Raw genomic sequence first — 57,671 nt, 5'->3', positions numbered from 1 at the left:
AGCGCCTCCGGTCCCTCGACGTGGACCACCTGGATCCGCCGCACCGCCGGCTCCAGCTCGGCGAGGCGCGCGGCCTCGTCGGGGTCGATGTGGGTGACGATCTGCACCGCCGTGGTTCGCGTCCGGCGGACGTGGTCGGAGATCGCGGCCGCGGTGGTCTCGGCCGTCAGCAGCACGGTCGCGACCGGCGGCGGCACGTCGGCGGCGATCGCGGCGATCGTCGCGTCGGGGATCGTCCCCGTGCCGCCCGGCATCGGCGACACGAAGCCGAGCGCGTCCGCCCCGGCCGAGATGGCCGTCCCTGCCTCCTCGCGCGAGGCGATGCCGCAGATCTTGATCCGGGTGCGCATCGGCGCCTCGTAGGCCCTTGACGCGGCGCCTGCAAGCGCCGGTATCCGAGCACCGCACGCGCGTCAGGACGCCCGCCGCTTGCGCTCCCCGCCGGAGAGCGTCCGGAACGCCGCCACCAGCGCCGCGGCGAAGGCCGGGTCGTTGATGTGGTGCGGCAGACGCTCGATGGTCCGCGCCGCGGTCTGGCGGACCGTCGCCTCCAGCGCCTCGAACAGGGCGCGGTCGGCGGCCGGGTCGTGGAAGGCCTCGCCCGGCGCGTCGAGCGCCGAGAGCCCTCCCTCGGGGATGAGAAGCCGCGCGACGTCCATCCGGTTGATGCGCTCGCCGATCCAGCGGCCCATCGCGGCGTTCTCCTCCGCCGTCGTGCGCATCAGGGTGATCTGCGGGTTGTGGCGGTGGAGGCGGCGGCCGGCGTAGCGCGGCGGCACCGTGTCCGGCGCGCCGAAGTTCACCATGTCGAGCGCGCCGAGCGAGCCCACCCACGGAACCTTGCGGCGGATGACGGCGCCGAACCGGTCCTCGGTCGCGGCGAGGATGCCGCCCATCATCATGTCGGCGATCTCGGTTGTGGTGACGTCGATGACGCCCTTCACGAGGCCCTGGTCGACCAGCGCCTCCATCGCCGCCCCGCCCGTCCCCGTGGCGTGGAAGACGAGGCACTCGTGGTCGCGCTTCAGCGCCTCGGTCACCTGGCGGACGCAAGGGGTGGTGACGCCGAACATGGTGATGCCGACCGGCGGCAGGCCCGCCGGGATCGCCGCGCGGCTCTCCACCATGCCGGCGATGCCGTTGGCGGCGTTGGCGAGGACGCGCCGGGTGATCGCGTTGAGCCCGGCGATGTCGGCCACGGAGTGCATCATCGTGATGTCGGAGGCGCCGACATACTGGGCGATGCTGCCCGAGGCCATCGTCGAGACGATGAGCTTCGGGACGCCCACCGGCAGGCGCCGCATCGCCGGGGCGACCATCGCCGTGCCGCCGGACCCGCCGGCCGAGACGATGCCGGAGATCCCCGACTGGCGGGCGATCCAGCGCTCGAACGCGAGGGTCATCCCGGCCACCGCCTCGCCGCGATCGGAGACGAAAACGCCCGACGCGCCGCGCGGATGAAAGGCGGCGATCTGGTGCGCGGGGATCTCCGCGCCCGAGTGCGCGCCCGACGTGGAGAGGTCGGCGAGCCGCACCGCGTGGCCGCGCGCGCGGATGATGTCGCGGATGTAGCGCAGCTCCTCGCCCTTGGTGTCGAGCGTGCCGGCGACGATGACGACCTCCTCGCCCGGTCCCGCGAGCGGGCGCAGCTCCGCCTCCACGGTGGAGCGCCCCTGTGTCATGGAGACGGTGCGGGCGGCCTGCTCGATGAGGCGCACCGGCACCGGCCTCGACCAGCGCGTCGGCGCGACAGGGTTGGAGAGGTAGACCTTGGCGACGGTCGACGCGGCGTGCCCGCCTTCGGGCGCGGCGGCCTCGGGAGCGGGCCGGGGCGTGTCGTCGTGCGCATGGCGGCCGACGCCGAGGAGGCGCTGCTGCAGGTCGCGGTCGGCGGCGAGCTGACCCGCGTCGAGCAGCCGGTCCACCCGGCCGTTGACCATGATCGCGACGTTCGGCGCCACCTCGCACGCGACGCCGATGTTCTGCTCGATGACGAGAACGTGGACGCCCTCCTCAGCGAGACGGACGAGCATGTCCTCGACCTGGGCGACGATGACCGGAGCCAGCCCCTCCGTCGGCTCGTCCATCACCAGAAGGCGCGGGTTGAGGAGCAGCGCCCGGCTGATCGCCAGCATCTGGCTCTCGCCGCCCGAGAGCTGGCCGCCGCCGTTGTTCTTGCGCTCGGCGAGGCGCGGGAACGTCGCGTAGATGCGCTCCACCGACCACGAGCCGTTGCCGCGCGCCATCAGCTTCAGGTGCTCGTCGACCGTCAGCGAGCGCCACAGCCGCCGGCCCTGCGGGACGTAGCCGACGCCCATCCGCGCGATCTCGGTGGAGCTGCGGCCACGGATCTCCTCGCCGCCGAGGCGGATGGAGCCCGAGGACGGCACGATTCCCATGATGGCCTTGCACAGCGTGGTCTTGCCCATGCCGTTGCGCCCGACCACCGAGAGGACGCCCGACTGCAGCGTCAGGTCCACGCCCTGCAGCGCGTGCGAGGCCCCGTAGTAGACGTTGAGCCCCTTGACCTCGAGGATCGGCGGACCGGCGGCGTCACGCGCCATGAGAGCCCCTCCCCGCGCCCCGGCCGAGGGGGGGCGCGCATGACCGGCGCCGGACCGCGATGGCCTCAGTGCCCGCCATGGGCGCCTCCGAGGTAGAGCTCCTGCACCTCCGGATCGTCCTCGATCTCGTGCGGCAGGCCCTCCTTGAAGATGCGCCCGTTGTGCATCATCGTCACCCGGTCGGCGACGCGCAGCGCGACGTCCATGTCGTGCTCGATGATCATGTAGCCGATGTGCTCCGGCAGCCCCGTCAGGATCTCCACCAGCTCGCGCCGCTCGGTCGGCGAGAGGCCGGCCGCCGGCTCGTCGAAGAGGATGAAGCGCGGCGCGCCGGCGAGCGCCAGAGCGATCTCGAGCTGCCGCTGCTGGCCGTAGGCGAGGTTGGCGACCGCCGTGTCGCGAACATGGGTGAGGTGCACCGCGTCGACGAGGTCGCGCGCGGAGGCGAGCAGAGGGTCGCCCCGGCGCGGACGCATCAACGAGAAGCGCCCGCGCGAGACGCCGCGGCACGCGAGGTACACGTTGTCGATCACCGAGAGGCCGGTGAAGAGCAGCGAGATCTGGTAGGTGCGGCGCAGACCACGGCGGATCCGTTCGTAGGGCGGAAACGCCGTCACGTCCTCGCCGAACAGGCGGATCGTGCCGGCCGAGGGGCCGAAGTCGCCGGTGATGCAGTTGAAGAGCGTCGTCTTGCCCGCGCCGTTGGAGCCGAGCACCGCCCGCCGCTCGCCGGGACGGACCGTCATCGTGATGTCGGTCAGCGCGGCCAGCGCGCCGAAGAGCCGGGAGACGCCCCTCAGCTCCAGCGCGTTCGCGGTTCCGGTGGTCGACAGGCGCGAGGCAACGGTCTCAGCCATCGGTCTCTCCCGTCAGCGGGTCGCGGCGCGAGCGTTCGCGCAGGCGCCGCCAGATGCCGAGGAGCCCGTCGGAAGAGAAGAACACCACGACCAGGAAACCGAGCCCGATGAGGAGCTGGAACCGCTCGCCCGCGAGCCCGACGGAGACCAGCACGTCGAGCGCGAAGGTCCGCAGGAACACGTAGAGGAGCGCGCCCAGGAACGGGCCGATCGGATGCGCGAGGCCGCCGACGACGGCGATGATCAGGATGTCGATCGCCGGCCCCACCGCGATCGTCCCCGGCGAGACCTGCCCGTTGAGCCACACGAGGAGCACGCCCGCGACACCGGCGATGAGGCTCGCGAACGCGTACGCGGCGATCCGGTGGGCGGTGACGTTGAAGCCCAGCGCCGCCATGCGGCGCGGATTGTCGCGCACACCCTGCAGCGCCAGCCCGAACGGAGAGCGCTTCACGTAGATCACCGCGAGGTAGGACAGCGCCGCGCAGACCAGGCAGAGGTAGTAGAACGGCACCGCCGCGCGCCAGTTGACGCCCCAGAAGACCGGCGCGCTCACCTGGTTGAGACCGGAGAAGCCGTTGAAGAGGCTGTAGTTCTGCCGCACCAGGTAGAACATCGCGGCGGCGATCGCGAGGGTGATCATGATCGTGTAGATCCCCTCCGTGCGCACCGCCAGAGCGCCGGAGAGCGTGCCGAAGAGCACCGCCACGAGGATCGCCACCGGCGCGGCGACCCACCACGGCCAGCCGAGCGAGATCGTGTCCACGGCGGAGGTGCCGAAGATCGCCACCATGTAGGCCGCGACGCCCGCCACCGTCATCTGCACCAGGCTGACCATGTTGCCGTAGCCGGCGAGGAACATCAGCGACAGCGCGATCATGCCCAGGATGAATGACCACGCGAGGAGCTGCGACAGCACGAAGCCCGAGGCGACCACCGGCATGAAGAGAAGGATCAGCCCGACGATCCAGTACGCCGGCGGAATGCCCGAGAGCTGCCACCAGCGGCGCTCGGCACGCGACCCGGAGTCGGTCGCGGCGTCGGTGGGGGCGTCGAGGATCGCCATCAGCGCCGCACCGCGACGAGGCCCTGCGGCCGGAAGGCGAGAACCAGCACCATGATGAGGAAGGTCAGCACCACCGCGTAGGTCGGCGCGTAGACCGAGCCGAACTGCTCCGCCAGGCCGATCAGCAACGCCCCAAGGGCCGCGCCGGGGATCGAGCCCATGCCGCCGACGATGACGACCACCAGCGAGGCGAGCAGGAAGCGCGTGTCCTCACCCGGCGCCACCGACTGGAAGGTCCCGCCGATGACGCCGGCGATCCCCGCCAGTCCCGCGCCAAAGGCGAACACCAGGACGAAGACGCGCTGGATGCGCACGCCCGTCGCCGAGAGCATGTCGCGGTCGTCGACGCCGGCACGCACCAGCATGCCGATCCGCGTCCGGTTCAGCGCCAGCCACATGCCGACCCCGATGGCGATGGCCGCGAGCAGGATGACGAGCCGGACCACCGGGTAGGTCAGGTAGATGTACTCGCCCGTGCGCCGGCTCACCCCGGTGATCAGCGGCAGGTCGATCGGACCGGAGAGCCACGCCGGCGTCAGGATCTGGTAGAAGTCGCCGCCCCAGATCCACATCATCAGGTCGGCGATGACGATGGAGATGCCGATCGTCACCAGCGTCTGCTTGAGGTCCTCCCCCTCCATCCGGCGGAAGACCAGGACCTGCAGCAGGACGCCGATCAGCCCCACCACCACGAAGGCGACGACGAAGGAGAGGAGCCACCAGCCGGTCGCCGCCGCGGTCTCGTAGCCGAGGTAGCCGCCGAGCATGTAGAGCGAGCCGTGCGCGAGATTCACGTTCTTCATCAGCCCGAAGATCAGCGTGAAGCCCGAGGCGACGAGGAAATAGAGCGCCCCCAGCGTGATGCCGTTGAAGAGCGCGTTGAGGAAGATCTTCTTGCGGCCGATCGCATCCTCCAGCGCCTCCGGCCAGGGCGCGAAGATCGCCCAGATCAGCACCGCCGCCGCGAGGACGATGATGGCCGACCAGATCGGGTGACGCGCGGCGAATCTCCCCATGAGGCGATGCGTTTCCTTTTTCGTCCTGGCCGTGTCGCGACGGCACTTCAGCGTACCGGAACGGCGGCCCCCAGCATTCCCAACAGTCTCGTCTTTTGGCGCTGGTCCATCGGTCCGGCCCGGCTCAACACATCGGGTTGACGCAACCGTGTTTGGCGGTCGCCACAGCCCCTCTCCAAATCACGCCGGATTGTTTCATCCGGCCGAGACTTGCGGCCCGCAACGGATTTGAGCACCACGATGGCACAAAAGCTTTTGAGCTTCCTGTACGCGAGCGGAAACGACAGCACCGCGGCGGCGGGATCGTCGGGCAGCGAATGGAAATACGTTCCCATCCGCCGCACCGCCGCCGCGGACGACGACGACCGGACGAACCCGGACCTCGCGGCGGCGGACGACGACGGCGCCGGGCCGGACGCCGGCGCGTCGGACGGATTCCACTTCATGCCGCCGGACATCGACGGCGCGATCTTCTGAGCGTCCCGCCCGCGCCCCGTCAGGCGGCGGCCGCCACCAGCGCGCACCGACGATAGTCCGTCGGCGCGATGCCGACATTGTTGGAGAAGAAACGCGTGAAGCTCGCCTGGCTGGCGAAGCCGAGGTCGAGGCCGATCGACGTCACCGCGTCGCTCGACCACACCAGCCGGTCGATCGACCGCTCGAGGCGCAGCGTGTTGAGGTACATGTTGGGCGTCACGCCGAGGTTCTGACGGAACAGCTTGTAGAAGTGCGGGCGGGACATCCCAGCGTCCCGCGCGATCCGGTCGAGCGCGCACACGTCCGCCACACGCTCGTTCATCAGGGCGAGCGCGTTGCGGATGCGGAAGTCGCGGACACTGGGCATCTGCCGGGTCCGCAGCGCGCACAGCGCGCCGGGCGTCTCGGCGAACCAAGTGCGGTCGAATGCGGCGCGGGTGAGCGCCGTCACCTCGGCGAGCGCCGTCGTCTGGTGGCCGGAGGCGAGGAGATCGGCGATCCGCTCCACGCGGACGCGCATCGCCCCGTCCACCGGAAGGGTCGGCGCGCCGAAACGCATCGCCTGGCCCATTGCCCGCGACAGGTCCTCGAACCAGCGCGGCTTGATGTAGAGCGTCAGGAACAGCGCGCCCTCGCCGATATCGCCGGGCTGGAAGTCGTGCGGCTGCCACGGGCTGATCGCGATCGCCTGGCCGGAGTGCACGGCGTGCCGTTCGCCGTCCACCGCGACGCTTCCGGCGATGCCGCGGACGAGGAAGATCAAGTGCCCTTCGCGGTGCGCGTGCGGTGCCAGCGGCCGGTTCAGCCGGTAAAGTGCGGCACGACCGAAGGCACCATGAAACACGGCGATCGCCGTACTCATCACCACCCTCCCTAGATATCGGAGCATTTTTGCTCTCTCTGATTGTGATTAGGGCAGCAGTTTGTGGCGGTGTAAAGCGCCCGGCGTTTCAAACATTGGCGCACTCCCGCGCCAGTTTGCCGGATGATCGACGTTCGGACGCTTGCCGCGAGCGGGTTGAGTGCTCAATTTGCCCTCAACGACGTCGGACCGATCCGGGCCGAACGCAGAACACGAGTTCACGAGGACATCCGATGGAGCTTACCGGCGAACACCGTATTCCCGCCCCGCGCCAGGTCGTGTGGGAGGCGCTGCACGACCCCGAGATCCTGCGCGAATGCATCACCGGGTGCCAGTCGCTCGACATGGCCGAAGACGGCACCATGAAGGCCAAGGTGACTGCCAAGGTCGGCCCGGTGAAGGCGACCTTCGACGCGGACGTTGAGATCGTGAACGAGAACGCCCCCGTCAGCTACACGCTGCAGGGCGAGGGCAAGGGCGGCGTGGCCGGCTTTGCCAAGGGCAAGGCGGACGTGACGCTCACCGAGGACGGGGCCGACACCATCCTCGCCTACAGCGCGGAGGCCAAGATCGGCGGCAAGCTCGCCCAGCTCGGCTCCCGCCTCGTCGATTCGACGGCAAAGAAATACGCGTCCGACTTCTTCACCTGCCTGTCCGCAAAGGTCGGCGCGGGCGCGGCGCCCGCCGAGGCCGCCAGCGAGACGACCGTCGAGGCGGTTGCCCCGAGCGAGGCGCCCGCTCCGGCTCCGGCCGCCGCGGCGCCACCGGCGGCCGCCCCGACGGCGGCCATCGCCCCGACCTCGATCCCCGACGAGGCGGCGATCGAGGTGCAGGCCGCTCAGGGCAAGGGACCGACCTTCCTGTGGGCCGCTGTCGTTCTGGCGGCGGTGGTCGTCGCCGCGCTCGCCTACTTCTACTCCTGACCGGACGCGCCGCCCGGCTCCACCGGGTGGCGCGCCCCGCGCGTCAGACGCGCTCCAGCATGAGCGCGATACCCTGGCCGACGCCGATGCACATCGTGCAGACGGCGCGGCCCGCGTCGCGCTCCTTCATCTCGATCGCCGCCGTCAGCGCCAGCCGCGCGCCGGACATGCCGAGCGGGTGGCCGAGCGCGATGGCCCCGCCGTTCGGGTTGACGTGCTCGGCGTCGTCGGGAAGGCCGAGCTGGCGCAGCGTCGCCAGCGCCTGCGCCGCGAACGCCTCGTTCAGCTCGATGACGTCGACGTCGGAGATCTTTAGCCCCTTGCGCTCCAGCAGCTTTGCGGTCGCCGGCGCCGGGCCGATCCCCATGATCCGCGGCGGCACGCCCGCCGTCGCACCACCCGCGATGCGCGCGATCGGCGTCAGGCCGTAGCGCTCAGCGGCCGCCGGCGAGGCGACGAGGAGCGCCGCAGCGCCGTCGTTGACGCCGGACGCGTTGCCCGCCGTCACCGAGCCGCCCTCGCGGAAGGGCGTCGGCAGCTTCGCGAGCTTCTCCACCGAGGTCTCGCGCGGGTGCTCGTCGTCGGACACGATGATCGGGTCGCCCTTGCGCTGCCTGATCTCGACCGGGACGATCTCCCTGGCGAGCCGCCCGCTCGACCGCGCCGCGATCGCCCGTGCCTGGGAGCGCGCCGCGAAGGCGTCCTGGTCCTCACGGCCGACCTGGAACTCCTCGGCGACGTTCTCGGCGGTCTCCGGCATCGAATCGATGCCGTAGCGCGCCTTCATCGCCTTGTTGACGAAACGCCAGCCGATCGTGGTGTCGAAGATCTCGGCGTTGCGGGAGAAGGCGGTGTCGGCCTTGCCCATCACGAACGGCGCGCGCGACATACTCTCGACGCCGCCGGCGAGAACCACCTCGGCGTCGCCGGACTGGATGAGCCGTGCCGCGCTCCCCACCGCGTCGAGCCCGGAGCCGCACAGGCGATTGATCGTGGCGCCGGAGACCGACTCGGGGAGCCCCGCGAGCAGCGCGGACATGCGCGCCACGTTGCGGTTGTCCTCGCCCGCCTGGTTGGCGCAGCCCATGATCACGTCGTCGATCGCCGCCGGGTCCAGCCCCGGCACGCGCTCCATCAGCCTGGCGATGACGTGGGCCAGCATGTCGTCGGGCCGCACCGGGCTGAGCGCTCCGCCATAGCGCCCGATCGGCGTTCTCAGGCCCTCGCACAGCAGCGCTTCCGTCATGTCGCTCGTCCTTGTGTTTCTTGTCGGGTGCGGAACTTAACAGCCGTTCCGCTGTTCGGAAATGGCTTTCACGGGCCCTCCTCGTCCGGCCGGCGCGGCCGGATCCTGGCCATCGCCGCCACGATGGGCGCGAGGACGATGACGAGGACCATCCTCGCCAGATGGTGCGTGACGACGTAGCCGAGATCGGCGCCGGCGACGATGGCGATGATCGCCATCTCCGCCTGTCCGCCGGGCGCGAAGGCGAGGAAGCCCTCCACCGCGGGCGCGAGGCCGGAGAGGACGACGATCTCCGTGAACGCGGCCGCGAGGGCGGCCAGCACCAGCACGAACACCGCGCCGACCACGACGATGTGCCGCAACTCGCGCAGTGTCACGCCGACATAGTAGACGCCGACCGACAGGCCGATCAGGAACTGCGAGGCGAGCACCGCCTCGCGCGGCGGCCGGTCATGCAGGAGGCCGGTGAGCGACAGGATCGCCGCCAGCACCATCGGCCCGATGATCGACGCGCCGAAGAGGCCGATGCGCTCGCCGCCCTTCCAGCCGATCAGCGCGGCCGCGATCATGATGAGGATCTCGCTGAGCGGCAGGTCGCCGGCCGGCGCCCCCACCGGATTGACGAACTCCACCCCGTAGACGTTGATCAGCAGGAACGGCGCGACGGTGACGATGGTCAGCACGCGCGTCGCCTGCACCAGCGACAGGGCGCGCACGTTGGCCCCCGCCACCTCGCCGAAGACGATCATGTCCTGCATGCCGCCGGGCATGGCGCTGTAGTAGGCCGTCGGCAGGTCGAACTTCGCAACGCGGTGGAAGTACGGCACGCCCACCGCGCCGATGAGGAGGACGTAGAGCGGAACGAGGGCGAGCGAGGCCGCCATGGACGGCAGCCGGTCGACGACCTCCGGCGTGATCGACGCGCCGACCGCGAGGCCCAGCACCGTCCGCGCCGCCGTCCCGAGCGTCCCCGCGCGCTGCAGCCGCGCGCCCAGCAGCGCGGCGACGAGGCAGGCCGTCATCGGTCCGAACAGGAAAGGCAGCGGCAGTCCGAGCAGCAGGAACATGGCCGCACCCGCGGCCGCGACGGCGAACGTGACGAGACGCGCGCGAGTGAAGAACGCCATTCCGGTCGGAAAGTCCTATGGTCGACGGCCGGAGGCGCGGGTGGAGACGGGGAGTCCCGGAAGACGCCGGAGGGACCGCAGGGTGGGAGTCGTCAACCTCCTATCACGCCGGGACGCTCGGGGCGACCTCGTCGGGCTTGGCCTCGCCGGAGGCGATGACCTCGATCGCGCTGGCGTCGGCCGCCGACACCTCCCCGCGCCGCCGGTTCGTCCGCGCGATCTGTCGCGACAGGAGCACCACCGGGATGAGGCCGACGGCGATGATCATCAGCGACGGCACCGCCGCCTCGGCGAGCCGCTCGTCCGACGCGAGGCGGTTGGCGCGGATCGCCAGGGTGTCGAAGTTGAAGGGGCGCAGGATGAGCGTCGCCGGCAGCTCCTTCATGATGTCGACGAACGTGATCAGGAACGCCGTCAGCAGGCCGCCGGAGAGGAGCGGCGCGTGGATGCGCAGGAACGTCCGCCCCTGCCCCGCCCCCAGCGTGCGCGAGGCGGAATCGAGCGAGGGGGAGATGCGCGCCATCCCCGCCTCCACCCCGTTGAGCGAGACAGCGAGGAAGCGCACCACGTAGGCGAACACCACCGCCGCGATGGTCCCGGTCAGGAGAAGCCCGGTGCCGAAGCCGAAGGTCGCCATCATGAGGTGGTGGAGCCAGCGGTCGAACGCGCCGAAGGGGATGAGCAGGCCGACGGCGATGACGGCGCCCGGCACCGCGTAGCCGAAGCTCGCGAGCTGGCCGAGGGCCTGTGTCATCCGCCCGCCCGACAGGCGCCGCGCGTAGGCGATCACGACCGCGACGCTCACCGTTGCGATGGCGCCGACGGTGGCGAGCGTCACCGTGTTGGCGATGAGGCCGGTGGTGCGCGCGTCGAGCCAGGACACGTCGAGCGAGACGCCGAGGCCGACCAGCGTCAGGACCGGCACCAGGAAGCCCAGCGCGACGGGGAGCGTGCAGGCGAGGACGGCGAGCCCGGCGCGCCAGCCCGACAGGTGCAGCCCGCGGAACGGACGCCCCGCCTCGGAGAAGCGCTTGCCGCGCCGCCCGACCCGCTCCAGCGCCACCACCAGCAGCACCAGCGAGACGAGGACGAGGGCGAGCTGCACCGCGGCCGTGCGGTCGCCGAGCGAGAACCACGTGCGGTAGATCGCCGTGGTGAAGGTCTGGACGCCGAAGAACGACACCGCGCCGTAGTCGGCGAGCGTCTCCATCACGACGAGAGCGACGCCCGCGACGATGGCGGGACGGGCGAGCGGCACGGCGACGCCGATGAACGCGCGCCAGGGCGAGCGGCCCATGATGCGCGCCGATTCGAACGCGCTCGCCGACTGCTGCAGGAACGCCGTCCGCGCCATCAGGTAGACGTAGGGAAAGAGCACCATCGAGATGACGAAGGCGGCCCCGCCGAGACTGCGTATGTCCGGAAACCAGTACTCGTGCGGGCCCCACCCGGTGACGTTGCGCAGGCCCGTCTGGACCGGGCCGGGGTGGGACAGCAGGTAGGTGTACGCGTAGGCGCTGACGTAGGCCGGCATCGACAGCGGCAGCACCAGCGCCCAGGAGAAGATCTCCCGCCCCGGAAAGCGGCACATGGTGACGAGCCACGCCGAGGAGACGCCCGCCGTCGTCGCCAGCACGGCGACGATGATCACCAGGGTGACGGTGTTGAGGATGTACTGCGGCAGCACCGTCGAGGCGTAGTGGGCGACGGCGTCGGTGCTGCCGGCGAAGGCCGAGACGATGAGCGCCGCGAGCGGCAGCAGGGTTGCCACGCACAGGAGGGTGGCGACGCCGACGAGAATGGAGGTCCCGGTCCCGCGCGCGCCCGTCACGGAAGTTTCCGCCCGGCGCAAACTAGAATAAGTCCAAGAGCTTGTCGTCTCATGGACGATCCTTACTGACCGTGGTGCGCCTTGCCAAGTTCGCGGCGCAGTCCCGCCTCGCTCTCGCCGCGCGCAGTCACGGGGGCGAGATGACGCACGCGCCCTCGCCCGTCACCGCCGGCGGCGCCTGCGCCAACCATGCGGGACGGCGCGCCGGGACGCGTTGACGAAGCTCAAGTCGGTGATGGTGCGGATGGTGCGGCGCCCGGCCGCAAATCGCCCTATGCGGGTGCAGCGACGACCGTTCGTGCGGCTGCGGGGCGGCAAATGGTGATGGGGCAATCGGCGGGCGGCCGGCGCGAGCAGTGGTCGGCGGGCCTCCTCACCGGCCGGAACCGGCGTGGCGCCCCGCGCGGCAGGTGCCGCGCGAGGCGGGTAGCGGTCTGTCGCTCGACCGGATCTCCTGCCGGACCGAAAGGAGAGGCCCTGCGGGTCTCACACGGCCCGATCCGGAAGGGACGGTCGGCTTGGCGGTCAGATGGACTTGACGAGACGCAGGGCGTCGAACACAGCGGCGTGGATGTTGCGGCTCGCGACCGCGTCGCCGACACGCCAGAGCGTGTAGGCGCCCTCGGCGTTGCGTTCGACGGTCTGGGGTGCCCCGGTCATCACCTCGGCAAGGTCCACCTCGCCGTGGTTCTTCGAACCCGCCTTGAGGTCGAAATAGAGCTGATCGAGGGGCTGGGTGCCGTTCTCGATCACCACCTGATCGGCCTCCCGCGTGACCTCCCGCTCACCGTACTCGTCCCAGAAGACGGCGGTGAGGCGGTTGCCCACGCGGCGGATCCCGGTCAGCCGGAGATTCAGCGTAACCTCGACACCATAATCCGAGAAAGCCTTGAAATAAGGCGGGAAGGAGGTGCCTCCGACCTCCGGACCCACGGTTCTCTCCGGGGTGACAACACGTACGGATGAACCGCTACGGGCGAGAAATTCGGCCGTCGTGAGGCCAGGGTGTGCGCCATTGTCATCATAAAGGATTGCCTCCTTTGCCGGTTTGGTCGCACCGGACAGAATATCCCAGGACGAAGTGGCAAGATCTTCCCCCTCCTCGAGGAAGGAGAAGTCGGGCATGCCCCCGGTGGCGACCACCACCACGTCGGGGCTCTCCGAGACGACGTCGTCGTGCTCGGCCCACGTATTGAAACGGAACTCGACGCCCATCCGTTCACACTCGGACACGCGCCAGTCGACGATGCCGAGGATTTCCTTGCGACGCTGCAGGCCGGCCGTCAGGCGGACCTGGCCGCCGGGCTGATCCTGAGCCTCGAAGACGACGACATCGTGGCCCCGTTCCGCGGCGACTCTAGCAGCTTCAAGGCCACCAGGGCCAGCACCGACCACAACCACCTTCTTTTTCGGCCCGTTGGACGGGCTCGCGTGGTGGGGCATCGTCGCCTCGCGACCGGTCGCCGCGTTGTGCACGCACGACGCCTCGCCGGCGTAGATGGAGTCGATGCAGTAGCCCATGCCGACGCACGGGCGGATACGCTCCTCGATCCCGGCCCTGATCTTCTCGACGATGTGCGGATCGGCGATGTGCGCCCGCGTCATGCCGACGAGGTCGAGCTTGCCGGACTCGATGGCGTGGCGCGCCGTCGCGACATCCTGGATCCGCGCGGCGTGCATGATCGTCACCTTCTTCGTCGCCGCCTTCACCTCGCCCGCGAAGTCGAGGTGCGGGGCGGACCGCGCCCCCATGCCGGGGATGACCTTGGAAAGGCCCTCCTCCGTGTCGAGGTGGCCGCGGATGACGTTGATGAAGTCGATCAGCCCGGAGTCCGTGTAGGTCTTGGCGATCGTCATCCCCTCGTCGCGGGAGATGCCGTTCTTCACATCCTCGTCGCAGACGAGGCGCAGGCCGAGGATCATCTCCGGCCCGACGCGCTCGCGGATCGCCTGCAGCACCTCGAAGCCGAAGCGCATGCGGTTTTCGAGGCTGCCGCCGTACTCGTCGTCCCGCTTGTTGGTGAGGGGGGAGAGGAACTGGTCGAAGAGATGGCCGTAGGCGGTGATCTCGATGCCGTCGAGGCCGGCGGCCTGCACCTTCTCCGCGCCGTCGGCGTAGGCCTTGAGGACCCGGGCGATGTCCCAGTCCTCCATCGCCTTCGGGTAGCCGCGGTGGGCGGCCTCGCGCACCGAGGACGGCGCGATCAGCGGCAGCCAGTTGGCGCGCGACCAGTAGGAGCGGCGGCCGAGGTGGGTGATCTGGATCATCACCGCGGCGCCATGCTCGTGGCTCTCGTCGGAGAGTTCCTTCAGCCAGCGCACCGACTCGTCGCGCCAGAGCTCGATGTTGCCGAACGACTGCGGCGAGTCCGGCGCGATGCAGGTGGAGCCGCCGATCATCGTCAGCCCGATGCCGCCCTTCGCCTTTTCCGTGTGGTAGAGGCGGTAGCGCTCCTTCGGCAGGCCGCCCTCGGTGTAGGCCGGCTCGTGCGCGGTGGAGATGATCCGGTTTCTCAGCGTCAGGTGCTTGAACGTGTACGGATCGAGAAGCGGGTCGGCGCGCTTCAACATGAGCTTCCTTTAAGCGAGCGGATCAGGCTCAGCGGTCTAGAACGATATCAGTTTGCGGACGGCTTGAGCAGGGCAGTATGAAGCCCCGCGCCACCTCGCGGTCGCGGATCCCCCCGCCGTGGTTCATGTCCACGGAGCCGGAGGTCTTGAGGCACTTGCACGTGCCGCACACGCCCTTGGCGCAGGACGAGGCCATCGGGATGCCCGCCAGCTTCGCCGCCTGGAGGATGGTGAGGTTCTCCGGGCAGTCGAAGCTCTTGCCGGACCTGGCGAAGGTGATGCGGAAGAGGCGACCGTCGGCCGGCACGTCGACATCGACCTCGCCGAAGTCGAACGACTCCTCGAGGTAGCGGCTGTCCGGCACGCCGAGCGCCAGCGCGGCCTCGTGCATCGCCTTCATGAACCCCTCGGGGCCGCAGCACAGGACCGTCCGCTGCGCGAGGTCCGGCACCAGCCGCGCCAGCGCATGGGCGTCGATGCGGCCCCGTTCGCCGTCCCACGCCCCGTTGGCGCGGCTCGCCACCGTGACGATCCGCAGGTTCGGCAGGCGCCGTGCCAGGGCGGCGAGGTCGTGGGCGGCGATGATGTCCGCCTCCGTGCGCGCGGCGTGGATGAACACGGCGTCGAGGTCGATGCCGAGGTCGACGGCGGTGCGCACCATCGACAGCATCGGCGTCACGCCGCTGCCGGCCGAGAGCAGGAGATACTTGTCGTCGGCCTTCGTCGGGCCGAACTGGCCGGACGGGCCGAACGCCTCGATCACCGTGCCCGGCGTCAGCGTCGCGTGAAGATGGCCGGAGAGGACGCCGCCCTCCTTCCTCTTCACGGTGATGGTGGCGGTGCGCTCCCCGGCGGCGGAGGACGACAGCGTGTAGCAGCGCTCCACCAATTCGCCGTCCGGTCCCGGGACGCGGATGGTGATGAACTGGCCGGGGCTATAGGCGATGCGCCCGCCGTCCTCGGGTGCGAGGAGGAACGAGCGCACGTCGTGCGTCTCGTCCCAGGCGGCGAGGCAACGCATCCGGGCCCAACGATCGGTACGCCACTCGGCCCGCGTGGCAGGTAAACTGAATGAACTCAAACCCCGTAACCGTGTGCCTGCATGCGTTCGACGTACCAGGTCGACCACTCGTCGAGGGTACGTTCGGTGAAGCGGGAATAGGGACCGGGGCGATAACCGGCCGACATGGCGCCCTGGTGGGCGATGCGCACGAGGTCGGCGTCTTCCCGGTTGGTGTCGACCCAGACCGAGATGAGGTTGGCCAGGTCGTAGTCCTCGCCCTCCACGGCGTCCTTGTGGACCAGCCACTTGGTGCGCAGGAGGCTCTTGTCCGGACCGAGCGGCAGCACGGTGAAGACCACCGCGTGGTCGCCCATGAAGTGGTTCCAGCCGTTCACCGTCCACAGGTGCGTGTCGCCCGAGCCGGTGGCGACCTCTTCCGACAGCGGCAGGCGGCAGGCGGCGCGGGTGTCGAGCGTCTGCGACTCGCCGGCGCCGGCGATGATGAGGCGCTGGGTGCGGAACTGGGTCGGGTGGCCGACGACGTTGTTCACCGTCGACGAGGGCAGCCCGCAGGCCTCCCAGAGGGCGGTGCGCTCGGCATACTGCGCGGAGAGCCAGTCGGCCTGCTCGCGCTCCTCGTCCGACAGCTCCGACGGGTCGAAGCCGAGGTCAGTGGAGTAGTAGGAGAGCGCGAGCTCCGGGTGGTTGCCGGCGCAGTGGTAGCACTCACGATTGTTCTCCATCGTGAGCTTCCAGTTGCCCTCCTCGATGAGGTCCGTCTCGTAGGCGATCTTCGTGTTCGCGAGATCGTAGGGGGCGAGACGCGGGCCCATGATCGCCTCGAACGCGGCGATGTCCTCCGGCGGATCGTTCGACAGGCACACGTAGATGAGCCCGCCGATGTTGCGAAGCGCGACCGGCTGGAGGTGATGGAGCGCCTTGTCGAAGTCGAGGCCCATGTGGGTCGCGCCGGTGAGCTCGCCCGTCAGCTCGTAGGTCCACTGGTGGTAGGGGCACACCAGCTTGCCGACGATGGCGCGGCCGGACGGGACGATCTTCGCCCCGCGGTGGCTGCACACGTTGTGGAAGGCGCGAATCTGCCCCTCGTCGTCGCGCACGAGGATGATCGGTGTGGGGCCGATATCCACGGCGTAGACGTCACCGGGCTCGGGGACATCGGCCTCGACGCCGACCACGATCCAGTGATGATGGAACACGACGCTGATGTCCGCCTCGAAGGCTGCCGCCCCGGTGTACAGGGCGGCTGGCAGCGAATATCCGGGGCGCCGTGCGGCGATCAGGGCACCCAGGTCATCGTCGGCGGGGTCTACTGCCCGCCGTGGACGCACGACTTGCTGCATTAACAAGCACCCTCAATTCTTCTTGGTGGACCATGTCCAGCGCCGATACTGGAAGTATTTTGGCTCGACAAACGGAATCTGCAATCGGATAAAAACTCGTCCGACACATGATGTGGGGTTATGTGTTTTGACGGGGTTGGTGCCATGTCACGGTTGAGGCGCAGCGTTCCCTCGCTCGGCGCCCTGGCGGCGTTCGAAGCCGCCGCGCGTCTCGAGGGGTTCACCAAGGCGGCCGGCGAACTGGGCGTGACACAAGCGGCCATCTCCCGCCAAATCAGGGCCTTGGAGACCGATCTCGGCAAGCCGCTCTTCGTGCGCGGCAACCGTCAGGTGGAGCTGACCGCGGCCGGCCGTCTCCTCGCCGAGGCTGTCTCCGAATCCTTTACGCGCATGGCCGCGGCCATCGACGAGATCCGCGAGGGGCGCGACGTCTCGACGCTGACGGTGTCGACCTCCCTCGCGTTCTCGCACTTCTGGCTGCTGCCACGCTTGCCGTCCTTCCGCGTGGCGCACCCGGACGTGAAGCTGTCGGTGCTCTCCTCCGACTATGCCGTCGACCTGCGGCTCGGCGAGGCGGACGTCGCCATCCGCTACGGCAAGCCCCCGTTCCGGGACGGCTACAGCGTCGCCTGCCTGGAGGAGATCGCCTACCCGGTCGCGAGCCCGTCGCTGGTGGAGGCGCTCCCGGACCGCGTCGACAAGGAGCTCCTCACCACCCTCCCCCTCATCGAGGCGGAGCCGCGCGAGCGGCAGTGGCTGAGCTGGCCCAAGTGGTTCTCCCTCGCCGGGATCGACGCGACACCCCGCCGCGGCGTGATGACGTTCAACCACTACTCCGACGCCGTCTACGCCGCGATCACCGGGGAAGGCGTGATCGTCGGCTGGCACCAGCTACTGCAGCGGCCGCTGACCGACGGGCGGCTGACCCGGATCGGCACCACCTCGGTCAAGACCGAGGAGGGCCACCACGTGGTGGTCGCGAGCGACAAGCTGGACCACACGCCGGTCGACGCCTTCGTCGACTGGATCACCGCCGGGTTCGAGAGCTGCGCCTGAGGCGGCCCGTCAGCAGCTCGCCACCGCCTGCCGGCGCCACGCCTCCGGCGTCGTCGCCTCCTCGGCGCGGAAGACGCGGATGAGATGGGAGGCGTCGCAGAAGCCGGTTTCGGCGGCGATGTCGGTGACGGACCGCTCGGTCGAGGCGAGGAGCTGCTTGGCCTGGCCGAGGCGCACCTTGCGCGCCGCCTCGTGCGGCGTCAGGCCGAGCGTCTTCTGGAAGTGCCGCTCGAGGCGCCGGCGGGACACGCCGAGCCGGTCGGCCATCAGCGTGACCGGCAGCGGCGCCGCCATCGTCTCGCGCATCAGCCCCAGCGCGCGCCGCACCAGCGGGTCGACGGTGTAGAGGTCGTCCGTCACGGACGGCTGCGGCCGGTCCGGCGACAGCACCTCGTCGATGATCATGATGGAGAGCGACTTTCGCGCCGGCGCCCGGCCGACGTGCTTGTCCACCAGATAGGCCGCGAGGTGCGCCGCCGAGACCCCGCCGGAGCAGGTCAGCCGGTCCCGGTCGACCACGAAGATGCGGTCGGCCACCGGCTCCAGCCCGTCGAACCGCTCCAGGAAGTCGTTGCGGTGGAACCAGGACACGCAGCAGCGGTAGCCCTGCATCAGCCCCGCCTCGTGCAGCACGAAGGCCCCGGTGCAGAGCCCCACCAGCGGCACCCCCGCCCCGGCCGCGTGCCGCAGGAAGGCGACCGACGCGGCGTCGAGCCGGTCCATCTCGTCGATCAGCCCGCCGACCACGACGATGTAGTCGAACCGCGTCGGGTCGCCGAGCCTGGCGTCCGGCTGCACGGCGAGGCCGCAGGAGGACCGGACCGGCTCCATCGTCGCCGACAGAATCGACCAGCGGCACAGGATCGGGCGGGAGCGGTCCCCCTCGTCTGCGGCGAGGCGCAGCACGTCGACGAAGTTGGCGAAGGCGCACAAGGTGAAGCGGCGCGTCAGCAGGAAGCCGACCGAGAGGCGGGGCTGCGTCATCCCATCTGGCTCCCTTCGTTCCGGTCCCATCCGTGCCGCCGAGGGTGCGGCGCGCCGCTCCGCCTCCGCGCCGGGCGCACCTTCGACCGGCGGCGGGACGTCGCCTCGCCCACCGTGTCGCAAATCGACCATTGCGCCGACGCGCCGGTACTGTACCTGCGTGCGCACTTGGCGCAATGGTCCCATCCTGTGATCCGGTCGGATGGGGCCGCCATGACCTATTTCTCCGCCTTAGAACTCCTCAAAAGCGCCGTCACCGGCGACCGCCACTGGACCGCCCAGTGGCCGGAAGCCGAGCCCAAAGCCGAATACGACGTCGTCATCGTCGGCGCCGGCGGCCACGGCCTCGGCTGCGCGCACTACCTCGCCAAGGAGCACGGGATCACCAACGTCGCGGTGATCGACAAGGGCTGGCTCGGCGGCGGCAACACCGGCCGCAACACCACCATCATCCGCTCAAACTACCTCTACGACGAGTCCGCCCGGCTCTACGACCACGCCGTGGACCTGTGGGAGGGCCTCTCGCAGGACCTCAACTACAACGTCATGTTCTCTCGGCGCGGCTGCATGATGCTCGCCCACACCGTCCACGACGTGCAGTCCTTCAAGCGGCACATCCATTCCAACCGCCTCAACGGCGTCGACAACCGCTGGATCACCAGGGAAGAGGCGAAGGCGATCTGCCCGCCGCTGAACATCCGGCCCGACGCGCGCTACCCGGTGGTGGGCGCCGCCTGGCAGGGCCGCGCCGGCACCGCGCGGCACGACGCGGTCGCCTGGGGCTATGCCCGCTCCGCCTCCTCGCGCGGCGTCGACATCATCCAGAACTGCCCCGTCACGGCGATCCGCCGCGGGCCGGACGGGCGGGTCGCGGGCGTCGAGACGGCGAAGGGCTTCATCAGGGCGAAGAAGGTCGCCGTTTCGGCCGCCGGCCACACCTCGGTGCTGATGGACACCGCCGGGGTGCGCATGCCGCTGGAATCCTACCCGCTGCAGGCGCTGGTATCGGAGCCGGTGAAGCCGATCTTCCCGTGCGTCGTCATGTCGAACACCGTGCACGCCTACATCTCCCAGTCCGACAAGGGCGAACTGGTGATCGGCTCGGGCACGGACCAGTACACGTCCTACTCCCAGCGCGGCGGCCTCGCCCTCATCGAGCACACGCTGGCGGCGATCGTGGAGATGTTCCCGCAGTTCTCGCGCATGCGGATGCTGCGGCTCTGGGGCGGCATCGTCGACGTGACGCCGGACCGCTCGCCCATCATCGGCAAGACGCCGGTCCCGGGACTCTTCGTGAACTGCGGCTGGGGCACCGGCGGGTTCAAGGCGACGCCCGGCTCGGCGCACCTCCTCGCGCACACGGTCGCGACCGGCGAGCCGCACCCGATCAACGCCCCGTTCACCCTGGAACGCTTCACCACCGGCCGCCTCATCGACGAGGCCGCCGCCGCCGCCGTCGCGCACTGACGGAGACGAGACGCACCATGCTCCTCATCCACTGCCCCTACTGCGACGAGACGCTCCCCGAGGCGGAGTTCACCTACGCGGGCGAAGCGCACATCGTGCGGCCCGATCCGTCCGTCTCGGACGAGACGTGGCGCGACTTCCTCTATATCCGCTCCAACCCGAAGGGACCGCACGCCGAGCGCTGGCGGCACGCCCACGGCTGCGCGCGGTACTTCAACGCCATTCGCGACACGGTGAGCGATCGCGTCCTCGTCACCTACAAGGCCGGCGAGCCCCGGCCGGCGATCGCCGGGGAGCACGGACAATGACCGACGCCACCCTCTCCGGCACCTCGTTCGAGACCGCGAGCTACGATCACGTCGCGCCGGCCCCCTTCCGCGTCGCCGGCAGGGGCCGCATCAATGACGTTCGCGCTGTGCGCTTCACCTTCGATGGACGCGAGATCGTCGCCGCCGAGGGCGACACCGTCGCCTCGGCGCTGCTGGCGCACGGCATCCACCTCGTCGGGCGCTCGTTCAAGTACCACCGCCCGCGCGGCGTGGTGACAGCCGGCTCCGAAGAGCCCAACGCGCTGATCAACGTGTCGCGCGGCCCCGGCCGGGCCGAGCCGAACACGCGCGCCACCATGCAGGAGGCCGTCCCGGGGCTGAAGGTCGAGAGCCAGAACCGCTGGCCCTCGCTCGCGTTCGACGTCGGCGCGGTGAACGACCGCCTCTCGCGCGTCCTCGGCGCAGGCTTCTACTACAAGACCTTCAAGTGGCCGCGCTCCTTCTGGGACAGCGTCTACGAACCGGTGATCCGCGCCGCCGCCGGTCTCGGCCGCGCGCCGGCCAGCGACGATCCCGACCACTACGCCGCGCGCTACGCCTACTGCGACGTGCTCGTGGTGGGCGCGGGGCCGGCCGGCATCGCCGCGGCGCTGCAGGCGGCCCGGGCGGGCGGCCGCGTGATCCTCGCCGACGAAGGCAGCGAGCCGGGCGGGAGCCTCCTCTCGACACCCGGCGCCCGGATCGACGGCGCGCCGGCATGGGCGTTCCTGCGCCAGTCGCTCGCCACGCTTGCCGAGGCGGGGGTCCGGATCCTGCCGCGCACCACCGCCATCGCCTACGACCACGAGAACATGGTCGGCCTCGTCGAGCGGGTGACGGACCACCTCGCCGTGCGCCCCGAGGGTGCCCCGCGCGAGCGTCTGTGGCGCGTTCGCGCGACCCGCGTCGTCCTCGCCCAGGGCGCGATCGAAAAGCCGCTGGTGTTCGACGGCAACGACCGGCCGGGCGTGATGCTCGCCGGCGCCGCGCAGACCTACCTCAACCGCTACGGCGTCGCCATCGGGCGTCGCGTCGCGGTCGCGACCTCGCACGACAGCGCCTGGTACGCCGCCTTCGACCTCGCGGACGCGGGCGTCGAGATCGCCGTCATCGCCGACACGCGCGCCGACGTCGCGGAGGATCTGCGCGACGCCGCCTCCGGCCGCGGCATCAGGATCGCGCTCTCCAGCGTTCCCGTCGCCACGCAGGGCGCCAAGCGGGTCAAGGCCGTGTGGATCGCCGAGCGCCGCGGCAGCCGCGTGGGCGAGGCGAACATCGTGCGCTGCGACGCGGTGCTGATGTCCGGCGGATGGACCCCGGCGGTCAGCCTCTTCTCCCACACCAAGGGCAAGCTCGCCTGGGACGCCGCGTCGGGCCGCTTCCTGCCGGACACCTCGCCCGAGGCCTGCCTCGTCGCGGGCGCGGGCGCGGGCGTGTGGGGCCTCGCCGAGGCGCTTTCGAGCGGCGCCGACGCGGGCGCCGCGGCCACCGGGACGGACGCCGCCCCGGCGCGGTTCGCCGTCACCCACGACCACGCCGGAACGGGCGCGCCCGAAGGTGCCCTCCCCTCCGACCACTACGCCCGCAAGGCCTTCGTCGACTTCCAGAACGACGTGACCGCCAAGGACATCCGCCTGGCGGTCAAGGAGGGCATGCGCTCGATCGAGCACATCAAGCGCTACACCACGACCGGCATGGCCACCGACCAGGGCAAGCTCTCCAACATCAACGGCCTGATGATCGCCGCGGAGGCCCTCGGCAGGACGCCGCCGGAGGTGGGTCTCACCACCTTCCGCCCGCCCTACACGCCGACCACCTTCGGCGCCCTCGCCGGCCCCCGCCGCGGCGCCACGTTCGAGGTGGAGCGCAAGACGCCCATCGACCCGTGGGCCACCGCGCACGGGGCAGTGTTCGAGGCGGTCTCGCTGTGGCGCCGGGCGCGCTACTTCCCCGAGGGCGTCGAGACCATGGACGAGGCGGTCGCGCGCGAGTGCCGCAAGACGCGCCAGACGGCGGGCATCTTCGACGCGTCCACGCTGGGCAAGATCGAGGTGGTCGGGCCGGACGCCGCCGAGTTCCTGAACCGCATGTACACGAACCCGATGCTGAAGCTCGGCGTCGGCAAGTGCCGCTACGCGCTGATGCTGGGCGACGACGGGTTCATCCGCGACGACGGCATCATCGCCCGCATCGCCGAGGACCGCTTCCACGTCACCACGACGACCGGCGGCGCGCCGCGCGTCCTCGCCACGATGGAGGACTACCTCCAGACCGAGTGGCCGGATCTCAGGGTCTGGCTGACGTCGACGACGGAGGAATGGGCCACCATCGCCGTCAACGGCCCGAAGGCGCGCGAGATCATCGCGCCCTATGTGACCGGCCTCGACATCTCCGCCGAGGCGTTCCCGCATATGTCGGTCGCCGCGTGCACCTTCGCGGGCGTCCCCTGCCGCCTCTTCCGCGTCAGCTTCACCGGGGAGCTGGGGTTCGAGGTGAACGTCGGCGCGGCGCACGGGCTCGAGGTCTGGGAGAGGATCGTCGGGTCCGGCCGGGCGCATGGTGCCTGCGTCTACGGCACCGAGACGATGCACGTCCTGCGCGCCGAGAAGGGCTACATCATCGTCGGCCAGGAGACGGACGGCACCGTCACGCCGCACGACGCGGGCCTCTCCTGGGCGATCGGCAAGACCAAGCCGGACTTCGTCGGCATGCGCGCGCTGACGCGGCCGGACATGCTGAAGGACGACCGCAAGCAGCTCGTCGGCCTGCTGACCGAGGACCCGGACGTCGTTCTGGAGGAAGGGGCGCAGATCGTCGCCGACCCGGCCGAGCCGCTGCCCATGACGATGCTCGGCCACGTCACGTCGTCGTACCGGAGCGCGACGCTCGGCCGGTCGATCGCGCTCGCGGTCGTGTCGGGCGGCGCGGCCCGGACGGGCGAGACCCTCTACGTTCCGATGCCCGGCGGGACCGTCGCCGCGACGGTGACCGGGACCGTGTTTTTCGACGCCGAAGGAGCGCGCCTCAATGGATGAGCCGGTGAAGACCATGAGCACGACGGTCGAGGCCCTGCCGGCGCGCGCGCGCTTCAGCCTGCGCGCCACCGAGGCGGACGCGGCCGCGGCGGGCGAGGCGCTGGCGGTGCCGCTGGGCGCGACCATCGGCGAGATCGCCGTCGCGGGCGACCGCCGCTCGCTGCGGCTGGGACCGGACGAGTGGGTCGTCGTCGCGCCGCTGGAGGACGCCGCGCCGATGGCCGGCGCCTTCGCCGCGTCCGGGATCGCCGGCAGCCTCGTCGAGATCAGCAACCGCGAGGTCTCGTTCGCGGTGTCGGGCCCCGCGGCGGAGGACCTCCTCGCCCACGGATGCCCGCGGGACCTCTCGAGGATGGCCCCCGGTCGCGGTGCCCGCACGGTGTTCGACGGGCTCAGCGTCGTGCTGTGGCACGTCGAGGACGGCTTCGAGGTCGACGTCTGGCGCTCCTACGCCCCGTTCCTCGAGGCGCTGCTGACGGCAGCCCAGCGCGAGCTCGCCGTTACCGTTTAATTTGCGTGGACGTCATCAACGACTTGTTGACCTAGATCGGTCACTTATACATGCGGATCGGCTGTGGGTATGATGCCCACCGCCCACTCCGGGCGCGGAGAGCCGCATGGTACGTCGGGCGTCGATCGCTGGTCTCGTGGCGTGCATTCTGGCCTATGCCCTGGCCGGAAGCGCGATGGGACAAGTGCCCGAGCCCGCCCCCAGGCCCCCCGAACACGCCGACTCCCCCCAGCCCCCCGGAACCGACGCGCAGGCCGAAGCCGCCGTGCCGGAGCCCCCGGCACCGAAGCCGTTGTCCGCGAGCGCGATCGAGGCGGCCCACGCGCTGGCGCTGACGACAAATCCGGCCCGCCCGGGCGGCAGCGCGGCACTGGGCTTCGCCCCGGCGGACGTCGCGCCGCCGCTGCCGATCCTGAAATCCACCGTCGTCCCGGCAGCCGCGCACCGGGCCCTGCCCGAAGCCAAGGCCCCCGAAAAGGCTCCCGACAAGGCTCCTGAAAAGGCTCCTGAAAAGGCTCCCGAAGAGACCGCCAATCTCGCCGAGGAGATCGACGACCAGTCCAATCCCGGCATCCCCCGCCCCAAACCCGAGAAGCGGCAGGTCGCGGCAAGGACCGCTCCCTCGGCGTCGCGCCCCAGGACCCAGGCGCGAGTCAACACCAGCATCCGCGCCGGCCAGCTCGACCCGGGCGAGGGCAAGGCCTGCGAGGCGCTGCTGTCGAAACGCGTGTCGTTCAAGGTCGAGCCGACGTTCCAGGAGAATTCATGCGGCGCGCCGCGGCCGCTCGCGGTGTCCCTCGTCGAGGGCGTGTCGCTGTCGACGACGGCGACCCTGCGCTGCCCCGTCGCGACGGCGCTGGCGGACTGGACCAGGACGGTTGTGAACCCGGCCGCGAAGAAGCACTTCCGGCAGGAGATCTCCAGCTATCTGATCGGCCCCAGCTACGCCTGCAGGCGGCGCCGCAACGGCACCGCGACGACGCGGCTCTCCGAGCACGCCTTCGCCAACGCCATCGACATCGCCGGCTTCAAGCTGAAGGACGGAACCGTGGTGATGGTCGAGCCCGACCACCGCGGCGCCGAGAAGGCGTTCCAGGCGGAGGTGCGCGAAGGAGCGTGCGGCGTCTTCAAGACCGTGCTCGGCCCGCGCACGGTCGCCTACCACGACGACCACCTGCACCTCGATTCGGCGCCGCGCGGGAACGGCTCGGTCTACTGCCGCTGACCTTCCTTGCCGGCCCGGCGGCCGAGCCATACCTCTCCGCACGCGTCGACATGCGGGAGATCCCATGATGGTCCGATCGATCGGAGCGCTCGTCCTTTGCCTCCTCGCGGCCGCGCCGGCCGCCGCCGAGCCGCTGCCCACGGCCACGCCGGAGGCGGTCGGGCTGCTGCCGGAGCGGCTGGAGGCGATCGGCGCGCGGCTGACCGCCGACGTCGACGACGGGGTCATCCCCGGCGCGGTGCTGATGATCCTGCGCAACCGCAAGGTCGCCTATTTCGAGGCCTTCGGCGAGAGCGACACGCGCGACCACACCGCGATGGCGCCCGATTCGATCTTCCGCATCTACTCGATGACCAAGCCGATCACGAGCGTCGTCGCGATGCAGCTCGTGGAGGAAGGGCGGCTGAAGCTGTCCGACCCGGTGGAGAAGTATATCCCCGCGTTCGCGAACCCGCGCATCGGCATCGAGGGCAAGGACGATGCCGGCGAGCCGGTGCTGGAGGGCGAGGCGCCGGCCACACGGGGCCCGACGGTGCACGACCTCCTGCGCCACACGTCGGGCGTGGTCTACGGCGCCTTCGGGCGCGGCGCGATCCGCGACATCTACGCCGAGAAGCGGATCACCGGGACGACCCTCACCGCCTTCGATCAGGCGAGCGCCATCGGCGAGACCCCGCTCGCCTTCGAGCCGGGAACGGGCTGGGAATACGGCCGCTCGACCGATGTCCTCGGTGCCGTGATCGAGGTGGTCGAGGGCAAGCCGCTGTCGGAGGTGTTCCGGGAGCGGATCCTCGGGCCGCTCCGGATGGAGGACACCGCCTTCTGGGTGGCGGACGAGGCCGACCGGGCGCGCGTCGCGCACCCGCTCGACAGCACGGTCAGCGGGCGCGAGTTCCTGCTCGACCCGGCGAAGGAGCCGGTGCAGCTTTCGGGAGGCGGCGGCCTCTTCTCGACCGCGACGGACTATGCGCGCTTCGTGCTGGCGCTGATGAACGGCGGCACCCTCGACGGCGCGCGCATCCTCGGCCCCCGGACGGTCGCCTACATGACCTCCGACCACCTGGGCGACATTCCGCACCGTGCGCCGGAGGGAGTGCCGACCACCGGCTACCTTCCGGGACCGGGCTACGGTTTCGGCCTCGGCTTCGCGGTGCGCACGGACGCGGGCGTCTCCCCGCTGCAGGGGACGGTGGGCGACTATTTCTGGGGCGGCTACGCCGGCACCTACTTCTGGATCGACCCGCGGCAGGACCTCGCCGTGGTCTTCATGGTCCAGTCCGTCCGGGAAGCGGCCCCCTACCGCGAGCTCCTGCGCAACATGGTCTACGGCGCGCTGCTCCCCCGCGAGGCGGCGAGCGGAGACTGAAGGCGGGCGGGGCCTGGTCCGCGCGGCGCCGGACATGACAACGCCGCGCCACGGGGTGTCCGGGGCGCGGCGTCGTATCGTCCGCCGGCGGTCCGTCGCGGCGCTGCCGCGACGGTTTCAGATCACGTAGGACGCCAGCGGCGGGAAGCCGTTGAACGCGATCGCCGAGTAGGTCGTCGTGTAGGCGCCGGTGCCGCCGATGAAGAGCTCGTCGCCGATCTCGAGGCTCACCGGGAGCGGATAGGGCTTCTTCTCGTACATCACGTCGACCGAGTCGCAGGTCGGGCCGGCGAGGATGCACGGGGTCGCGTCACCACCGCGGCTGGAGGTGATCGGATAGCGGATCGCCTCGTCCATCGTCTCGGCGAGGCCGTTGAACTTGCCGATGTCCAGGTAGACCCATCGGATATCGTCCTGCGCCTTCTGCGACACGAGGATCACCTCGGTCTTGATGACGCCGGCGTTGCCGACCATGCCGCGGCCCGGCTCGATGATCGTCTCGGGGATCCGGTTGCCGAAGTGGGCGCGGATCGACTCGTTGATCTCGTGGCCGTACTCGCCCTCCTCGGGGATGTCCTCGAGGTAGCGGGTGGCGAAGCCGCCGCCGAGGTTGACCATCTTCAGCTCGATCCCGCGATAGGAGAGCGTGCGGAAGATCTCGGCCGAGGAGGCCAGGGCCTGGTCCCAGGCGCGCGGGTTCTTCTGCTGCGAGCCGACATGGAAGGACACGCCGTAGGCGACGAGGCCGCTACGGTGGGCGTGGTCCAGCACGTCGATCGCCATCGCGGGCTCGCAGCCGAACTTGCGCGACAGGGCCCACTCGGCACCATCGCCGTCGCACAGGATGCGGCAGTAGACGCGCGCGCCCGGCGCGGAGCGGGCGATCTTGTCGACCTCGGCCTCGCAGTCCACGGCGTACATGGTCACGCCACGGGCGTGCGCGGCGGCGACGTCGCGCTCCTTCTTGATGGTGTTGCCGAAGGAGATGCGGTCGGGCGTGGCGCCGGCGGCGAGCGCCATGTCGATCTCCTGGACCGAGGCGCAGTCGAAGTTGGAGCCGAGGCCGGCGAGCAGCGACAGGATCTCGGGCGCGGGATTGGCTTTGACCGCGTAAAAGATCCGGCTATCCGGCATGGCCTTTGCAAAGCGGATATAGTTCTCGCGCACGACCTCGAGGTCGACGACGAGGCACGGGCCCTCCGGTCGGGTGTCGCGGAGGAAGTTCATGATGCGGTCGGTCATTGGCGCAACCCCAAAGTCTTCAGATGTTGCGTCGGCGCGTCATTCGGCGGGCACGCTGTGGAGGCGCGCACCGTCGTCTGTCGAACCGAAGGCCCCCGCTCTGGCCTGTCCGGCGGGGACGCGTCGCGTCACACGATCCGCGCAAACGAATCTCCACGAAAGAAGATCCGCCCGGCGGGGCGATTTGGACCGGGATGGCATTCTGCTGGTGGCAGCAGATGCTCACAGTCCCGTGATGCTAGCGCTTTGGGAGTTGGGGAGACCCCGCGACCCGCACGCCTGGCAAGGATGTAGTCGCCTCTTCAGTGACCCCGGCTTTTGGACAGCCGGAAGAGACCAAGGAAGCCCTCTACGTCGTTGCTTCAAGTCGCGCTGCGGATCGGGACGGTCGCTCCTCGCGACCAACACTCACCGCAGGGTCCGGTTCAATCCGGAAGACCGGTCATGCCCCGCTGACACCGAGCTCGTTTCCGACGCTCACCGCCAACGTGACCGGCACGCGACCACAGGCACGTGCGAAATTGGGCACGGCGTATATGCTTGATGCGCGTCCATTTTGCAAGGGGCCACGACCGCGAACTTGCGCAAAACTGGCCCTCGTAAATTTGCTTCCACATCGGGCCTCCGTTGAGGCACATGCCCATCCATGCCCCTGGCTCTTGTACTGACCGCAGTCGTCGTCCTCTTCGTCCTGATCGCCCTCGTCGAGGCGGTCACGAGCCGTCTCGCGCTGCCGCAATCGGTGGCGCTCGCCGGGCTCGGGATCACCCTCGGCCTGCTGGCGGCGGCCGGTAACGCGCCGGAACCGCTGACGCCGCTCGCCGAGCTCTTCTCCGAGCTGCCGATCTCGGCCGACGCGCTCACCCTCATCCTGCTCCCCCCTCTCCTCTTCGATGCCGCCTTCCGCATCGACGCGCGGCGGATGCTGGACGACGTCGCGCCCATCGTGCTGCTGGCGGTGGTGGCGGTCGCCTTCTCCACCTTCGCGGTCGGCTTCGCGCTGGCACCGGTGACGGGGATGTCGCTCTCGGTCTGCCTGCTCCTCGGCGCCATCATCTCGACGACGGACCCGCTGGCGGTCCTCTCCATCTTCCGCGACGTCGGGGCGCCGGCGCGGCTGGTGCGCATCGTCGAGGGGGAGAGCCTCTTCAACGACGCCGCCGCGATCGCCCTCTTCACCATCCTGGTGGCGGCGGTGGCGGCGCAGAACGTCTCGTTCACGGACGGGGTGATCGTGTTCCTGATGAGCGGCGTCGGCGGCGCGGCGGTCGGGGCGGCGACGGGGACCCTGGCGAGCGCGCTGATCGCCCTCACCCGCGGGCACGCCGCGGCGCTGACGTCCATCACCGTGGCGCTCCCCTACCTGACCTGGGTCCTGTGCGAGCAGCAGCTCGGCATCTCGGGCGCCATGGCAGTCGTGGTGTCGGGCCTCGCGACGGCCCGGCGCGCGCAGTCCGGCCGCGCCGTCGCCTCCTGGCGGCACGTGCACGAGATCTGGGACCAGCTCGCGTTCTGGTCCAACAGCCTCGTCTTCGTGCTCGCCGCCTTCCTCGTGCCGACGCTCCTGTCGCGCTTCGACCCCGAGTTCGCGCTCGCGACCGGCGTGGTGGTGGTTGCGGCATTCGGCGCGCGGGCGCTGATCCTGTGGGGCTTCCTGCCGATCCTGCAGAAGATGGCCCTCGCCCAGAGCATCGAGCACCGGGCCAAGGTGCTGCTGTGGTGGGGCGGGATGCGCGGGGCGCTGACGCTCCTGCTGGCACTCTCGGTGACCGAGATCGACGCGGTCCAGCCGTCCGACCAGGAATTCATCGCGGTCCTCGCGACGGCCTTCACGCTCTTCACCATCTTCGTCAGCGGCCTCACCCTGCGACCGCTGACCGGCCTCGTCGGCCTCCACCGCCTGTCCCCGTTCGAGCAGCACCTCAGTGCCGGCGCGCGCGCCTTCGCCCGGCAGCGCGCCACCGAGCGTGTCTCCTCCGCGGCCGACCAGTACGGGATCGAGACCGACATCGCCGAGAAGGCGCTCGAGGCCTACAGCGAGGTGGCGACGCCGGAGAACGCGGTCTCGGTCACGGCGCGCTCCCACCTCGCCCTCGTGGTGCTGGCGCAGGCGGAGCGGGCCGCATTGTCGCGGCATGCGGAAAACGCGGTGATCTCGCCGCGCGTCGCCGAGCTCCTCAACCGCGAGGTGCAGCGGGTGCGCGAGGCGGCTCGCGTCAACGGGCGGCGCGGCTATCTCGCCGCCGCCGAGCGGGCGACGCGCTACTCCCTCGCCTTCCGCGGCGCGCTCCTGGCGCAGCGCTGGTTCGGCGCCCGGCGCCCGCTCGCGGCGGTCGTCTCGGACCGCTTCGAGAAGCTCATCGTCCACCGCCTCGTGCTGTCCGAGCTCGTCACATTCTGCGAGGACCGCATCGCCCCGGTGATGGGGCACCGCGTCGGCCAGGTGTGCGCGCGCATCCTGGAACGGCGGCGCACCAACGTCGCCGCGGCGCTCGACGCGCTGACGCTGCAGTACCCCCACTTCGCCCGCCGGCTGGAGCAGCGCTTCCTGGAGCGCATCGCGCTGACGGAGGAGCATCAGGCCTACCAGATCCTGCGCGAGGAAGGGATCCTGGCCGCCGACGTCTCCAGCGCGCTGGCGGACGAGCTCGCCGCCGCGAACCGCCGCTTCACCGGCGCCCTGACCCTCGACCTCTCGGTCGACAAGCGCGCGATGGTCGCCGCCGTGCCGCTGTTCGCGAAGGTGCCGGATGCCGCCCTTTCGGCACTGGTGCGCAGCCTGCGCACGCGCTTCGTGGTGCCGGGCGAGCGCATCATCCGCCGCGGCGACACGGACGACGAGGTCTATTTCATCGCCTCCGGCGCCGTCGAGGTCGACACCGGGTCGCTGAAGGTGACGCTGGGCCGTGGGAGCTGCGTCGGCGAGATTTCCGCCGTCCTCGGCGTGCCGCGCAGCGCCGACGTGACGATGCTCGGCTTCGGCGAGCTGCTGGTCCTGCCGGGCCGCGTCTTCCGCGCCCTCCTCAATACCAACGAGGAGCTGCGCCGGGAGATCGTCGCCGTCGCCCGCCAGCGCCGCGCCGAAACCGACCGCGTCTCGGAGAAAACGGAGAATCTGCAATTGGCGCTGAATCAATCGCCTGTGGGTGCTGGACAGGCCGTCTGAGCCTCAGTATATACCCGGCCTCGGCGGCATTGATTGCCGCCCCCGCCCAGGTAGCTCAGTTGGTAGAGCATGCGACTGAAAATCGCAGTGTCGGTGGTTCGATCCCGCCCCTGGGCACCATTTTCCCCGAAAACGCGCTGACAGTTTAGCCGCCGATCTACTTTCGGCGGTATCTCAGTGTGGAGCTGCCGCGTCCCGCATCGGACAGAGCCGTCATCGACTCGTGCACCCCTCCGGTCGTGCTTGGCGTTCCCTGCCGCGTGTCGGTACCAGACCACCATCGGGACCTCCCGTGAGCCTGAGGCGCCGTAGGCGCGTTCGGGTCGGGTCAAAGGCGACGGGTGATGGGGGCGGCTGATTGACGCGATCCCGTGCGGCTGGCAATTAAGGCGCCGAGCCTTTTGAACTAAAAATTTGCGTCGTGCGAGCCGGCAATCCCATGGATCTTCCGTTGAACAAGCTTTGGGCCCTTGTCGAGCAAGGTTCCGACGCCTCCCGGCGTACCGCCAGCGATCTTCTGGTCGCCGCGCTGTTGCAAATGCCGGGACGGGTGACACCTCGCAACCTCAACGTTGTCATTCGGGCAGCCCTCTGCTCCGGCAATACTGACGCTCGGCAGCTGATCGCCCGGGTCGCGCTTCTCGATGACGACGAAAAGCGCACATTGGCTGCGCTGACCGACCTCTGCGGGGCGGTGCGCGAGCAGGCCGGCGAGGCGCCGGCGCCGAAGGAATGGACCATATCGGCACGCAGCGCCGACGACGGCTATCTGCTGCGCGAGCAGAAGGTCGCCATCGTCAACCTGACTCCCCTGCACCTCGACAGCGTCACGGGCATCGACCGGGACAGGGCGCGGTACGTCCTCGACTCGCTGCAGATCTCCCTCGGATCGCCGAAATTCGTCAATGACGGCTGCGCGTCGGCCCTGCCCCACCTTGGCGGACGGGACCGCCTCTGGCTGGCGAAGCTCCTGATGCTGGTGGCCGACACCGCGTCCGACCCGCGCAAGCAGATCCTCGTGTCCCAGCGCCGCGCCCAGCGGCACCATGGCGAGCCCGATTATTCCGGGCGCGCCCCTTGGGTCCGGGTGGGTCCGACGGAACTCGGCGCCCTGTGGTCCTACCACAACGACCGGGTGGGGGCGCTCGAGGCCGCCGTCCGGGTCGCCGAGGACGCGGAACGGCTCAAGCTGACCGACGCGCCGACGATCCACATCGACGAGCCGGGCTGGCCCCGGCTCGATGCCTACAACAACATCCTCCGGCTCAGCCGCAACGCCGGCTGGTACAGTACGCCCTCCCTGGCGCGGGAGGCCTTCGCGGACTGGGCGCAGCGCTACACCGATGCGATCCGCCGCGGCAGGATCTTCGACGCGTTCCTCCCGCACCTCGCCACGATGGCCCCGTTCATCGACGAGCTCGCCGGAAACGTCTCGGCGTCCTGGACCGACCGCAGCTTCATCCGCAGGCTGGACGGCGCGCGCGTCGTCCTCGTGTCGGTCTATGCGGACGTGATCCAGAGCAACTTCGCGTCCGGCGGGCTGCACCGGCTGTGGGAGGACGCCGAGGTCCCCTTCCGCCTCCAGCACGTCGAGACGGTGCGGGCGCCGGTGTCGGTGTTTCCCAACATGCCGCGCGAGAGCTGGTCCCAGTCGTTTCAGGACGTCCTGGAGCAGAGCCGCGAGGCGGTGCGCCGGAGCGAAGCGGACCTCTTCATCGCCTCGTGCGGCTGCTACGGGCTCCCCCTGATCGAGGCCGTCGCGCGCGAGGACGGCGTGGCGTCGCTCTGCATGGGGCATCACATCAACACGTTCTTCGGGGTGCAGTCGAAGTCGAGCGAGAACACGTCGCTCTACAAGTCCGCGCCGAACTCGCCGCACTGGGTCCATCCCGACCTCAGCCAGATCAAGGGGCTCGGCAGCATCGACGGCGGCCGCTACGCCGCGCGCAACGGGTCCCGGGACGACTCGCCGACCGGCTGAAACACCCGGACCAAAGCTTCGCCTATACTGTTCGATGTCGGGCGCGCTCCACTCGTGACATGGCCCGGCGACGGGCTGCCGCTGCCCGAAACGTCGACATGACAGACGCCACAGTCTCGCCCAGACCGGGGCCCAGCGGCGCGAACAGTGGTCGTCCGGGCAGGCGTCTGATCGATTCCGCGCCAGATTGCCGACGCAATCCAGGGCAAGATCCATCGCCCCTAAATTGTTAGCATGTCTACGATTGTTCGGCCCGTGCGCAACGACACGTCACGATCGCCACGGTTTTGCCGTCAGCCCGGGCAGATCGCGCGATTGTGACAAATCTGGACCATCCGCCCCAAAGCGCCGAGGGACCGGGGGGAAAGCGCGGTTGATTCAATGCGGAGAACAATCTCTGCATGCCCGTCACCCCGCGACGTCAACCTCTGGATGGCGATTTGAAACACTCACGTCTCGGTACGTGATTCGCTTTTGCACGCCATCTGCTTCATATTTGCGCCCCTGACCGGATCGGTCAGACGGAACCGCGGGCGACGGGGGGACCTTTAGAACAATACCTTGGCGCGTGACTTGCTTGCGTCGCGTTCAGACCAGCGGACCCGATCGACCGCTCCGCACTCCCTGACCTGCGGAGACCTGTTCTGGCGTGACTCGAGTCGACCGACGAGGGAGTACAAACCAAGGCAACGTGCGCAGTCGAGCGCCGGGCGAGGTCCGCAGTATCGTGCATGCTTGGGCACCGCGTCATGTCTAAGCTGTAATTACGCCACGATCTTGCGAACATTACGCGGCGGTTCTATTTTGGCGACAATCATTTGCATCCAAACAAGACTCACATGTCCGGACAGAGCAACACACGAGAAGGATCGTTCGAGTATCCCCCCTCGATGGCGCTGGTGCTCGACGAACTTCACAACACAAATCCATACGGCATCGTCATTCTCTATGCGATCAACCACCACACCGGCATTGGACAAATAATTTACTCGGCAGGAAAGCTGGGTGACGTCGACGGGATCATCGACCAGATTACGGCCGTATTGGAACCGCATTTCACATCGGTCGAGATGATGCCCACCGGGCTCCCCATGCAGGCAGCCTTCTCGCCGGCCGGCCGCGAGGCGTGCGCCAGGTCCATGGGCGCCTGCAACACCGTCGACTACATGCGGCTCGCGACCGGCGAGAACGAGAGCGGTCTCATCGTCGTCGCCTATCCGGCCGAGCACGAGCAGCGCCACAGGGCGGCCACCCTGCCGGTCCTGACCATCCTGGCCCCGGTCGTCGAGCGGACGATGTACCTGCACGTGGAGCACTCCGAGCAGCTCCGGAAGCAGATGAACTACCTGCTGGAGGCGTTCTCCGAGCCCGCGATGCTGTGCGACGCGGAGTACGCCGTCATCGGCGCAAACATGCTCGCCCGCCGCTATTTCGAGCAGTCCCTCGGCCACGCCGCCGATCTGTCCGACCGCCGCTTCCTCGCCAAGCTCGACGGCGGGATCATCCACGAGCTGATCAAGCGCACCGAGCTCTCGGGCGACGAGAGCACCATGGGTGCCTTCACGGATTCGCGCGGCAACTTCGTCCTCGCCGAGATCATCCGCCACATTCCGCAGAGCTTTTCGGATGTCGTCCCCGCTCCGTTCCGCCTCCCCTTTCCGGCCTTCGTCGTCAAGCTGAAGATCGCGCGGCGGGTGGTGGACGTCATCCCGTTCGATACCATCAAGGCGCTCGGCATCACGCCTGCGGAATTCCGCCTGCTGGAAGGCCTGCTCAACGGCCGGACGGTCCAGGAGATCGCCCAGGACAACAACGTGAAATACAATACCGCTCGCAATCAGCTCGCGAGTCTCGCCAGCAAGACGGGCCTGCGCACGCAGGCGGACATCATCCGTTTCTTCACCTCCCTGAGCTAGGCGGCGCAGCCCGCGACCGGACCCGCCGCCTGCTCGTTCCGTCAGGCCTGGGTTCGGCGACCGACCGGCAGCGCTTCTTCCCTGTTGAGATGCAGCGCCTCCGCCATCTCCGCGTCGTCCGCGTACGGCTCGTAGAGCTCGGTCGCGAAGCCGACGCTTCTCATCCGCGCCATGAAGTCGTCGCGGTCGTAGATCCGCACATGGTCCCACTGGCCGAAGCGGCGGTCCCGCTCCGCGGGCTCGGCGATCGACGGGTCCTCGTCGGTCCCCATGCCGTCCCGCGCGAACGGCGTCAGCAGCAGCGCGTGACCGCCGGGCGCCAGCACACGGTGCATCTCGCGGAAGGCCGCATAGTCGTCCGGGATATGCTCCAGCACGTGCGAGCAGACGATGATGTCGAACGACATGTCCCCGAACGGCAGCCTGGTGAGATCGGCCGCGCGAATGCCGTCGATGTGGCGGTAGCGCGCCGCGTCGAGGTCCGTCGCCACATAGTCGATCGCGTGCTGGCGCCTGAGCCAGAGGTACAGGCCGAAATCCGGCGCGACATGGAGGAGGCGGACGGGCCGGCTGCCGACGCCGGCATGGGTCTGCAGATAACGCATCATCATACGCGTGCGGTCGGTGGCGTGGCAGACCGGGCAGCGGTCATCGTCCCGCCGCATGCCGCCGACGACCCTGCGGCGCTCCAGGACGTCCGCTCCGCCGCCGTGGGGGGCGAACTTGCGCACGGCATTGCCGCACAGGACGCAGCGGGCGGTGTCGCCGTAAAACAGAATTTTCCGGAGCCCGAAGCGCATCGGCTGCGGGATCATCGTGGTGACCTGCCGGATGTGTTCCATACGCCTAATTCCTATTCCTGAACCCGAGGCCGCGCGCGACCCGGCACTATCAATTGAATATTCGCTGCCGCCCGGACGGACGGGCTTTCCTTATGATTGCTTTCGGGGCATGTCCGTTTGGTTCCCCGATCAGCCGAGACGCTCCCATGTCGGCGACCTGCAACACCATTGCGGTGGTCATCCCGCACTACGACGACCGCGTCCGTCTGCGGCGCTGCCTGGAGGCGCTCGCCCCGCAGCTCGGCACCGACGTCGAGGTCGTGGTGGTGGACAACAACACCCCGGGGGGCCTCGCCGACGTCGCCACGCCGGACGGCGTGCGCATCGCGGTGGAGAGCCGGCGCGGAGCGGCGAACGCGCGCAACCGCGGCGTCGCCGAGACGGACGCGCCGGTGATCGCCTTCCTCGATTCCGACTGCATCCCGATGCCGGACTGGCTCACGACGATCCGCGGCCATGCCGAGGAGGTCGGCCGATCGGCGCTGGTGCTGGGCGGACGCGTGGACATCTGTTTCGAATCGCCGCCGCCGCGCTCCGGCGCCGAGGCCTTCGAGCGTGTCTTCGCGTTCGACCAGAAGGGCTACGTCGAAACCAAGGGCTTCGCCGTCACCGCGAACCTCGTCGTGTCGCGTGAGACGTTCGCGCGCGTCGGCCCCTTCCGCGACGGCGTCAGCGAGGACGTCGACTGGTGCCATCGCGCGCGTGCCGCCGGTGCCGACCTCCGCTACGCGCCCGACCTCGCGGTGGACCACCCCGCCCGCGCGGACTGGCCGGCGCTGAAGCGCAAGTGGCGCCGGCTGACGGCGGAGGGGTTCGCGCTGCGGCAGGCCTCCGGCGGCTCGCGACTCGGCTGGGCGCTCCGCGCGCTCGCCATGCCGGTGAGCGTCCTCGCCCACACGCCGCGCGTGGTGGCGGCGAGCGGCCTCGGCGGCGGCGAGAAGTGGCGCGCCTTCGCGACTCTCGCCCGCCTCAGGACACTGCGGATGGTGTGGATGCTGAACCAGGCCGCGACCGGTCGCCCCTGAGGACGGCCGACAAGCCCCCACGGGCGCCGCGCGCTGGGTGAGAGCGGCGGGCCCGCAGGAACGATCTCGTCTGGTGGCGCCGCGCGACGCGGCCCCGAACGCCCTCGACATGACTAGTTGACGGACCGGGGGCCCGCGCCCGCCGCGATGACGTCGCGCAGCGCGGCGACGAAGGCCGGGTCGGCAAACTGGCTCGCCGCCGCGTTGCCCGCGCCGTCCGCGCACGGGGCGGCCGCCTGTCTGGCCGCGCCGTGCAGGGTGTCCATCGCGTCGAACAGCGTTTCGACCTCCTCCGCGACGTGGACGCCCGTCTTGCCGCGGAAGCGCCGCACGGTCGCGAGCTGGTGGTCGTTGCGCTGCTCGCGCAGGTCGGCCCGGCGCGGGAAGATCACGATCGGCCGCGACAGGCACAGCGCCGTGATGATCGACCCCATCCCCGCATGCGCGACGATGAACTCGGACTTCTGGAACAGCGCGCGGTACTCGTTGATGTGGAGATGCGGCATCGTCTCGAAGTGCTTCGGGTGGTAGCTGCCGCGTTCCAGCGGGACCTGACCGATCACGCGCGCATCCGGGTTGGCGGCGCACCAGCGGTCGACCCCTTCCACCAGCCGGTCGAACGGCTGGTGCGTGCCCAAGGTCAGGAAGATCATATCACCGCCCCCCAGAAGCGGGGTCCGCCGGGCGTGGAGAGGTCCTCCCACTGGGTCAGCCAGACGTCGGCGTGCGGGCCGATGCGCTGGCCGGAGAGGGAGAGCTCGTCCGCGTTGGCGATGGAATCGATCCAGATGGTCTTGGCGCCGAGGAGACGCGCGAACCGCAGCGCGAAGTAGCCGGGCGCGGCGCCGGTGGAGATGACGACGTCCGGCCGCTTGGTCAGCACGATCATGGCGATCTGGCCGAGGAGCTTCATGAGCCGCAGCTTCTGCCAGCGGTTCGCTTCGGGAACGACGATGTAGTCGGGCTCGGGCTCACCGCGAAGGCGGGCGTCCTCGAGCATCTCGCTTTTGAAATCCGGCGTCGTCGTCACATACGTGACCGCGCACTGGGACCACGATTGACGCAGCCGAAGCAACTGGACCCAATGTCCCCCGCCGGAGGCCACAGCTAAAACCTTCTTGCGTGTGTTCGCCATGGTATTCCTACTGACTTCTAGTAATCTCAGTACGCAGAACGACAGAAAACCAACATAATCGGCGTCATCGCCATGATGACAAAGTCCAGCATCAGACTCCGACGCTCGACGTAGTGGACATCCGCGGCCACACGGCCGGTGATCTTGATGTCGTCATTGACCTCGCCGCGCAGGTCGAGGATCTGGGCCAGCCCGGTCATGCCCGGCTTCACACGAAAGCGCTCGGTGTAGCTCGGGATGGTGCGTGCATACTCGCGGTCGTGCGCCAGAGCGTGCGGACGCGGGCCGACGAGCGACATGTCGCCGTGCAGGACGTTGAAAAGCTGCGGCAATTCGTCGAGGCTCGAGCGGCGCAGGAAGTGCCCGATGCGGGTGACACGCTTGTCCTTGCGCTCGGCGCACCGCACCTCCGGCCCGTCCTCGAGGACGTGCATGGAGCGGAACTTGAGGCACGTGAAGGCCTTGCCGCCAAGCCCGCCGCGCTGTTGTCGAAAGAACACCGGGCCGGACGAATCGAGCTTGATGGCGAGGGCGATCAGCGCGAACAGCGGCGCCAGGGCGACGACCAGAACGGTGGCGAGCACCAGGTCGCGGATACGGAACAGAAGTTCACCCGAAGGGATGGTGTCCTGATGGTCCGCCTCGCGGGGCAAGGCGGGAACGGGTTGAAATTGTGGCGAAGCGGAGGCCGCCACCGCCGTGGACCCGCCCATCGAAAGGACATCCGCCGGCGCGTCGGCGCCCCGAAATTCATGGCGGTGACCCCTCATGCGCTCCTCCGAAATCAGAAAGTAAGAACGATCGCGTTCAATCAAATCACGGCGCCACGGTGTTCCCCGCAGAAACATAAGTCAATTTACCGGATAATTTAGTTTTCCGAACCTCCAACCGAGAGTTCACCGCTCAACGACGGGTCGAGTCCTTCCTGAGCGCCATCGGGACAACTTCTCGTTCGGCACAGACCTTCAAACAACCGAATCCAGCCAACCAGGGGTTCCCTGAAAAGCAAACTAAACCTTTTCCTGAATTGACTGCACATGGAAACCTTATAGATTTCATACTACGACCAGAACCGCATCACCACTTTCGCCACAAATTGTTAGTAAAATGGACGTTTCTTCATATATTTCTGGCCGGCAAATTTGGTGCGTCGACGTTTTTGAGGCTCAACATGGGGCGTTTCGACCCCAACGGTGCGGGACTGTACGGTCCTGCGCCGAAGCGCGGCGGATTCAAAGCCGCGAAGAGGCCCCCGAATACGCTCTGTGGACTGGTTCCGATTTTCTCCATTACGGGGCTTGAGCGATGAGTGCCTCCGACGACTTCTCCGGCGGCGTGCTGTTCGAAGGGTGGACCTTCAAGAGTGCCGCCGGCGCGAGCGCCGGCCTCGCGACCGTCGGCGACGACGATATCCTGCGGATCACGACTCCCACCGGGAACTACGATTTCTGGGGAACGGCGACCAATGCCGGACGCCTCGTCCAGGCGTCGCCTGATGAAGACTTCGTGATTACTGCCCGCTTCCTGTCGATCCCGACGGAGCGCTACGAAATTCAAGGTTTCGTGATCGAAGGCGCCGGGAGTGACTGGCTCCGGGTCGACACCTATTCCGACGGCAAGGCGCTCTGGCTCTTCGCCGCCAGCACCACCGGCGGCACGTCCACCACCCTCCTGAAGGTGCGCATTCCCGAAGGCCAGGCGCCCTTCCTGTCGCTCGAACGCGCGGGCGACGTGTGGACGGTCCTCTATTCCAACGACGGCGCCACGTGGACCACGGGCGGCAGCTTCACCGTCGCCATGGACGTGACGGGCGTCGGCCTGATGGGCGGGAGCGCCGGCTCGGGCGACGGCTTCACCGCCGAGGTGGACTGGTTCGAGATCGCCTCCGACCCGCTGGTCAGCGAGGACGGCGGCACGCCGGCCACGGTCGACCCGGTCGCCGGCGACGATGCCGTGGCGTCGGGCCCCGACGGCATCGTGATCGCGATCGCCGACCTGATGGCGAACGACACCGACGACGGCCCCCTCACCTTCGTCGGCGCCGACACGCCGGCGAGCGGCACGCTCATCGACAACGGCGACGGCACCCTCACCTATACGCCCCCGGCCGGGTTCGTCGGAACGGACACCTTCACCTACACCATCTCCGACGGGTCGGTGACCGACACCGCAACCGTCACCGTCAGCGTGTCCGACGGGACCGGGCCCATCGCCGCCGAAGTCGTGTCCGACGACTTCGCCGGCGATTCGCTGTCGTCGGTCTGGACCTTCAAGAGCGCGGCGGGCGCGACGGCGACACTCGCCGACGTCGGCGCCGACGAGGTCCTTCGCATCACCACCCCGTCCGGCAACTACGACTTCTGGAACGGCACGCAGAACGCCGGCCGGCTGGTGCAGGACGCTCCGGACGAGGACTTCGTCCTCAAGGCGCGCTTCCTCTCCGTCCCGAGCGAGAAGCACGAGCTGCAGGGCTTCGTCGTCGAGGGCGCCGACGGGCGGTCGATGCGCGTCGACACCTTTTCCGACGGCAAGAAGCTCACGCTCTTCGCGGCAAGCACGGTCGACGGCACGTCGAACACGCTTCTCAGCGTGCGTGTCGCCGGCGACATCGCCCCCTATCTCGCACTGGAGCGGGTCGGCGACACCTGGACGGTGTCCTACTCGCTGGACGGCCAGTCCTGGATCACCGGGGGCAGCTTCAATTTCGCGATCGAGGTCACGGGCGTCGGCCTCCTCGGCGGCAGCACCGCCACCAGCGGCGGCTTCGTCACCGAGGTGGACTGGTTCGAGATCGGCTCCGATCCCATCACGATGGAGGACGGGGTCGATGCGAGCTCGCCGCCGGACGCCGTCGACGATGCCCTCGCCTCCGGTCCCGGGGGCATCCTCATCGCGGTCGCCGACCTCCTCGCCAACGACACCGACGCGGACGGCGACGCGCTGGTGTTCGGCGGCACCACGAGCCCGCTCCACGGCACGCTCACCGACAACGGCGACGGAACGCTGACCTACACGCCCGCCGACGGCTACGTCGGGACGGATACGTTCACCTACTCGGTGTCCGACGGAACGAACTCCGACAGCGCCACCGTCACCATCACCGTCTCCTCCGGCGATCCGGGCCCGGACCCCGATCCGTCCCCGGTGCTGGACTCCGACGACTTCTCCGGCGGCACGATCTCCGCCGACTGGTCCTTCGAGGGCGCGGCGGGCTCGGGCGCGTCCCTCGCCAGCGTCGGCGACGGGATCCTCGAGATCACGACGCCCGCCGGAAACTTCGATTTCTGGAACACGACCCTCAACGCCGGCCGCCTCATGCAGGACGCGCCGGACGACGACTTCGTCGTCACCGCGCACTTCCTGTCGGTACCGACGCAGCGCTACGAGATGCAGGGCTTCGCCATCGAGGGGTCCGACGGGAGCTGGCTCCGCGTCGACACCTATTCGGACGGCAGCCAGCTCCGCCTGTTCGCGGCCAAGACGGTCGGCGGCAAGTCCACCGCCCTCCTCAGCGTCACGCTGCCGGGCGGTGAGGCGCCTTACGTCACGCTCGAGCGTTCCGGCGACACGTGGACCATCTGGACCTCCAGCGACGGCGCGACGTGGACCCTCGGCGGCAGCTTCAACTTCGTCATGCCGGTCGCGGCCGTCGGTCTCCTGGGCGGCAGCTCGGGTTCCAGCGACGGGTTCGTCGCGCAGATCGATTCCTTCGACGTCTCGACCGTTCCGTTCGACGACGGCGGCACCGGCAACCCGCCGCAGAACACGGCACCCGACGCGGTGGACGACGGCAACCTCGTCGCGCCCGACGGGATCCTCGTCATCGACGTCAACGACCTCATGGCGAACGACACGGACGCCGATGGCGACAGCATCAGCTTCGTCGGGCTGACCAACCCCGCGTTCGGGACGCTGACCGACAACGGCGACGGGACCTACACCTACACGGCGCCTGCGAACTTCTCCGGGACGGACACCTTCCAGTACACGATCACGGACGGGACGGTGACCGACACCGCGACCTTCACCGTGACGGTCACGCCCACCGCCGAGCTGATCGCCGCCGACGACTTCTCGGGCGGATCGCTGGCGGGGCACTGGATCGTCGGCGACGCGCCGGACACCTCCGTCAACGTCGCGAGCGCGGGCGGCCAGGCCTACCTCGCGCTGCACGCGGACGGTTCGAACGAGTTGTGGAACAGCAACACGGCCGCCACGGCGCTGCAGAGCGTCGCGGGCGCGTTCGACATCGTCGGGAGCTTCCTGACGACGCCCATCGCGCCGGGCGACGGCCAGGGCCTGATCGCCGTCGACGAGGCGACGGGCGACTACGTCTCCTTCGGCCTCGAGTCGACGCTCGCCGGCTACCAACTCATCGTCATCGTCAACATCGGCGGGTCGGCCGAGGTGGTCGCCCAGACCCCGATCGACGCCGGCGACGCCCGCGCCTTCCGCATCACCAGCGACGGGGCGACCTGGACGGTCAGCGCGTCGGCGGACGGCGTCACGTGGGAGGCGCTCGCGACGTTCGATCCGGGTGTCTTCCCCGACAATATCGGCGCCTACGCCGTCAGCCTCGAGGGGTTCGAGGCGCAGCTCGACTACATCATGGACACCGGTGCGCCGCTGTCGGGCGAGGATGGCGGGGCCATCAACGCCCTGCCGGTCGCCATCGACGACGCGTTCTCGGCCGACGTCGGGAGCCCGATCTCGATCTCCATCGCGGCGTTGCTCGGCAACGACGCCGACGCCGACGGCGATCTTCTCAGCCTGCTCTCGTTCTCCAACCCGCTCTCCGGCACGCTGGTCGACGCGGGCGACGGGACGCTCCTCTACACGCCGGCCGCCGGGTTCAGCGGCGAGGACACCTTCACCTACACGGTCGGCGACGGACGCGACACGGCGCAGGGAACCGTCACCATCGACGTCGGCGGCACCGGCGCAGGCGGCTTCTCGGATGACTTCTCGGGCTCCGGCATCGGCGACGGCTGGGAGTTCTCCGGCCTCGCCGGCGGCGCGTCGCTGCACACCGCGGGCGGCGAGTCCTACCTCGAGATCGAGTCGCCGGCCGGGATCGCGGTGGACGCGCTGCGGCAGCTCAACTCGCCGCGCCTGCTGCAGTCGGTCGAGGACGGCGACTTCGACGTCTCGGCCCGCTTCCTCAACGAACCGCAGCAGCCCTACCAGGAGCACGGGCTGCTCGTGGTCGAGGACGTCGACACCTGGATCCGCTACGACCTCGCGTACACGACGTCGGGTCTGCGGCTGATCGTTGCTTTCATCGACGACGGCGATTCCAGCATCGACCTCTTCAAGAGCATGGATTCCGGCGAGATCTCGTATCTGCGGATCCGCCGTGAGGGCTCGACCTACATCTTCGAGACGTCCAGCGACGGCGAGACCTGGACGACGCAGCACACCGCCGCGAGCGACATCATCCCGACCGAGGTCGGCGTGTTCGCCGGCAGCACCACCTACGACGGCAGCGTCCCCGGCTTCACCTCGCAGGTGGACTGGTTCGAGGTGTCGAGCGACCCGATCGTCGCGGAGGACAATGCCGCCCCGGTCGCCACCCCGGACGCGCTGGGCACGAGCGCCAACACGCCGCTGATCATCGACGTCGCCACGCTCCTCGGCAACGACGCGGACCCGGACGGCGACCCGCTGTCCTTCGCGGGCTTCAGCCAGCCCGACAGCGGCACCCTCGTCGACAACGGCAACGGCACGCTGACGTATACGCCCGCCAACGGCTTCGCCGGCACGGCGCGCTTCACCTATCTCATCAGCGATGGCGTCACGCAGGTTGCAGGGGTCGCGCTGGTCGGCGTGTCGGCGCCCGGCAACGCGGCGCCCGTCGCCAACGACGACACGTTGACGACCGACGAAGGCACGCCGGTCGCGATCGACGTCCTCGCCAACGACACGGACGGCAACGGCGACAACCTCACGGTCGAGGCGTTCACGCAGGCCGGCTCCGGCACGGTCTCCCTCAACGGCGGCGTCCTGACCTATACCCCGGACGCCGGGTTCACCGGGACCGACACGTTCGACGTCATCGTCTCGGACGGCAACGGCGGGCTCGCGACCTCGAGCGTCGAGGTCGTCGTCGAGCCGGTGAACGACGCCCCGGTCGCCGGGCGCGACACCGTCGTCACCACCGCCGGCACAGTCACCACGATCTCCATCTCCGGACTCCTCGCCAACGACAGCGACCCGGATGGCGACGCGCTGGTCTTCGGCGGGTTCACCAATCCGCTCCACGGCACACTGGTGAACAACGGCAACGGTACGCTCACCTACATCGCCGACGCCGGCTACATGGGTCTCGACGGCTTCACCTACAGCATCGGCGACGGGACGCTCAGCTCCAACGGGGTGGTGGCGATCAACGTGGCCCCGCCGATCGGCTTCGTCTCGGACGACTTCAGCGGCGCAATCACCAACGCCGACTGGCGCCTCGAGGGCCCGGACGGCACGGCCGAACTGGCCTCCGACGGCAGCGAGGCGTTCCTGCGGCTGACCGTCCCCACCGGCAAGCACGACCCCTGGAACACCAACGGTGCCGTGCGCTACATGCAGGATATCGCCGATATCGACTTCTCGATGTCCGCGCGGTTCCTCTCGACCCCCAGCGCCCGCACCCAGATGCAGGGCTTCCTGTTCGAGCAGGACGCCAGCAACTGGCTGCGTTTCGACGTGAGCTTCGACGGCACCACCATGAAGGTGTTCGCCGCGGAGACGGTGAACGGAAGCTCGGCCGCCGAGATCAACGTCACCATTGCCGTCGGGGCGGCGGAGTTCCTGCGCGTCACCCGCAGCGGGGAGAGCTACCTCTTCGAATACTCGGCCAACGGGTCGGACTGGACGACGGCGGGAACGCTGACCTCGGCCCTCTCGATCACGAGCGCCGGCCTCTTCGGCGGGACGGCGCACACCGCGCCGGGCTTCGTCGTCGAGGCGGACTACATCCTGCTCGACGGGCAGACCCTCAACGAGGACGGCGGCGTCACGTCCGGCCCCGTGGCGATGGACGACGAGCTGGCCGCCTCGGTCGGCGCCGCGCTGGTCTTCACCGCAGCCGACCTCCTCGCCAACGACCACGACCTCGACGGCGATCCGCTCAGCATCGCCGCCATCTCCTCGACCGGCCGCGGCACGGTGACCGACAACGGCGACGGCACCTACACGTACCTGTCGAACACCAGCGGCGTGGGTCAGCTCTCCTACACGATCACCGAGGGCGCTGCGGCAGGCGGTCGGACGTCGACGGCGACGGTCTGGATCGACGTGGAGAACACCGCGCCGACCGCGAGCACGGACGCGGTGGCGGTCGACGAGGACGGCTCCGTCGTCATCACGCCGCTCGGCAACGATTCGGACGCCGACGGCGACACGCTCCAGCTCACCGGCGTCGGCACGGCCGCGCACGGCACCGTCGAGCTGGTCGGCAACCAGATCGTCTATACGCCGAACGCGAACTACAACGGGCCCGACAGCATCAGCTACACGGTCTCGGACGGCCTCGCCGAGACCGCCGGCACGGTCGACATCACGGTCACGCCGGTGAACGACGCGCCGGTGGTCGTCAACGATACCGTGTTCTCGCCCACCGGCGGGGCGATCACGATCTCGATCGCCGACCTCCTGGCGAACGACAGCGACGTCGACGGGGACACCCTCACGATCGCCGCCCTTGGCATCCCCGCCTCCGGGACGCTGGTGGACAACGGCGACGGGACGCTGACCTACACGCCGAACGGCAACTTCAACGGAATCGACAGCTTCCAGTACACCGTCACGGACGGCATCGAGGAGGTCGTCGGCACGGTGGACGTCGCGGTGCGGCCGGCGATCGACGTATGGTACGGCGACACGCAGGAGTTCGGCGCCGTCGGCGAGCCGCAGGCTTGGATCAACATCCTCGGCAACGTCGTCACCGACGGCCTGACGAGCCTCACCTACCAGCTCAACGACGGCCCCTCGCAGACCCTCTCGGTCGGCCCGGACACTCGGCGGCTCAACGACCCCGGCGACTTCAACGTCGACATCGCCTACGCCGCGCTCGACGGCAGCCCGAACGACGATATCGTCACGATCACCGCCGCCTACTCGGATGGGTCGACGTACACGAGGGACGTCACGGTCGAGTACGAGTCCGGCCACCTCTGGCCGGAAGACTACAGCATCGACTGGGACGCCGTCGGCTCGATCCAGGACGTGGCGCAGATCGTCGACGGCCAGTGGGCGATCGAGCCGGACGGCTCAGGCATCCGCCCGACTGAGCTCGGCTACGACCGGCTCGTCGTGCTCGGCGACGAGTCGTGGGACAACTACGAGCTCACGATGTCCATCACGACGCACGACCTGCAGAACGTGGACCCCAGGGGCCGCGACGGTGGCGGCTTCGCCATCGGCATGCTGTGGGGCGGGCACACCGAGGACGACCGGCTGGGCGTCCAGCCCTTCGCGGGCTACGAGCCGGGCGCGACGTTCTTCTACACCGGCAAGAAGGTGAAGCTGACCTCCTACCACGACTTCAGCGAGACCATCGCGGTGCAGCGCAACCCGCTCGCGGAAGGCGTCACCTACGAGCTGCGCATGAAGGTGGAGCAGGTCGGCCTGTACGACCGCCAGTACAGCCTGAAGATCTGGGAAGCCGGCACGGCCGAGCCGTCGGGCTGGACGATCCAGGGCGTCGAGACCTTCTCCATCGACGAGGCGCCGGCGACCGGGTCGATCTATCTCAACGCGCACTATTACGACGTCGCCTTCAACGACCTCACGGTGACCGCGATCGAGGGCAACGACATCATCGCCGGGACCGACGGGGACGACGTCCTCTCCGGCGTCGACATGGCGGCGCTGCTGCCGGGCCTCGGCGAGACGGACGTGTTCCGCGGCGGCGACGGCAGCGACACGTTCCAGCTCGGGACGGCCGACACCCTGTTCTACGACGACGGCAACGCGTCGACGGCGGGCGAGGAGGATTTCGCCTACATCTGGGACTTCGAGAGCGGCGTCGACACCATCGAGCTGTACGGCGCGGCCGAGGACTACGAGATCGGCACGTCCGCGGACCCCGACGCGCCCGGCTACACGATCAAGTACGTGACCGATCAGACGGAGAAAGAGCTGATCGCCATCGTCAACGCGACGCAGACTCTTCAATTCGACGATCTGAGGTTCTTCGATGTCCTTGCGGTCTGAGTGGCGGCCCGTGCTGGTTGCCGAACCGCGGCGTGCGACTGCCGAGGCTGATAGCGAGCGTCCTTCGATGCGGCCGATCTACCAGGATGTCGAGTGGGAGGAGCACTGGCCGGACGATCGACCGTCCCGCTCCATCCGCCTCCTCGGACGGGCCAGCGGCCTCATGGGGATCGTCACCCTGATCGGCGGCCTGTTCGCCGTGATGATGACCGACGCCGGCCACCGCGCCACGGCGGTCGCCGCCGGCTCGGAGAGTGTCTCCCGTCCCGCCGCCCCCGGTGTCGAGGCGGTGGTCGGCAGCGTGCCGGAGGGCGTGTGGACGTTCGACGGCGCGCTCGGCGCCTCCCACGCGGTCGTGGGCGACGGGGCGCACAAGCAGCTCGCGCTTCGGGCCGCCGGGGCGACCTTCGATCTCTGGGGGACGAGCCGGTCCGCGCCGCGCCTGATGCGGCCGGTCGCCGACGAGGACTTCACGGTGTCGATGGCGTTCGCCTCCGCCCCCACCGAGCGCTACCAGATGCAGGGCACCATGGTCGAAGGGCGCGGGGGCGAGCATGTCCGCGCCGACGTCCATTCGGATGGCGAGCTGGCCCACGTGTTCGCCGGCGTCACGAGCCGCGGCAAGTCCGCTCCGATGGTGGACGTCGCGCTCGAGACGCCGCCGTCCCACCTGGCGCTGAACCGGGCCGGATCGAGCTGGACCGTCGATTACTCCTACGATGGCAAAACGTGGCGCTCCGCCGGTCGCTTCGACCATCCGATGACGGTGACGGCCGCCGGGATCTTCGCCGGCAAGACGTCGAAGGCCGCCGACTTCACCGCGCTCGTCGACACGTTCGAGCTGCAGCCGGCCAACGCCGCCGCGACCGTCGCCGACACGTCGGCCGCGACGTCCCCGCCGGCCGAGACCGGGGCCGTGCCGCCCGTGGGAACGGTCGCCCCAGAAGCTGCGGCCCCCGCCATCGGCGTGCCCGTGGCGGCCGAGGTCGTGGCGGAACAGCCTGCGGCGGAGACGGCTGCGGGCGTCGTGCGGTCCGACGAGTTCGAGGGTGACACGCTCAGTGACATCTGGCGGTTCGAAGGCATCAAGGACGTCAGCGTCCGGGTGGCGGACGGCCAGCTCTTCATCGAGATCCCGAAGGGCGAGTTCGACCTCTGGAACGACAAGAAGTCCGCGCCGCGGCTGATGCAGCCGGCGCGAGACGAGGACATCAGCGTCCGCGCCAAGTTCCTGTCCTCCCCGTCCCGGCGCTACCAGACGAACGGGGTGCTGTTCGAGGGCAAGTCCGGCGACTGGCTGCGCATCGACATCTACAGCGACGGCAAGGAAGACAAGATCTTCGCCGCGTCGAGCGACGGCAAGGTGTCCCGGGCGCTGCTGGTCGAGCGGCTCGACGGTTCGCCGTCCTATCTCGCCGTCGACCGCATGGACGACGTGTTCCAGATCGCGCTCTCCGACGACGGCGAGCGCTGGCGGCAGGTCCGGAACTTCCGGCACCACATGGACGTCACCGCCGTCGGGCTGTTCGCAGCGGCCACCGCAGACGCCGGCGGCTACACGGCGCGCGTCGCGTCCTTCCAGATCGCCGACGGTCCGATCACGCGCGAGCAGATCCGCGAGTACGAGGTCCCCGGCGCGAATGTCGACACTGAGTCCTACGATCAGGATCGGACGGCCCGATGAGTGACGCTTCGAACCGCGAGCGGACGGAGCCGGTCGTGCACACGCACGTCGCGGTCGACCGCATGAAGGTGATGATCAACGGGGCGAGCTCCGTGGTTACCCGGCTTCTCAACGTCTTCGTCCTGGTCTTCATCTTCAAGTATCTGCTCGGGCGCATCTCCCCGGAGGAGTTCGCGATCTACCCGATCATGATGTCGACCATGGTCGTCGCTCCGTTCTTCTTCGTGTTCTTCACGGGCGGGGTCAGCCGGTACGTGGTGGCGGCGTACGCGGTCGACGACCGGCAGAAGGTGACCGAGATCGTCACCTCGATCACGCCGCTCCTCGTCCTGACGGCGCTGGCCTTCGTCGCCGGCGGCCTGACGCTGGCGGCCTTCGCCGGCCCGATCCTCGCCATTCCCGACGCGCAGCTCGGCATGGCGCGGACGATGCTGAGCCTCCTCGTCCTGTCCTATGCGCTGCAGATGATCGCGCTGCCCTTCGGCGTCGGCTTCCAGGTGCGCCAGCGGTTCGTGGAGTGGAACATCCTCGGCCTGATGCGTGACGCGCTCAGGATCGTGATCCTGTTCGCACTGCTGGCGTCCCAGGGGCCGGCGGTGATCTGGGTGGTCGTCGCGACCGTCAGCGCCGACATGGTGCACCTCACCGTCGTCACCATCCGCTCGCGCATGATGGCGCCGGACCTTCGCGTCTCCGCCTCGTCGTTCCAGTGGACCACGGCGCGCACCCTCGTCAGCTTCGGCCTCTGGACGACGCTCGGCCGGCTGGCGCAGGTCTTCTACATCTCCGCCGGCACGCTGGTGCTCGGCCGCTACGGGACCGCCGTCGACGTCGTGAACTACTACTTCGCCACCGCGCTGTTCCAGCAGATCAACGGTCTGCTCACCTACGCCCGCCTGCCGCTGCAGCCGAGCCTCGTCGCGATGCACACCCTCGCCGACCGCGAACGGCTGCGTCGGACGGCCCTGCGCGGGGCGACTTACGGCCTCTGGGCCGCGCTCCTCGTCGCCCTGCCCGTCGCGATCATGTCGGACGATATCGCCACGATCGTTCTGGGGCCGGCGCACACCGAGGCGGCGACCGTCCTCTCCCTGCTGATGGCGATCTTCCTGTTCAGCCAGCCGGCGGGGCTGCTGCCGATGCTCGCGGTGGCGACCGGCGAGGTCCGCGCCTTCAACCTGGCGGCGCTCATGTCGACCATCGCCTCCTTCCTGGCGATGATCGTCGCGGTGCTCGGCTTCGGGACGGGCGCGGTCGGCGTCGCGACGTCGCTCTTCGTGGTGACGGCCCTGGCGCAGATCGTCTACTTCTGGCCGATGCAGCTGCGGGTCACCGGCATGACGTCGGGCGACTTCGCCCGGAGCATCCTGCGCGGCATGATCCCGGCGACGGGCGCCGCTGTCGTCCTCGCCGGCGCGGCGGCCTACGGCACGCCGGACCTGACCACCCTGATCGCGGCCGTCGCCGTCGGCGGCATCGTCTACGCGATCATTCTCCTGCTCTTCTGCCTCGATACCGCAGACCGTGCGCTGGTCCAGCGCATACGCGAGCGGATCCTCCCTCAATTGCGACGGACGCAAGCGGCATGATCAAAGATATTTCCAAGGAAGCCTTATCCGTGACGTCACAGCCGGCCGCCTCGGCGCCGCCGACGGTCAGCATTGGCCTGGCCGTCTACAACGGTGCCGAGTACCTTGAGGAGGCGATCGACAGCATCCTGTCGCAGACCTATCCCGACTTCGAGCTCATCATCTCGGACAATGCGTCGACCGACGGCACCCGGGAGATCTGCGAACGGGCGCAGGCGCGCGACCCCCGCGTGCGCTACGACCGCCTGCCGAAGAACCTCGGCGCCGCGCCGAACTACAACCGCATCGTCGCCATGGCGCGCGGGCGGTACTTCAAGTGGGCCGCGCACGACGACCGCTGCCATCCCGACTTCCTCGCCCGCTGCATGGACGCCCTTCGCGACGACAGCGTGGTGCTCGCCTACACCAAGACGTCCGTGATCGACGCGCAGGGGCGCGAGCTGCGGACCTACAGCGACGGCCTGACGCTCGACGGCGCGACGCCGGCGATCCGCTTCGCGCAGTATCTGCGCGGGAACGTCCTCGGCGTGCGGGGCATGTGCAATCCGATCTTCGGCGTCATCCGCACCGACGCGCTGCGCAAGACGCGGCTCATCCAGGACTTCATCGCCTCCGACCGGACCCTCCTCGGCCACCTGGCGCTGATGGGCCGGTTCGTCGAGGTCGACACCGTCGCCTTCGACCGGCGCGTCCACCTCGGCACGTCGACGATGGCGAGCGCCGCATTCAAGGACCGCGCGAAATGGTTCAACCCGCAGAGCGTCACCAGCCGTTCGCGCCGGCGGAACAACTACCTGCGCCTGAGCCTGACGCACATTGCCGACTACTGGCAGGCGATGGGCGAGCTGCTGCCGAACCGCTCCGACCGGATCGCGTGCCGGGCCGGCCTCGTCGCCAATCTGGCGCGCCGTCCGAAGTGGATCTGGCGGGACCTCAAGTACTCCTTCGGCGGAGCGCCCAATGCGGCGCAGATCCTCGACCAGCTGAAGGCGCGGGACGCCACCTGATCTCGCCCAACCCCCAGACGAAAAAGGCCCCCGGGATCTCCCGGGGGCCTTTTTCGTTCGGCGCCTGCATCGGCGGGATGCGGGAGACGTGGCCCTCAGGCCCCTGCCCCGCGCAGGATGAGGCGGCGAAGCGTTCCGGCGAACTCGCGGAAGTGGTTCGACATGCGGCCGGACTGGGCGGCGCGCAGCATGTTGAAGCCCCGGAAATCCGGCCCGCGGCCACGCGCGAGGCGGAGCGCCGCGAGGCGGGCGAGGACCGCCCTCCGCCGGCGGAGCTGTCCGGGCTGCATGGCGGCGATCTCGTCCACGGCGACGCGCTTGGCGCTGAGGCCGCGGCGGCGGATCGTGCTGAGGACCAGGTCCTCGCCCTTGCTGGTGCGGCTGACGATGAGGCTGAGGCCGTCGGCCTCGTCGAAGGTCGGGTAGCCACGCTCGTCGCAGTGCCAGGCGTCGGCGCACGCGATGTCCGCCAGCATCCCCGTCCCGTCGGGGCAGACCTTGCAGCGGAACTGGACGTGCCGGCTCAGGATCTTGCCCCAGCTGTCGTTGTAGGACATGCGAGCGGTGGTGCCGTCGTGGCGCGTCGCCGTCGCGTAGCCGGGCCACCCGTCGCCGCGGAAGCGGAACCGCGCGGTGTCCTCCGGCTCCACCCCCATCGCCCTCAGTACTTCGCGGACGCCGTTGAGGCTCGGCACCCCGGCGCAGAAGAAGGAGAGCATGTAGGGGATCTGCCGGTCGATGCGCGGGTCCACCTCGGCGAGGCGGCGCAGCGCCGCCACGTCGCAGGGCTTGCCGACGAAGGCGTAGCGCTGGCCCGTCGCGAGCGCGGCCTCGAGCCCGGCGAGCGGCGCCGACGGCGCGTAGCGCGAGCCGGATGCGGCGAGGACGTCCTCGGCGGTCCCGCTGACGACGGTCGCATTGCCGTAGGGCGGATCGATCGCCGCCGAAGTCTGGATGACCCGGTCGACGGCGCCGACCTCGAGGAGGTTCGCGAGGATCGCGCTGAGGGCGCCGCCGGAGGAACCGGCGTAGCGCACCTCGGGGTCAAGCGCGTAGCCGATGCGCACGCCCACCAGCGGCCCCCAGAGCGGATCGTTCTCGCGCTCGCCGGCCTGCACCTCGAGCCGGCGGCCCGGGCAGACGTGGCTGATCGCCTTCTCCTCGTCCCGGGTCACGTCGCCGACGGGGACGGGCCGCAGGAAGCCGCGATCGTCGAAGTTCATCCGCACGTGCTCGGAGGCGATCGTCGCGCAGGCGCCGCATCCCGTACACAGCCCGTCGCCAACGACCTGACGGATCGTCCTGGAGCTCATGCGGTGACAGGCCCCCGGAGCGCCATGGCCTCGTCGACGATCTGCTCGTAGTGGTCGAGGCGCCGGTTGGCTTCGACGAGGGCCTTTTCGATCTGCGCGCGCAGTCCGTCGAGGTCCGCGACCGCGGCACGGATCCGCGTCAGGACCTCCACGGTCCCCATCGAGCGGAGGTCGGCAGTCTCCTTGTATCCGAGGGTACTGAACAGTCCCTCGAACTTGCGGCTGTATGCGAGGGGCACCACCGGCACGCCGGAGGAGAACGCCGCGATGCAGGCGTGCATCCGCGCGCCGGTGAAGAAGTCGAGCCCGGCGATGTACGACTTCGCCTCCGAGGGCGAGCCGAAGCGTGGCGCGACGATGCTGCCGGGGAACTCGGCCGCCAGCTTCTGGCAGGCGCGGTAGTCGTCCTCGATCTCCTGCTCCTCCGACAGGACGTGGCCGACGAAATGCAGCTCATAGTCCGGACGCGAGGCGAACTCCCCGGCGATGGCGCGCATCAGGGCGCCGTAGTCGTCGGCGATGCCGAACATGTTGGAGCGGGTGTAGCCGCCGTTGAGGAGCAGGCCGGAGACGTTGATGCCGACCCGCACCGGCCCGCCGGTGCGGGCAGCGGGGCGGTCGTAGCCCAAGCGCATCGCGACGTCGGTCGCCTCGACGATGCGGCCGCGATAGCCGATCTCGCGCAGGTACTCCGTCGACGCCACGTCGCGGGTGCAGACCGTGGTCGCGAGGGCCATGGTCGTCCGCGCCGCGCGGCGCACCCAACCCCGGCGGAACGGGCCGATCGTCTGCGGCGCGAGGATCAGCGGGCGACGCAGGGCGAGGGTCGCCAGCTTCGGCGCCAGCACCTTGAGGAAGCGCGACACGCCGTAGATGTCGGCGAACGAGTCGCCGGCGCCGATGTCGAGCACGAGGTCGCAGCGGCGAAGGTTGCGCACGAGCGCCCCGGTCGGAGACACGAGGTCGCGCCCGCGCACGGTGACCGACTCGATCCCCTCGCCGACGATGTAGTGCGGCCGGCGGTCGGGCCAGCAGAACACGATCACCTTCAGGGCACGGCCCCGTCGGGCCGCCAGCCGGCGCAGGATGTCGATCTGCGAGGCGGCCAGAGCGCCGACCCCGAAGTTGTCCGAGTTGGTGGAATGGCCGACGAGCCCGACGGTGAGCGTCTTCTCCGGCGCGCGCGTCGCGGTGGAGGCGGTCTTCGCGGCGGTGCCGCCGCCGATGGCCGCCCCCTCCGTTCCGGTGATGCTCATTGCCATGACGAAAGGCCCGTGTGCGAGAAGGCGTCGAGGCGGACGGGGCCCGCCGGTCGTCCAGCACGCGGGTCCATCGGCGACGGGGCGAATGCGGTCATCGACATCCGGAGCCCCCTTTCCGGCCCGCGGTCCCGCCCGGAGGGGTCCCACGGTCGGGGCGCTTGCAATGCGTCATGGCGATATCTTCAAAATACATCACGATTGACTCACGAAGGAGACGATCGACCCTGCCGTAAAACTATTCATTGCAATGCCTCCATAAAAATCACTACTTAGATGCACCTATTGCCAATACAATGAGTTCCCGCCCCCATCAAGGAACCTTGAATTACCTTTGCCGACGGCCAAATCTAGAGATGTCGCCGATTGCCATAAATTTGTCGCTCCAGCCTTCAGATTGCCCGATTTCCGGGGATGAATGCCGGCCGGTCGCGCGTGGAAAATTCTTCCGGCGGGCTCACGGGTCGCAGCCCGGACACCGGTCAATCTCACGTGATCACATGAGAATTCCGCCGATTTCCACCGGTTCCGCGCCCGTTTCGCGGCGGCGGCCGACGTTCGGAGGATCTCTGCCCCGATCCTCGCCCGATCGGCCACGATCCGTCGAGGGGAACCCTGGATTGACTTCGGTGATCCCGCAACAAATACGAGAGTTGAATTCGGTTTTATTTTCCGTAACTCGCTTGCGGATCGACGTAACTATCCGCTACTTTGTATGATGACGGTCGATATCCATCGAGATTCATCGACTGGGCTCAACCAGGGCCAGCCCGGGCGGTGTCCGCAGGGGCCGGCGTGGCGAGGCCGCGGCCGTTCCGGCGTATTTTTGCCGCAAGATTTTCCGGAGTTCGAATGCCTGAGATTTCAGTGATTTTGCCGACGTTCGAACGGGCGCAGATGCTGCGGGCATCGGCTCAGAGCGTTCTGGACCAGTCCTTTCGCGACCTTGAACTGATTATCGTCGACGACGGGTCGACCGAAGATATCGCAGCCGCGGCGGCCGGTCTCGACGACCCCCGCGTCGTCTACATCCGCCGGGAGCAGAATGGCGGCGCGGCTGCCGCCCGCAATACCGGGCTCGGCCATGCACGAGGCCGCTTCATCGCCTTTCAGGACAGCGACGACCTCTGGCTCCCCGGCAAGCTCGAGCAGCATCTCGAGCTGCTGAGACATCTGCCGGAAAGTGTCGGCGTCGTGACGGGCGTGAAGATCCTCTACGGGCGCGACCAGAAGCATCGCTACGGCGACGGGCTGGTCGCCCTGGCGCCGGATCCGGCGGGACGACTGAAGCCGGAGGAGGACCAGGTGCGCCGTTTCCTGGTTTCGAACCGGCTCTCGCTGCAGAACGCGCTGTTCCGGCGGACCGCCTATCCCGGCACCAGCTGGTTCGACCCGCGCGCGAAGGCCAACAACGACTGGGAGTTCGCCGCGCGCCTCGCGCAGAAGACGACCATCCACGAGGACTCGCAGCCGGTCGTCGTCGCCTTCGTGTCGGGTGACAGCATTTCCACCCGGCCGCGGAAGAAGGCGCTCGGCCTCCTGCGCATCCTCAAGAACAACCGCTCCGTCTTCCGGCGCTACCCGGACGCGGCGGCGGCCAACTACCTGCAGCTCGCGAGGCTCCTCGGCCGGGCCGGTCACCGGCGGCTCGCATTGCGCTTCATCGGCGGCGCGGTCCTGCTTCATCCGCGGCTGGTTACGCAGGCCATCGGCCCGTTGCGCAAGCTCATGAAGGCGCCGCAGGCCGTGCCCCTCCGGCAGCGTCCGGCCGCCCGGTCCGGCGCCCTGCGCCTCGCCCCGATCGAGCCCGCCGTGAAGCGGCAGGCCTGACACGGCAGGACAATCGCCGGCGAAGGGCCGGGCGCGACCGGACGTGACGTTCGCGCGCCAGGGCCCGGCCGGCGCGGTCAGCCGGTTCGGCCTCGCGGCCGCAGAGCACTAAGGACAGGCCCGATGCACGGTCGCTCCGTGAACCACTCCCCCCTCGTTTGGCCGGCGGATGCGCGGGAAACCGCAGCGCCCGAGGCCCTCTTCGACCACCCCTTCCCCGGCTCGCCCCAGCACAAGGCCACGGGCCGGGACGGCGGCGCCGCCCTGGCGGCCACCCGGCAGGGCGTTGGGGCGACGCCCGGGACGGATGCCGAGGCAGCGACGGCGCTGACGGTGATCGTCGTCAGCTACAACACGCAGGCGCTGACGCTGCGGTGCCTTGAAACGCTGTACGCGACCACCGCCGGCGCGGACATGGAAGTGATCGTCGTCGACAACGCGTCGAGCGACGGGTCGGCCGACGCGATCGCGGCGAGGTTTCCGGCGGTCCGGCTGATGGCGCTCGACCGCAATGTCGGCTTCGCCGCGGCGAACAACCTCGCGGCGGAGGACGCGCGGGGCACCTACATCCTCCTCCTCAACCCCGACACCGAGGTGTTCGACGGCGCCATCGCCAACATCATGGCCTTCGCCGAGGCGACGCCGAACGCCGGCATCTGGGGCGGACGCACGGTCTTCCCGGACGGCTCGCTCAACATCGCCTCGTGCTGGAACCGCATCACGCTGCGCAGCGGCCTGTTCACGGCGCTCGGTCTCAACCAGCTTTTCAAGCGCTCGAGCTTCTTCAACGCGGAGAAGATCGGCGGCTGGCGCCGGGACACGGTGCGTGACGTCGATATCGTGGTGGGCTGCTTCCTGCTCATCCGGCACAGCCTGTGGCGCGAGCTCGGCGGGTTCGACCTGCGCTATTTCATGTACGGCGAGGACTCCGACCTGTGCCTGCGGGCCCGGCGGCTCGGGCATCGGCCGATGATCACTCCGGATGCGACCATCATGCATCTGGTCGGCGCCTCGACCCGGCAGAAGGCCGACAAGGTCGTCATGGTGGCCAAGGCGAAGGCGACGCTGGTGCGCGACCACTGGTCGCCGCATCTGGTGCCGGTCGGCCTGTTCTTCCTCTGGCTGTGGTGCGCGAACCGCCACGTCGGCAGCCTGTGCCTGTCGGTTCTGCCGGGAAGCGCGCACCGCAAGCGCAAGGAATACTGGTCGTCGGTCTGGCGCCGTCGCCGTGACTGGCTGGGCGGCTACGCCGGCTGATACGGCCGGCTCGTCGCGGAGCGACGACTGCGCCGGCGCCCGGCCCCCGCGCCGTCTCGTTTCCCCTGATATGTTGTGAGCAGGACGCGCCCGCGCCCGGATGGTCCCGGGCGGGGCGCGATGCGTGCTACCGGACGGCGGCGGCCTTCAGCCTGCGCCAGGAGTAGAACACCACGTTGCCCATGCGCTTGCGGTTGGCGAGCATCGCCCGCGCGACGGCGATGGGCAGATCGGCATACTCGCGGACCCGGCCGATGCGGTCGCGCTTGACGTCGGCTTTCTGGTAGCCGGCGTCGATGAGGCACTTCCCGGCGATGGTCTGGATCACGTCGACCTCGTGGTCGGAGAGGGTCTTGCGCCAG

At 69.3% G+C, this 57,671-nt stretch carries 40 protein-coding genes and 1 tRNA gene (2 of these 41 only partly in view); 20 read left to right on the top strand and 21 right to left on the bottom strand.

What is annotated here, in order from left to right:
• From DLJ53_RS24720 to DLJ53_RS24700, 5 genes are all read right to left on the bottom strand, one after another.
• Positions 1–350: the 5' portion of a phosphoribosylanthranilate isomerase gene (locus tag DLJ53_RS24720; protein ID WP_111350228.1), read on the bottom strand. 328 nt of this gene lie to the left of the window's left edge; only the first 350 of its 678 coding nucleotides appear in the window; its start codon is at positions 348–350; the stop codon falls past the left edge of the window.
• Positions 351–413: 63 nt separating this feature from the next.
• A complete protein-coding gene (locus DLJ53_RS24715; protein WP_111350226.1) occupies positions 414–2,564 on the bottom strand; it encodes an ABC transporter permease in 2,151 nt (716 codons plus the stop codon).
• Between the two features lie 65 nt (positions 2,565–2,629).
• Positions 2,630–3,421, bottom strand: coding sequence for an ABC transporter ATP-binding protein (locus DLJ53_RS24710; protein ID WP_111350224.1), 792 nt, complete (start codon positions 3,419–3,421; stop codon positions 2,630–2,632).
• The gene (locus tag DLJ53_RS24705) at positions 3,414–4,487 is read right to left on the bottom strand and encodes a branched-chain amino acid ABC transporter permease (protein ID WP_111350222.1); all 1,074 of its coding nucleotides are present in this window, start codon (positions 4,485–4,487) and stop codon (positions 3,414–3,416) included. The genes DLJ53_RS24710 and DLJ53_RS24705 overlap by 8 nt, the downstream gene beginning before the upstream one ends.
• Entirely contained in the window at positions 4,487–5,503 is a 1,017-nt protein-coding gene (locus tag DLJ53_RS24700; RefSeq protein WP_111350220.1) for a branched-chain amino acid ABC transporter permease, read from the bottom strand. The genes DLJ53_RS24705 and DLJ53_RS24700 overlap by 1 nt, the downstream gene beginning before the upstream one ends.
• A gap of 240 nt (positions 5,504–5,743) precedes the next feature.
• Between DLJ53_RS24700 and DLJ53_RS24695 the strand changes: the two genes are divergently transcribed.
• Positions 5,744–5,980 (top strand): hypothetical protein, encoded by a 237-nt coding sequence (locus DLJ53_RS24695; protein ID WP_146620082.1) that lies wholly within the window; start codon positions 5,744–5,746, stop codon positions 5,978–5,980.
• 19 nt (positions 5,981–5,999) lie between these two features.
• On the opposite strand, the gene DLJ53_RS24690 is transcribed toward DLJ53_RS24695, so the two are convergent.
• Positions 6,000–6,842, bottom strand: coding sequence for a helix-turn-helix transcriptional regulator (locus tag DLJ53_RS24690; protein WP_162409528.1), 843 nt, complete (start codon positions 6,840–6,842; stop codon positions 6,000–6,002).
• Between the two features lie 233 nt (positions 6,843–7,075).
• Here DLJ53_RS24690 and DLJ53_RS24685 point away from each other — a divergent pair, with 233 nt between their 5' ends.
• On the top strand, positions 7,076–7,765 hold the full coding sequence (locus DLJ53_RS24685; protein ID WP_111350214.1) for an SRPBCC family protein: 690 nt from the start codon (positions 7,076–7,078) through the stop codon (positions 7,763–7,765).
• 43 nt (positions 7,766–7,808) lie between these two features.
• Here the strand turns inward: DLJ53_RS24685 and pcaF are convergent, their stop codons facing one another.
• The 6 genes from pcaF to DLJ53_RS24655 form a co-directional block, all read right to left on the bottom strand.
• Positions 7,809–9,011, bottom strand: a complete 1,203-nt coding sequence (gene pcaF / locus DLJ53_RS24680) for a 3-oxoadipyl-CoA thiolase (RefSeq protein ID WP_111350212.1) — start codon at positions 9,009–9,011, stop codon at positions 7,809–7,811.
• A gap of 68 nt (positions 9,012–9,079) precedes the next feature.
• Positions 9,080–10,138, bottom strand: a complete 1,059-nt coding sequence (locus DLJ53_RS24675) for an AbrB family transcriptional regulator (RefSeq protein WP_111350210.1) — start codon at positions 10,136–10,138, stop codon at positions 9,080–9,082.
• A 103-nt stretch (positions 10,139–10,241) separates the two neighbouring features.
• Positions 10,242–11,969 (bottom strand): ABC transporter permease, encoded by a 1,728-nt coding sequence (locus tag DLJ53_RS24670; RefSeq protein WP_244935158.1) that lies wholly within the window; start codon positions 11,967–11,969, stop codon positions 10,242–10,244.
• 525 nt (positions 11,970–12,494) lie between these two features.
• Entirely contained in the window at positions 12,495–14,540 is a 2,046-nt protein-coding gene (locus DLJ53_RS24665; RefSeq protein ID WP_111350206.1) for an oxidoreductase, read from the bottom strand.
• Positions 14,541–14,568: 28 nt separating this feature from the next.
• Complete coding sequence (locus DLJ53_RS24660; protein ID WP_111350204.1) at positions 14,569–15,561, bottom strand: FAD-binding oxidoreductase; 993 nt, start codon at positions 15,559–15,561, stop codon at positions 14,569–14,571.
• Positions 15,562–15,617: 56 nt separating this feature from the next.
• Positions 15,618–16,904 (bottom strand): aromatic ring-hydroxylating oxygenase subunit alpha, encoded by a 1,287-nt coding sequence (locus DLJ53_RS24655; protein ID WP_111350202.1) that lies wholly within the window; start codon positions 16,902–16,904, stop codon positions 15,618–15,620.
• Between the two features lie 144 nt (positions 16,905–17,048).
• Between DLJ53_RS24655 and DLJ53_RS24650 the strand changes: the two genes are divergently transcribed.
• On the top strand, positions 17,049–17,960 hold the full coding sequence (locus DLJ53_RS24650; RefSeq protein ID WP_162409526.1) for a LysR substrate-binding domain-containing protein: 912 nt from the start codon (positions 17,049–17,051) through the stop codon (positions 17,958–17,960).
• A 9-nt stretch (positions 17,961–17,969) separates the two neighbouring features.
• Here the strand turns inward: DLJ53_RS24650 and DLJ53_RS24645 are convergent, their stop codons facing one another.
• On the bottom strand, positions 17,970–18,944 hold the full coding sequence (locus DLJ53_RS24645; protein ID WP_226576878.1) for a GlxA family transcriptional regulator: 975 nt from the start codon (positions 18,942–18,944) through the stop codon (positions 17,970–17,972).
• A 213-nt stretch (positions 18,945–19,157) separates the two neighbouring features.
• Between DLJ53_RS24645 and DLJ53_RS24640 the strand changes: the two genes are divergently transcribed.
• From DLJ53_RS24640 to DLJ53_RS24615, 6 genes are all read left to right on the top strand, one after another.
• A complete protein-coding gene (locus tag DLJ53_RS24640) occupies positions 19,158–20,411 on the top strand; it encodes a sarcosine oxidase subunit beta family protein (RefSeq protein WP_111350196.1) in 1,254 nt (417 codons plus the stop codon).
• Between the two features lie 17 nt (positions 20,412–20,428).
• The gene (locus tag DLJ53_RS24635; protein ID WP_111350194.1) at positions 20,429–20,719 is read left to right on the top strand and encodes a sarcosine oxidase subunit delta; all 291 of its coding nucleotides are present in this window, start codon (positions 20,429–20,431) and stop codon (positions 20,717–20,719) included.
• On the top strand, positions 20,716–23,754 hold the full coding sequence (locus DLJ53_RS24630; RefSeq protein ID WP_111350192.1) for a sarcosine oxidase subunit alpha family protein: 3,039 nt from the start codon (positions 20,716–20,718) through the stop codon (positions 23,752–23,754). The genes DLJ53_RS24635 and DLJ53_RS24630 overlap by 4 nt, the downstream gene beginning before the upstream one ends.
• Positions 23,747–24,265, top strand: a complete 519-nt coding sequence (locus DLJ53_RS24625; RefSeq protein WP_111350190.1) for a sarcosine oxidase subunit gamma — start codon at positions 23,747–23,749, stop codon at positions 24,263–24,265. Before DLJ53_RS24630 ends, DLJ53_RS24625 begins: the two co-directional genes overlap by 8 nt.
• A gap of 265 nt (positions 24,266–24,530) precedes the next feature.
• Entirely contained in the window at positions 24,531–25,490 is a 960-nt protein-coding gene (locus DLJ53_RS24620) for an extensin-like domain-containing protein (protein ID WP_162409524.1), read from the top strand.
• Between the two features lie 64 nt (positions 25,491–25,554).
• Positions 25,555–26,856: a serine hydrolase domain-containing protein gene (locus DLJ53_RS24615; protein ID WP_111350186.1), complete on the top strand. Its 1,302-nt coding sequence runs from the start codon at positions 25,555–25,557 to the stop codon at positions 26,854–26,856.
• 117 nt (positions 26,857–26,973) lie between these two features.
• Here DLJ53_RS24615 and DLJ53_RS24610 read toward each other — a convergent pair whose 3' ends face one another.
• Positions 26,974–28,098 carry a type III PLP-dependent enzyme gene (locus tag DLJ53_RS24610; RefSeq protein ID WP_111350184.1) on the bottom strand — a complete coding sequence of 375 codons (1,125 nt, stop codon included), beginning with the start codon at positions 28,096–28,098 and terminating at the stop codon, positions 26,974–26,976.
• 646 nt (positions 28,099–28,744) lie between these two features.
• Here DLJ53_RS24610 and DLJ53_RS24605 point away from each other — a divergent pair.
• The 4 genes from DLJ53_RS24605 to DLJ53_RS24590 all read left to right on the top strand — a co-directional run bounded on the left by DLJ53_RS24605 (position 28,745) and on the right by DLJ53_RS24590 (position 35,161).
• Positions 28,745–31,264, top strand: a complete 2,520-nt coding sequence (locus DLJ53_RS24605; RefSeq protein WP_111350182.1) for a cation:proton antiporter — start codon at positions 28,745–28,747, stop codon at positions 31,262–31,264.
• Positions 31,265–31,308: 44 nt separating this feature from the next.
• A tRNA-Phe gene (locus DLJ53_RS24600) sits at positions 31,309–31,384 on the top strand.
• Positions 31,385–31,928: 544 nt separating this feature from the next.
• The gene (locus DLJ53_RS24595) at positions 31,929–33,245 is read left to right on the top strand and encodes a hypothetical protein (RefSeq protein ID WP_111350180.1); all 1,317 of its coding nucleotides are present in this window, start codon (positions 31,929–31,931) and stop codon (positions 33,243–33,245) included.
• 839 nt (positions 33,246–34,084) lie between these two features.
• Entirely contained in the window at positions 34,085–35,161 is a 1,077-nt protein-coding gene (locus tag DLJ53_RS24590) for a helix-turn-helix transcriptional regulator (protein WP_146620081.1), read from the top strand.
• Positions 35,162–35,202: 41 nt separating this feature from the next.
• Here the strand turns inward: DLJ53_RS24590 and DLJ53_RS24585 are convergent, their stop codons facing one another.
• The gene (locus DLJ53_RS24585) at positions 35,203–36,003 is read right to left on the bottom strand and encodes a class I SAM-dependent methyltransferase (protein WP_111350176.1); all 801 of its coding nucleotides are present in this window, start codon (positions 36,001–36,003) and stop codon (positions 35,203–35,205) included.
• Between the two features lie 146 nt (positions 36,004–36,149).
• On the opposite strand from DLJ53_RS24585, the gene DLJ53_RS24580 reads away from it, so the two are divergent.
• Positions 36,150–37,028 (top strand): glycosyltransferase family 2 protein, encoded by an 879-nt coding sequence (locus DLJ53_RS24580; protein WP_111350174.1) that lies wholly within the window; start codon positions 36,150–36,152, stop codon positions 37,026–37,028.
• Positions 37,029–37,141: 113 nt separating this feature from the next.
• Here DLJ53_RS24580 and DLJ53_RS24575 read toward each other — a convergent pair whose 3' ends face one another.
• The 3 genes from DLJ53_RS24575 to DLJ53_RS24565 are packed head-to-tail and all read right to left on the bottom strand — an operon-like array spanning position 37,142 to position 38,933.
• Complete coding sequence (locus DLJ53_RS24575) at positions 37,142–37,681, bottom strand: glycosyltransferase (protein WP_111350172.1); 540 nt, start codon at positions 37,679–37,681, stop codon at positions 37,142–37,144.
• Complete coding sequence (locus DLJ53_RS24570) at positions 37,678–38,163, bottom strand: glycosyltransferase family protein (protein WP_111350170.1); 486 nt, start codon at positions 38,161–38,163, stop codon at positions 37,678–37,680. Before DLJ53_RS24570 ends, DLJ53_RS24575 begins: the two co-directional genes overlap by 4 nt.
• Positions 38,164–38,189: 26 nt before the next feature.
• Positions 38,190–38,933, bottom strand: a complete 744-nt coding sequence (locus DLJ53_RS24565; protein ID WP_244935157.1) for a sugar transferase — start codon at positions 38,931–38,933, stop codon at positions 38,190–38,192.
• A gap of 535 nt (positions 38,934–39,468) precedes the next feature.
• Between DLJ53_RS24565 and DLJ53_RS24560 the strand changes: the two genes are divergently transcribed.
• The 4 genes from DLJ53_RS24560 (at position 39,469) to DLJ53_RS24545 (ending at position 51,650) form a co-directional block, all read left to right on the top strand.
• Positions 39,469–47,370, top strand: a complete 7,902-nt coding sequence (locus DLJ53_RS24560) for a cadherin-like domain-containing protein (RefSeq protein WP_111350166.1) — start codon at positions 39,469–39,471, stop codon at positions 47,368–47,370.
• A gap of 67 nt (positions 47,371–47,437) precedes the next feature.
• Complete coding sequence (locus tag DLJ53_RS24555) at positions 47,438–49,054, top strand: DUF1349 domain-containing protein (protein WP_111350164.1); 1,617 nt, start codon at positions 47,438–47,440, stop codon at positions 49,052–49,054.
• Positions 49,051–50,643, top strand: a complete 1,593-nt coding sequence (locus tag DLJ53_RS24550; protein WP_111350162.1) for a lipopolysaccharide biosynthesis protein — start codon at positions 49,051–49,053, stop codon at positions 50,641–50,643. Before DLJ53_RS24555 ends, DLJ53_RS24550 begins: the two co-directional genes overlap by 4 nt.
• A gap of 29 nt (positions 50,644–50,672) precedes the next feature.
• Positions 50,673–51,650: a glycosyltransferase family 2 protein gene (locus DLJ53_RS24545; RefSeq protein WP_162409522.1), complete on the top strand. Its 978-nt coding sequence runs from the start codon at positions 50,673–50,675 to the stop codon at positions 51,648–51,650.
• Between the two features lie 95 nt (positions 51,651–51,745).
• Here the strand turns inward: DLJ53_RS24545 and DLJ53_RS24540 are convergent, their stop codons facing one another.
• Both DLJ53_RS24540 and DLJ53_RS24535 read right to left on the bottom strand, forming a co-directional pair.
• The gene (locus DLJ53_RS24540; protein WP_111350159.1) at positions 51,746–52,963 is read right to left on the bottom strand and encodes a Coenzyme F420 hydrogenase/dehydrogenase, beta subunit C-terminal domain; all 1,218 of its coding nucleotides are present in this window, start codon (positions 52,961–52,963) and stop codon (positions 51,746–51,748) included.
• Positions 52,960–54,219: a polysaccharide pyruvyl transferase family protein gene (locus tag DLJ53_RS24535; RefSeq protein ID WP_111350157.1), complete on the bottom strand. Its 1,260-nt coding sequence runs from the start codon at positions 54,217–54,219 to the stop codon at positions 52,960–52,962. The genes DLJ53_RS24540 and DLJ53_RS24535 overlap by 4 nt, the downstream gene beginning before the upstream one ends.
• 855 nt (positions 54,220–55,074) lie before the next feature.
• Between DLJ53_RS24535 and DLJ53_RS24530 the strand changes: the two genes are divergently transcribed.
• Positions 55,075–56,052 carry a glycosyltransferase family 2 protein gene (locus DLJ53_RS24530; RefSeq protein WP_111350155.1) on the top strand — a complete coding sequence of 326 codons (978 nt, stop codon included), beginning with the start codon at positions 55,075–55,077 and terminating at the stop codon, positions 56,050–56,052.
• Between the two features lie 123 nt (positions 56,053–56,175).
• Positions 56,176–57,309, top strand: a complete 1,134-nt coding sequence (locus DLJ53_RS24525; protein ID WP_111350153.1) for a glycosyltransferase family 2 protein — start codon at positions 56,176–56,178, stop codon at positions 57,307–57,309.
• 127 nt (positions 57,310–57,436) lie between these two features.
• Here the strand turns inward: DLJ53_RS24525 and DLJ53_RS24520 are convergent, their stop codons facing one another.
• Positions 57,437–57,671: the end of a sulfotransferase family protein gene (locus DLJ53_RS24520; RefSeq protein WP_111350151.1), read on the bottom strand. 836 nt of this gene lie beyond the right edge of the window; 235 of the gene's 1,071 nt are visible here — the last part of the coding sequence; the start codon falls outside the window, past its right edge; the stop codon is at positions 57,437–57,439.

Source organism: Acuticoccus sediminis (assembly GCF_003258595.1).
GTDB lineage: Bacteria > Pseudomonadota > Alphaproteobacteria > Rhizobiales > Amorphaceae > Acuticoccus > Acuticoccus sediminis.
Note: the sequence above shows the minus strand (reverse complement) of the source record. Positions and strands in the feature narration are given on the sequence as shown.

What these genes read in the sequence shown, in the direction of transcription:
- DLJ53_RS24715 (WP_111350226.1), bottom strand. Translation starts at nt 2,564, where the DNA reads ATGGCGCGTGACGCCGCCGGTCCGCCGATCCTCGAGGTCAAGGGGCTC.
- DLJ53_RS24710 (WP_111350224.1), bottom strand. Translation starts at nt 3,421, where the DNA reads ATGGCTGAGACCGTTGCCTCGCGCCTGTCGACCACCGGAACCGCGAAC.
- DLJ53_RS24705 (WP_111350222.1), bottom strand. Translation starts at nt 4,487, where the DNA reads ATGGCGATCCTCGACGCCCCCACCGACGCCGCGACCGACTCCGGGTCG.
- DLJ53_RS24700 (WP_111350220.1), bottom strand. Translation starts at nt 5,503, where the DNA reads ATGGGGAGATTCGCCGCGCGTCACCCGATCTGGTCGGCCATCATCGTC.
- DLJ53_RS24695 (WP_146620082.1), top strand. Translation starts at nt 5,744, where the DNA reads ATGGCACAAAAGCTTTTGAGCTTCCTGTACGCGAGCGGAAACGACAGC.
- DLJ53_RS24690 (WP_162409528.1), bottom strand. Translation starts at nt 6,842, where the DNA reads ATGAGTACGGCGATCGCCGTGTTTCATGGTGCCTTCGGTCGTGCCGCA.
- DLJ53_RS24685 (WP_111350214.1), top strand. Translation starts at nt 7,076, where the DNA reads ATGGAGCTTACCGGCGAACACCGTATTCCCGCCCCGCGCCAGGTCGTG.
- pcaF (WP_111350212.1), bottom strand. Translation starts at nt 9,011, where the DNA reads ATGACGGAAGCGCTGCTGTGCGAGGGCCTGAGAACGCCGATCGGGCGC.
- DLJ53_RS24675 (WP_111350210.1), bottom strand. Translation starts at nt 10,138, where the DNA reads ATGGCGTTCTTCACTCGCGCGCGTCTCGTCACGTTCGCCGTCGCGGCC.
- DLJ53_RS24665 (WP_111350206.1), bottom strand. Translation starts at nt 14,540, where the DNA reads ATGTTGAAGCGCGCCGACCCGCTTCTCGATCCGTACACGTTCAAGCAC.
- DLJ53_RS24660 (WP_111350204.1), bottom strand. Translation starts at nt 15,561, where the DNA reads ATGCGTTGCCTCGCCGCCTGGGACGAGACGCACGACGTGCGCTCGTTC.
- DLJ53_RS24655 (WP_111350202.1), bottom strand. Translation starts at nt 16,904, where the DNA reads ATGCAGCAAGTCGTGCGTCCACGGCGGGCAGTAGACCCCGCCGACGAT.
- DLJ53_RS24650 (WP_162409526.1), top strand. Translation starts at nt 17,049, where the DNA reads ATGTCACGGTTGAGGCGCAGCGTTCCCTCGCTCGGCGCCCTGGCGGCG.
- DLJ53_RS24645 (WP_226576878.1), bottom strand. Translation starts at nt 18,944, where the DNA reads ATGACGCAGCCCCGCCTCTCGGTCGGCTTCCTGCTGACGCGCCGCTTC.
- DLJ53_RS24640 (WP_111350196.1), top strand. Translation starts at nt 19,158, where the DNA reads ATGACCTATTTCTCCGCCTTAGAACTCCTCAAAAGCGCCGTCACCGGC.
- DLJ53_RS24635 (WP_111350194.1), top strand. Translation starts at nt 20,429, where the DNA reads ATGCTCCTCATCCACTGCCCCTACTGCGACGAGACGCTCCCCGAGGCG.
- DLJ53_RS24630 (WP_111350192.1), top strand. Translation starts at nt 20,716, where the DNA reads ATGACCGACGCCACCCTCTCCGGCACCTCGTTCGAGACCGCGAGCTAC.
- DLJ53_RS24625 (WP_111350190.1), top strand. Translation starts at nt 23,747, where the DNA reads ATGGATGAGCCGGTGAAGACCATGAGCACGACGGTCGAGGCCCTGCCG.
- DLJ53_RS24615 (WP_111350186.1), top strand. Translation starts at nt 25,555, where the DNA reads ATGATGGTCCGATCGATCGGAGCGCTCGTCCTTTGCCTCCTCGCGGCC.
- DLJ53_RS24610 (WP_111350184.1), bottom strand. Translation starts at nt 28,098, where the DNA reads ATGACCGACCGCATCATGAACTTCCTCCGCGACACCCGACCGGAGGGC.
- DLJ53_RS24605 (WP_111350182.1), top strand. Translation starts at nt 28,745, where the DNA reads ATGCCCCTGGCTCTTGTACTGACCGCAGTCGTCGTCCTCTTCGTCCTG.
- DLJ53_RS24590 (WP_146620081.1), top strand. Translation starts at nt 34,085, where the DNA reads ATGTCCGGACAGAGCAACACACGAGAAGGATCGTTCGAGTATCCCCCC.
- DLJ53_RS24585 (WP_111350176.1), bottom strand. Translation starts at nt 36,003, where the DNA reads ATGGAACACATCCGGCAGGTCACCACGATGATCCCGCAGCCGATGCGC.
- DLJ53_RS24580 (WP_111350174.1), top strand. Translation starts at nt 36,150, where the DNA reads ATGTCGGCGACCTGCAACACCATTGCGGTGGTCATCCCGCACTACGAC.
- DLJ53_RS24575 (WP_111350172.1), bottom strand. Translation starts at nt 37,681, where the DNA reads ATGATCTTCCTGACCTTGGGCACGCACCAGCCGTTCGACCGGCTGGTG.
- DLJ53_RS24570 (WP_111350170.1), bottom strand. Translation starts at nt 38,163, where the DNA reads ATGGCGAACACACGCAAGAAGGTTTTAGCTGTGGCCTCCGGCGGGGGA.
- DLJ53_RS24565 (WP_244935157.1), bottom strand. Translation starts at nt 38,933, where the DNA reads ATGAGGGGTCACCGCCATGAATTTCGGGGCGCCGACGCGCCGGCGGAT.
- DLJ53_RS24560 (WP_111350166.1), top strand. Translation starts at nt 39,469, where the DNA reads ATGAGTGCCTCCGACGACTTCTCCGGCGGCGTGCTGTTCGAAGGGTGG.
- DLJ53_RS24555 (WP_111350164.1), top strand. Translation starts at nt 47,438, where the DNA reads ATGCGGCCGATCTACCAGGATGTCGAGTGGGAGGAGCACTGGCCGGAC.
- DLJ53_RS24550 (WP_111350162.1), top strand. Translation starts at nt 49,051, where the DNA reads ATGAGTGACGCTTCGAACCGCGAGCGGACGGAGCCGGTCGTGCACACG.
- DLJ53_RS24540 (WP_111350159.1), bottom strand. Translation starts at nt 52,963, where the DNA reads ATGAGCTCCAGGACGATCCGTCAGGTCGTTGGCGACGGGCTGTGTACG.
- DLJ53_RS24535 (WP_111350157.1), bottom strand. Translation starts at nt 54,219, where the DNA reads ATGAGCATCACCGGAACGGAGGGGGCGGCCATCGGCGGCGGCACCGCC.
- DLJ53_RS24530 (WP_111350155.1), top strand. Translation starts at nt 55,075, where the DNA reads ATGCCTGAGATTTCAGTGATTTTGCCGACGTTCGAACGGGCGCAGATG.
- DLJ53_RS24525 (WP_111350153.1), top strand. Translation starts at nt 56,176, where the DNA reads ATGCACGGTCGCTCCGTGAACCACTCCCCCCTCGTTTGGCCGGCGGAT.